The sequence below is a fragment of the Corynebacterium sp. HMSC070E08 genome, from assembly GCF_001808895.1.
Classification (GTDB): Bacteria; Actinomycetota; Actinomycetes; order Mycobacteriales; family Mycobacteriaceae; genus Corynebacterium; species Corynebacterium hiratae.
Window position 1 is genome coordinate 3,909 of the sequence record NZ_KV794797.1, and the last position, 55,417, is coordinate 59,325.

At 63.0% G+C, this 55,417-nt stretch carries 52 protein-coding genes and 1 riboswitch (1 of these 53 running past the window's edge); of the genes, 31 read left to right on the top strand and 21 right to left on the bottom strand.

Translation table 11 applies throughout. The annotated features are described in order from the left end of the window. On the bottom strand, positions 1-8,388 hold an 8,388-nt coding region (locus tag HMPREF2526_RS11075), incomplete at its 3' end, for a type I polyketide synthase (RefSeq protein WP_246819893.1). 373 nt (positions 8,389-8,761) lie between these two features. Between HMPREF2526_RS11075 and HMPREF2526_RS11080 the strand changes: the two genes are divergently transcribed. Then, entirely contained in the window at positions 8,762-9,688 is a 927-nt protein-coding gene (locus tag HMPREF2526_RS11080; RefSeq protein ID WP_070547294.1) for a hypothetical protein, read from the top strand. Here HMPREF2526_RS11080 and HMPREF2526_RS11085 read toward each other — a convergent pair. Next, positions 9,685-11,424, bottom strand: coding sequence for a long-chain-fatty-acid--CoA ligase (locus tag HMPREF2526_RS11085; RefSeq protein ID WP_070547295.1), 1,740 nt, complete (start codon positions 11,422-11,424; stop codon positions 9,685-9,687). The two genes, HMPREF2526_RS11080 and HMPREF2526_RS11085, sit on opposite strands and share 4 nt — an antisense overlap. 165 nt (positions 11,425-11,589) lie before the next feature. After that, positions 11,590-13,302, bottom strand: a complete 1,713-nt coding sequence (locus HMPREF2526_RS11090) for a long-chain-fatty-acid--CoA ligase (RefSeq protein ID WP_049154640.1) — start codon at positions 13,300-13,302, stop codon at positions 11,590-11,592. A 76-nt stretch (positions 13,303-13,378) separates the two neighbouring features. Here HMPREF2526_RS11090 and mshA point away from each other — a divergent pair, with 76 nt between their 5' ends. The 4 genes from mshA to HMPREF2526_RS11110 all read left to right on the top strand — a co-directional run bounded on the left by mshA (position 13,379) and on the right by HMPREF2526_RS11110 (position 17,519). Further along, positions 13,379-14,644, top strand: a complete 1,266-nt coding sequence (gene mshA / locus HMPREF2526_RS11095; protein WP_046647818.1) for a D-inositol-3-phosphate glycosyltransferase — start codon at positions 13,379-13,381, stop codon at positions 14,642-14,644. A gap of 89 nt (positions 14,645-14,733) precedes the next feature. Then, positions 14,734-15,483: a phosphoglyceromutase gene (locus HMPREF2526_RS11100; RefSeq protein ID WP_046647908.1), complete on the top strand. Its 750-nt coding sequence runs from the start codon at positions 14,734-14,736 to the stop codon at positions 15,481-15,483. A 75-nt stretch (positions 15,484-15,558) separates the two neighbouring features. Beyond that, a complete protein-coding gene (locus HMPREF2526_RS11105; protein WP_070547296.1) occupies positions 15,559-16,824 on the top strand; it encodes a sensor histidine kinase in 1,266 nt (421 codons plus the stop codon). Next, positions 16,821-17,519: a response regulator transcription factor gene (locus HMPREF2526_RS11110; RefSeq protein WP_070547297.1), complete on the top strand. Its 699-nt coding sequence runs from the start codon at positions 16,821-16,823 to the stop codon at positions 17,517-17,519. The genes HMPREF2526_RS11105 and HMPREF2526_RS11110 overlap by 4 nt, the downstream gene beginning before the upstream one ends. On the opposite strand, the gene HMPREF2526_RS11115 is transcribed toward HMPREF2526_RS11110, so the two are convergent. After that, positions 17,516-18,397, bottom strand: coding sequence for a DUF3109 family protein (locus HMPREF2526_RS11115; RefSeq protein WP_070547298.1), 882 nt, complete (start codon positions 18,395-18,397; stop codon positions 17,516-17,518). The genes HMPREF2526_RS11110 and HMPREF2526_RS11115 overlap by 4 nt on opposite strands. Before the next feature lie 33 nt (positions 18,398-18,430). Here HMPREF2526_RS11115 and HMPREF2526_RS11120 point away from each other — a divergent pair, with 33 nt between their 5' ends. The 5 genes from HMPREF2526_RS11120 (at position 18,431) to HMPREF2526_RS13070 (ending at position 21,927) form a co-directional block, all read left to right on the top strand. Continuing rightward, the gene (locus tag HMPREF2526_RS11120) at positions 18,431-19,360 is read left to right on the top strand and encodes a Ppx/GppA family phosphatase (protein WP_083295563.1); all 930 of its coding nucleotides are present in this window, start codon (positions 18,431-18,433) and stop codon (positions 19,358-19,360) included. A gap of 9 nt (positions 19,361-19,369) precedes the next feature. Continuing rightward, a complete protein-coding gene (locus HMPREF2526_RS11125; protein ID WP_070547300.1) occupies positions 19,370-20,239 on the top strand; it encodes a hypothetical protein in 870 nt (289 codons plus the stop codon). A gap of 162 nt (positions 20,240-20,401) precedes the next feature. Beyond that, positions 20,402-21,193, top strand: coding sequence for a pyrroline-5-carboxylate reductase (gene proC / locus HMPREF2526_RS11130; RefSeq protein WP_049154646.1), 792 nt, complete (start codon positions 20,402-20,404; stop codon positions 21,191-21,193). 200 nt (positions 21,194-21,393) lie between these two features. Next, entirely contained in the window at positions 21,394-21,582 is a 189-nt protein-coding gene (locus tag HMPREF2526_RS11135; protein ID WP_010189818.1) for a helix-turn-helix domain-containing protein, read from the top strand. Positions 21,583-21,825: 243 nt separating this feature from the next. Further along, entirely contained in the window at positions 21,826-21,927 is a 102-nt protein-coding gene (locus tag HMPREF2526_RS13070) for a 30S ribosomal protein bS22 (protein ID WP_003855542.1), read from the top strand. Positions 21,928-22,045: 118 nt separating this feature from the next. On the opposite strand, the gene HMPREF2526_RS11140 is transcribed toward HMPREF2526_RS13070, so the two are convergent. Then, on the bottom strand, positions 22,046-23,275 hold the full coding sequence (locus HMPREF2526_RS11140) for an HNH endonuclease signature motif containing protein (protein WP_070547301.1): 1,230 nt from the start codon (positions 23,273-23,275) through the stop codon (positions 22,046-22,048). Positions 23,276-23,472: 197 nt separating this feature from the next. Here HMPREF2526_RS11140 and HMPREF2526_RS11145 point away from each other — a divergent pair, with 197 nt between their 5' ends. Continuing rightward, complete coding sequence (locus HMPREF2526_RS11145) at positions 23,473-24,051, top strand: LURP-one-related/scramblase family protein (protein WP_049154870.1); 579 nt, start codon at positions 23,473-23,475, stop codon at positions 24,049-24,051. Here the strand turns inward: HMPREF2526_RS11145 and HMPREF2526_RS11150 are convergent. Beyond that, entirely contained in the window at positions 24,048-25,064 is a 1,017-nt protein-coding gene (locus HMPREF2526_RS11150; protein WP_046647811.1) for an HAD-IB family hydrolase, read from the bottom strand. The genes HMPREF2526_RS11145 and HMPREF2526_RS11150 overlap by 4 nt on opposite strands. A 106-nt stretch (positions 25,065-25,170) precedes the next feature. On the opposite strand from HMPREF2526_RS11150, the gene HMPREF2526_RS11155 reads away from it, so the two are divergent. From HMPREF2526_RS11155 to HMPREF2526_RS11195, 9 genes are all read left to right on the top strand, one after another. After that, positions 25,171-25,410: a glutaredoxin family protein gene (locus HMPREF2526_RS11155; protein WP_070547302.1), complete on the top strand. Its 240-nt coding sequence runs from the start codon at positions 25,171-25,173 to the stop codon at positions 25,408-25,410. A gap of 105 nt (positions 25,411-25,515) precedes the next feature. Continuing rightward, the gene (locus tag HMPREF2526_RS11160; RefSeq protein WP_070547303.1) at positions 25,516-26,892 is read left to right on the top strand and encodes a glutamyl-tRNA reductase; all 1,377 of its coding nucleotides are present in this window, start codon (positions 25,516-25,518) and stop codon (positions 26,890-26,892) included. Then, a complete protein-coding gene (hemC, locus tag HMPREF2526_RS11165) occupies positions 26,893-27,783 on the top strand; it encodes a hydroxymethylbilane synthase (RefSeq protein ID WP_070547304.1) in 891 nt (296 codons plus the stop codon). It abuts the gene before it with no gap. Between the two features lie 178 nt (positions 27,784-27,961). Beyond that, positions 27,962-29,644 (top strand): bifunctional uroporphyrinogen-III C-methyltransferase/uroporphyrinogen-III synthase, encoded by a 1,683-nt coding sequence (locus HMPREF2526_RS11170; RefSeq protein WP_049154863.1) that lies wholly within the window; start codon positions 27,962-27,964, stop codon positions 29,642-29,644. A gap of 85 nt (positions 29,645-29,729) precedes the next feature. After that, a complete protein-coding gene (hemB, locus tag HMPREF2526_RS11175; protein WP_049154862.1) occupies positions 29,730-30,707 on the top strand; it encodes a porphobilinogen synthase in 978 nt (325 codons plus the stop codon). A 10-nt stretch (positions 30,708-30,717) separates the two neighbouring features. Next, the gene (locus tag HMPREF2526_RS11180; RefSeq protein WP_046647805.1) at positions 30,718-31,431 is read left to right on the top strand and encodes a hypothetical protein; all 714 of its coding nucleotides are present in this window, start codon (positions 30,718-30,720) and stop codon (positions 31,429-31,431) included. Then, positions 31,428-31,925 (top strand): tellurium resistance protein TerC, encoded by a 498-nt coding sequence (locus HMPREF2526_RS11185; RefSeq protein ID WP_070547305.1) that lies wholly within the window; start codon positions 31,428-31,430, stop codon positions 31,923-31,925. Before HMPREF2526_RS11180 ends, HMPREF2526_RS11185 begins: the two co-directional genes overlap by 4 nt. A 38-nt stretch (positions 31,926-31,963) precedes the next feature. Then, positions 31,964-33,004, top strand: a complete 1,041-nt coding sequence (gene hemE, locus HMPREF2526_RS11190) for a uroporphyrinogen decarboxylase (protein ID WP_049154861.1) — start codon at positions 31,964-31,966, stop codon at positions 33,002-33,004. Next, on the top strand, positions 33,005-34,387 hold the full coding sequence (locus HMPREF2526_RS11195) for a protoporphyrinogen oxidase (protein ID WP_070547306.1): 1,383 nt from the start codon (positions 33,005-33,007) through the stop codon (positions 34,385-34,387). On the opposite strand, the gene HMPREF2526_RS11200 is transcribed toward HMPREF2526_RS11195, so the two are convergent. From HMPREF2526_RS11200 to HMPREF2526_RS11220, 5 genes are all read right to left on the bottom strand, one after another. Next, positions 34,388-34,642, bottom strand: coding sequence for a Txe/YoeB family addiction module toxin (locus HMPREF2526_RS11200; RefSeq protein WP_046647801.1), 255 nt, complete (start codon positions 34,640-34,642; stop codon positions 34,388-34,390). A 5-nt stretch (positions 34,643-34,647) separates the two neighbouring features. Next, a complete protein-coding gene (locus HMPREF2526_RS11205; RefSeq protein ID WP_046647800.1) occupies positions 34,648-34,905 on the bottom strand; it encodes a type II toxin-antitoxin system Phd/YefM family antitoxin in 258 nt (85 codons plus the stop codon). 68 nt (positions 34,906-34,973) lie between these two features. Further along, a complete protein-coding gene (locus HMPREF2526_RS11210; RefSeq protein ID WP_070547307.1) occupies positions 34,974-36,485 on the bottom strand; it encodes an ABC-F family ATP-binding cassette domain-containing protein in 1,512 nt (503 codons plus the stop codon). An 84-nt stretch (positions 36,486-36,569) separates the two neighbouring features. Continuing rightward, positions 36,570-37,586 carry an ABC transporter permease gene (locus HMPREF2526_RS11215; protein WP_070547308.1) on the bottom strand — a complete coding sequence of 339 codons (1,017 nt, stop codon included), beginning with the start codon at positions 37,584-37,586 and terminating at the stop codon, positions 36,570-36,572. Further along, positions 37,586-38,164, bottom strand: coding sequence for an ABC transporter ATP-binding protein (locus HMPREF2526_RS11220; protein ID WP_070516500.1), 579 nt, complete (start codon positions 38,162-38,164; stop codon positions 37,586-37,588). The genes HMPREF2526_RS11215 and HMPREF2526_RS11220 overlap by 1 nt, the downstream gene beginning before the upstream one ends. Positions 38,165-38,340: 176 nt before the next feature. Between HMPREF2526_RS11220 and HMPREF2526_RS11225 the strand changes: the two genes are divergently transcribed. Both HMPREF2526_RS11225 and HMPREF2526_RS11230 read left to right on the top strand, forming a co-directional pair. After that, on the top strand, positions 38,341-38,520 hold the full coding sequence (locus HMPREF2526_RS11225) for an antitoxin VbhA family protein (RefSeq protein WP_070513429.1): 180 nt from the start codon (positions 38,341-38,343) through the stop codon (positions 38,518-38,520). A gap of 20 nt (positions 38,521-38,540) precedes the next feature. Beyond that, on the top strand, positions 38,541-39,188 hold the full coding sequence (locus HMPREF2526_RS11230) for a Fic/DOC family protein (protein ID WP_070513427.1): 648 nt from the start codon (positions 38,541-38,543) through the stop codon (positions 39,186-39,188). Positions 39,189-39,198: 10 nt separating this feature from the next. Here HMPREF2526_RS11230 and HMPREF2526_RS11235 read toward each other — a convergent pair whose 3' ends face one another. After that, a complete protein-coding gene (locus HMPREF2526_RS11235) occupies positions 39,199-40,038 on the bottom strand; it encodes an NAD(P)-dependent oxidoreductase (protein ID WP_070547309.1) in 840 nt (279 codons plus the stop codon). Between the two features lie 25 nt (positions 40,039-40,063). After that, a riboswitch (guanidine-III (ykkC-III) riboswitch) is annotated at positions 40,064-40,134 on the top strand. An 11-nt stretch (positions 40,135-40,145) separates the two neighbouring features. Here HMPREF2526_RS11235 and HMPREF2526_RS11240 point away from each other — a divergent pair. Next, a complete protein-coding gene (locus HMPREF2526_RS11240) occupies positions 40,146-40,460 on the top strand; it encodes a DMT family transporter (RefSeq protein WP_046647795.1) in 315 nt (104 codons plus the stop codon). Between the two features lie 33 nt (positions 40,461-40,493). Here HMPREF2526_RS11240 and HMPREF2526_RS11245 read toward each other — a convergent pair whose 3' ends face one another. The 4 genes from HMPREF2526_RS11245 to HMPREF2526_RS11260 form a co-directional block, all read right to left on the bottom strand. Beyond that, on the bottom strand, positions 40,494-41,789 hold the full coding sequence (locus tag HMPREF2526_RS11245; protein ID WP_070547310.1) for an ABC transporter permease: 1,296 nt from the start codon (positions 41,787-41,789) through the stop codon (positions 40,494-40,496). Further along, positions 41,786-42,460, bottom strand: a complete 675-nt coding sequence (locus tag HMPREF2526_RS11250) for an ABC transporter ATP-binding protein (RefSeq protein ID WP_049154852.1) — start codon at positions 42,458-42,460, stop codon at positions 41,786-41,788. The genes HMPREF2526_RS11245 and HMPREF2526_RS11250 overlap by 4 nt, the downstream gene beginning before the upstream one ends. Continuing rightward, positions 42,457-44,067 carry a permuted SH3 domain-containing protein gene (locus HMPREF2526_RS11255; protein WP_049154851.1) on the bottom strand — a complete coding sequence of 537 codons (1,611 nt, stop codon included), beginning with the start codon at positions 44,065-44,067 and terminating at the stop codon, positions 42,457-42,459. The genes HMPREF2526_RS11250 and HMPREF2526_RS11255 overlap by 4 nt, the downstream gene beginning before the upstream one ends. Positions 44,068-44,290: 223 nt before the next feature. Further along, entirely contained in the window at positions 44,291-44,764 is a 474-nt protein-coding gene (locus tag HMPREF2526_RS11260) for a hypothetical protein (RefSeq protein ID WP_010189769.1), read from the bottom strand. Positions 44,765-44,966: 202 nt separating this feature from the next. Here HMPREF2526_RS11260 and hemL point away from each other — a divergent pair, with 202 nt between their 5' ends. From hemL to HMPREF2526_RS11295, 7 genes are all read left to right on the top strand, one after another. Further along, on the top strand, positions 44,967-46,301 hold the full coding sequence (gene hemL / locus HMPREF2526_RS11265) for a glutamate-1-semialdehyde 2,1-aminomutase (protein ID WP_046647792.1): 1,335 nt from the start codon (positions 44,967-44,969) through the stop codon (positions 46,299-46,301). 32 nt (positions 46,302-46,333) lie between these two features. After that, the gene (locus HMPREF2526_RS11270; RefSeq protein ID WP_070547311.1) at positions 46,334-46,942 is read left to right on the top strand and encodes a histidine phosphatase family protein; all 609 of its coding nucleotides are present in this window, start codon (positions 46,334-46,336) and stop codon (positions 46,940-46,942) included. Further along, positions 46,942-47,547 (top strand): TlpA disulfide reductase family protein, encoded by a 606-nt coding sequence (locus HMPREF2526_RS11275; protein ID WP_070547312.1) that lies wholly within the window; start codon positions 46,942-46,944, stop codon positions 47,545-47,547. Before HMPREF2526_RS11270 ends, HMPREF2526_RS11275 begins: the two co-directional genes overlap by 1 nt. 17 nt (positions 47,548-47,564) lie before the next feature. Continuing rightward, positions 47,565-48,350, top strand: coding sequence for a cytochrome c biogenesis CcdA family protein (locus HMPREF2526_RS11280; protein ID WP_070547329.1), 786 nt, complete (start codon positions 47,565-47,567; stop codon positions 48,348-48,350). A 12-nt stretch (positions 48,351-48,362) separates the two neighbouring features. After that, positions 48,363-49,994, top strand: coding sequence for a cytochrome c biogenesis protein ResB (locus tag HMPREF2526_RS11285; protein ID WP_046647788.1), 1,632 nt, complete (start codon positions 48,363-48,365; stop codon positions 49,992-49,994). Positions 49,995-50,135: 141 nt separating this feature from the next. After that, positions 50,136-51,167, top strand: coding sequence for a c-type cytochrome biogenesis protein CcsB (gene ccsB / locus HMPREF2526_RS11290; RefSeq protein ID WP_049154848.1), 1,032 nt, complete (start codon positions 50,136-50,138; stop codon positions 51,165-51,167). Continuing rightward, positions 51,168-51,425: a helix-turn-helix domain-containing protein gene (locus HMPREF2526_RS11295; protein WP_046647787.1), complete on the top strand. Its 258-nt coding sequence runs from the start codon at positions 51,168-51,170 to the stop codon at positions 51,423-51,425. Here HMPREF2526_RS11295 and HMPREF2526_RS11300 read toward each other — a convergent pair. Continuing rightward, positions 51,422-51,730 (bottom strand): hypothetical protein, encoded by a 309-nt coding sequence (locus HMPREF2526_RS11300; RefSeq protein ID WP_049154847.1) that lies wholly within the window; start codon positions 51,728-51,730, stop codon positions 51,422-51,424. The two genes, HMPREF2526_RS11295 and HMPREF2526_RS11300, sit on opposite strands and share 4 nt — an antisense overlap. A gap of 43 nt (positions 51,731-51,773) precedes the next feature. Here HMPREF2526_RS11300 and HMPREF2526_RS11305 point away from each other — a divergent pair, with 43 nt between their 5' ends. Then, positions 51,774-52,115: a DUF4229 domain-containing protein gene (locus HMPREF2526_RS11305; protein WP_046647785.1), complete on the top strand. Its 342-nt coding sequence runs from the start codon at positions 51,774-51,776 to the stop codon at positions 52,113-52,115. Between the two features lie 8 nt (positions 52,116-52,123). On the opposite strand, the gene HMPREF2526_RS11310 is transcribed toward HMPREF2526_RS11305, so the two are convergent. The 4 genes in view from HMPREF2526_RS11310 to HMPREF2526_RS11325 are tightly spaced (at most 5 nt apart) and all read right to left on the bottom strand, a layout consistent with a single transcriptional unit that may run on beyond the window. Next, positions 52,124-53,008, bottom strand: coding sequence for a 1,4-dihydroxy-2-naphthoate polyprenyltransferase (locus HMPREF2526_RS11310; protein WP_046647783.1), 885 nt, complete (start codon positions 53,006-53,008; stop codon positions 52,124-52,126). A gap of 5 nt (positions 53,009-53,013) precedes the next feature. Beyond that, positions 53,014-53,868, bottom strand: coding sequence for a metal ABC transporter permease (locus HMPREF2526_RS11315; RefSeq protein WP_010189755.1), 855 nt, complete (start codon positions 53,866-53,868; stop codon positions 53,014-53,016). Next, the gene (locus HMPREF2526_RS11320; protein WP_070526052.1) at positions 53,865-54,719 is read right to left on the bottom strand and encodes a metal ABC transporter permease; all 855 of its coding nucleotides are present in this window, start codon (positions 54,717-54,719) and stop codon (positions 53,865-53,867) included. Before HMPREF2526_RS11320 ends, HMPREF2526_RS11315 begins: the two co-directional genes overlap by 4 nt. Beyond that, positions 54,716-55,417, bottom strand: partial view of a metal ABC transporter ATP-binding protein gene (locus HMPREF2526_RS11325; protein ID WP_046647782.1) — the 3' portion only. Its footprint extends 9 nt past the window's final position; the window shows 702 of its 711 coding nt (coding positions 10-711); its start codon lies beyond the right edge, outside the window; its stop codon occupies positions 54,716-54,718. Before HMPREF2526_RS11325 ends, HMPREF2526_RS11320 begins: the two co-directional genes overlap by 4 nt.

Consider the following 55,417-nt stretch of genomic DNA (forward strand, 5'->3'; position numbering starts at 1 on the left):
GGAGTGCAGCTCGGACTCGTTCGGGTCGTTGGCGTTGGTGGAGGTGTCGTGCTTGGACAGGACCGAGACGTCGTTTGGCGTCAGGCCCAGTCCGCGCAGCGAGCGTGCGAGACGAGAGTTCTCGCGACCACGGCCAGCACCCAGCGCACCCAGGCCAGGAGCCGGGATGGAGGTGTGGGCGCCGTCGCCATAGGAGGCCGCGTGCGCGACCACTGCGAGGACCGGAAGACCCAGCTCTTGTGCAAGGGAACCGCGCACCAGCAGGACCGTGCCGCCGCCCTCGCCTTCGAGGAAGCCGCCGCGGCGGCGGTCGTTGGCGCGGGAGATGAAGCGATCATCAATGCCCTTGGCGGTCATCTTGGCGGTCTCCGCGGTGGCGTTCATATCGCCGAAGCCCTGGAGGGACTCCACCTGGACATCGTCGATACCGCCGGCCACGACCACATCGGCCTTGCCCAAGGCAATCTTGTCCACGGCCTCCTCAATCGACACCGCTGCGGTAGCGCAGGCGCCGATGGGGTGAATCATGGAACCGTAGCCGCCCACCAGGGACTGCATGGTGTGCGCCGCGATGACGTTCGGCAGGGCCTCCTGCAGGATGTCGGACGGGCGCTCCTCACCGAGGAAGCGGGTGACGAAGACCTTGTGCAGGGACTCCATGCCGCCGATACCGGTGCCTTGCGTGGTGGCCACCTGGCCCGGGTGGATGGAGCGCAGCAGCTCCGCCGGGGAGAAGCCGGCCTGGATGAAGGCATCCACCGCGCTGACCAGGTTCCACACCGCCATGCGGTCCAGGGAGTAGAGCATGTGCTCCGGGATGCCCCACTTAGCGGCGTCGAAGTCATCCGGCATCTGGGCGGCGACGGTGCGGGTCAGCGTGGCCTTGCGCGGGACCTTGACGGTGGCACCCTGGCGGCGGGTGACCTGCCATTCGCCGTCCACCTCGACGATGCTGACGAACTCCGGATCCGCTTCTTGGATATCGCGGGCGGTGGCCTCCGAATCCACGGTGAAGGTGACGTCGCGGTCCAGGAAGACGGTGGTGAGATCGATGGAGCCGCGGTCGGTCAGGTGGTACTTATCCGTCAGCGTGCGCACACCGGAGCGTGCGACTACCTCATCGCGGAAGCGCTCGAAGATGTCCTCTTCGGCGATCTCCTCATCGCTCTCCACCACGAACCAACCCGGGTGCGGGTCCTCGCGCCATTCCACTAGCCCGGTCATCCAGGCCAGCTCCAGTACGCCAGCGGCGGTCAGTTCCGCGGAACCATCACGCTGCAATCCATACTCGGCCTCGAAACGCGTGCGGCCGGAGCCCCACGAGGAGACCTCGCCGATGCCGGCGATGACCACCATGTCCTCCAGGTCCGTGGTGACCTGGCCAACTTCTTCCTCCAGGCCGGGCTGTACTGCTTGTACCTGGTTGGGCAGTGCGGTGATGGTGGCGGGGGCGTCCTTTTCCTCATGTGCAGCTGCGCCAGTGGTTCCTGCCGGCTCCACATCTGCGGCAAGCTCCTTGAGGGAGAAGCCCTCCAGCCCGCCGGTGAGGTCCTTCTCCACCGGGGCGTGAGCTGCCTGCTCGCGCGAGTCTGCGCTGGCCAAGTCCATGAGCTCGGCGGAAATCTCCTCCGGGCTCCACACCTTGATGCCGGCCTTCTCGGCGGCGGGCACCAGCCCATCGTTGCCGCCCATGAGGTGCGTGCCGGCGACCCAGCCGATCTTGGCCTGCGCCAGGGTGACACCCTGCGGCCAGCCGGCCTCGACCTTCCACTTGTTGAGGATGGCATCGAGTGCGGCCTTGACCTCGCCGTAGGCGCCGTCGCCGCCGAAGGTGCCGCGGTTGGGCGAGCCCGGCAGGACAACGTGGCAGCGCTTGTCGACGTCCTCCTGGCTCAGCCTTGCCAGCCCCGCGATGGTGCGCTCGACGGACCACAGCAGCAAGCGGGCCTGCGCCTCGGTGGTGCCGGAGGCATCCGCCAGCGAGCCGGATACGCTCGGCGCGGCGAAGGGGAAGGCCAGCGTCGGAGTGAGGGCCGGTTTGAGGATCTTGACCTCGTTGCCCACGGACTCGCGTTGCTCGGAGCCGATCCAGTCGATGAGCGCATCGATATCGCGGAAGCTCGACAGGTTTGCCGGGACCAGCCACAGGGCGGAACCGGCAGCGCCGTGCTCGGCGTAGAGCGTGCGCGCGAATTCCTTGCGGGCCTGGCTGACACGAGAGGCAGTCATGATGACGGTTGCGCCGCCCTCCAGCAGACGCTCCACCAGCGCGGTGGCGATGGAACCAGGGGCAGCACCCGTGACCAGGGCAACCTCACCGGCAAACGCGCCGGGGGTGGTGTCCACGGCGGCCTTGGCGATATCCTCGCGCTTCCACCAGCGCGCCTGACGCGCCAGATCCTCGCCGGCACCGCGGAAGCTGTCCACCGGGTACTCGGCCTGGCCCAGTGCCAGGCGGGCGAGGCGCTCGCGGGCGATGGCCCAGGAGTCGTCGAAAAGCACGGCCTTGTTCGCATCGAAGGAGGGCGTGACGGACTTGAGCCAGCCGGAGCCGAGCTCTGCCTCGACGGCATCGATGACGGTGGTATCCGGTGCCTCGATGAGCTCCGGTTCGGAGTCCAAGCCCAGCTGGGAAAGAACCTGGCGGGCAACAGTAGCCAGCACACCGTTGTCACCGGTGACGGTCTCGGCGAAAGCATCCAAAGCAGCAGAGTCAACCACGGCACCGCCACCGGCACCACTGGCGGCCGCGCCCTTGGACACGGAGGCACCGTGGGCAGCGGCGACGGCTTGGACGGCGGCGTCGATCAGCTCGTGTGCTGCGGACTTCGAGGTAGCGCTCGCCGGCACGGTGCTCAGCGAGCCGCCGCGCACGGAGTCCTCTTCACGGGAGCCGAGCAGGATCTCCGCCTCGACGTGGGCAACCCAGGATTCGGGCAGGCCCCAGGTTCCGGTGATGTAGTCCGCCACGGCGGTGGGCTTGAGGCCCGCAGCGCCGAAGAGCTGGCGTAGGCGCGCGCCGACGGCCTCACCCAGAACCGGGCCGAACGCGGAGTAGCCCGGGGCGGCGGTGGCGACCTTCTCTCGCAGCGTGGCCACGTCGGCATCGGCGGCGCCATCGATGGCCGGCACGCCGATTTCCGCGGACATGTCCATGAGCAGCTGGTTACGGCGCGAGGACACACCGTTGGTCAGCTCCTCCACGGTGTCGGAGTCCGCGATCTGGTCCACGCGGATCTTGTTCTGGAAGGCGAAGAGCACCATGATGGCCTCCGCTGCGCCGAAGCGCAGTTCGGGCGCGTCGCCAGACGCGACGCCCGGGGCTGCAGGTGCGTTGGTGGACGCAGGAGCAGGTGCAGCAGCCGACGCGGCCGCAGCCGGAGCCTCGGCAGCCTCGGCTGGTGCCTCGTTGGCTTGTGGTGCCTCTTCGGCGTCGGATTCCGGAGCCGGTGCGGCGGCGGGGGCCTCGGAGACGTCGGCAAGCATGACCTGCTCCTGGTCGCGCTCTACGTTGAGCACGCGGATGGTGCCCTCCGGGATGCCGGCGACGGCCAGCGAGCGGGTAGCCAGGTTGGTCAGCGTCGGGGAAGAAGCCAGGCCGACCTCGATGATCTGCTCGACCTTGCCAAAGAGGAGCTCCTGGGTCTCAATCCAGCGCACAGGCGAAGCGAACTGCCAGGACAGTAGCTCGATGAGCAGCAGGCGGGCGAGCTCGTGCTCGGAAAGATCCTCCACCTTCAGCCCGTCCAGCTTGCCGGAGGGAGCCAGCGGTGCCACGGCGTCGACGAGGTCTTGGGTGAGCTCGAAGGGGCGGGCCACCAGGTTCGGGATGTAGCGGCCTACCAGGGCATCCAGATCCAGCTCCTGCGGCAGCAGCTCATCGAGCTTCTCCGCGAAGGCCGGAACGCCCTCGCGCAGTACGCGGGAGTGGAAAGGAACATCGATACCCGGGACCATGACCGCCGCGCGCGGGGCGATGGCATTGGCCTTATCCACCAGGGCTTTGAGTCCCTTCTTGGTGCCGGCGACGGAGTACTGCTGGCCGCGGATGTTGTAGTTAACAATCTCCAGGAACTCGCCGGTGGCCTCGGAGACCTCAGCCACCCAGGCGTCGACGTTATCGGCAGCAATGCCGGCCATGTTCGGGCGCAGAGCCGCCATGGCGTACTCGGAGTTGCCCTCCGCATCGCGCGGCACCAAGCTGCCCATGGCGGAGCCGCGGGAGTAGACGATGTCGATGACCCCCTCAAGGTCAAAGATATTCGCTAGCGAAGCCAGCGCGGTGTACTCGCCCAGGGAGTGACCGGCGAAGTAAGAAGTCGGCGCCAGGGTGTCCTCGGCGCGCAGGCGTTCGGTTTGGGCATAGGCCACGACGGCCAGGGCTACCTGCGTGAATTGGGTCAGGTGCAGCACGCCCTGCGGGTGGCGGAAGGTGGTGCCGCGGACGGTGAGTTCCGTCGGGTTCTCATCGATGATCTTCTGGATGCTAAAGCCCAGGTTCGCGCGGGTATGCGCATCGGCGCGGCGCCAGGCCTCGCGTGCCGCCGGGGAAGCTTGGCGGTCATCCTGGCCCATGCCCTCTGCCTGGATGCCCTGGCCGGGGTAGACATACGCCGTGGTCGGCGCGGCAAGCAGGGCTTGGCCGCGGGAGACCACCTCGCCGTCGATGCGGCAGGTGACCTCGAGGGCTTGGTGGATGCCCTTGCGGCCGACGCGCTCGACGGTGACCTCGATGTCATCGCCCAGCTGCACCATGCCGTACATGGAGTAGGTCCAGCCCACCACGCGGCCGTGGCGCCCGGCCACCTGTTGTGCGGCGGCCGAGAGCCACATGCCGTGCACCAGCGGTGCCTGCAGGTTAACCAGCTGGGCCGCGTTATAGGACGTGTGAATCGGGTTATAGTCACCGGAGACCAGCGCGAAGGGCGTCATGTCCTGCGGGGCGGTGACGGTGGCGCGGTCGACGAAGGAGCGCGGTGTCGGCACCACCTTGGTGGCGGACTTGCCGCCGCCCCACTCCGGTGCTTGGCTCGGTGCGGCGGTGCCGGTGGCGCGGCCGCGGATGGCAAAGCGGTGCATCTGCGTGGCCACGATGTCACCGGAGGCGTGATCCTTGAGCTCGAGCTCGACCGTGACGATGCGCCCAGAGACGGATTCCTCGATGGCGGTGCAGGAGGAGGTGACGTCGATCTGGCGGCCGTCGGCAAGCTGCTCCAGCGGCACGCGCAGGTCGATGACGTGGTCCAAGTGCACCGCGTTGAGCAAGCCTTCGATGACCGGGTAGCCATCCTCCAGGCGCCCAGAGCCGAGCGCGGCATAGATGGCCGGCCAGCAGGGGCCTACCAGAACGTCGGGGGTGCCGGCCTTCTCGGCTGCAGCATCGCCGCAGGTCACCGCGCTGTGTGCGGAGAGCAGCGAGGCCGGGAAGTGGAAGGAGTAGCCCGACTCGACGGTGGGCATCTCCGTAATCTCATCGCCCTGCTCCGCCGTGGAGCCGACACCAGCCAAGCCTTCCAGGAGGGTGAAGACGGAGTTAGGCAGGCGCTCCTCGGAGACCACCGGGGAGCCACCCGTGGCCACATCCTCCGGCAGGTCCACAGGGACGGTGACCTCGCGGACGTAGAAGGGGCGCTGCTCCTCCGGCAGGTCATCCCAATAGGAGTCCGCCGTGATAACAATCTCCCAGTTGCCTTCAGCATCCTGGCGCAGGTCGAAGGCGTTCTCATCCATCTCATAAGCCGGGTTGGCCATGAGGTGGCCGTGCCACAGAAGGGTAGGAGAAGTGCGCAGGAATGCGGCCTCATCGGCAGCGGAGTTCAGGCGGGAGAAAGCCTTCTGCGGGGTCGAGCCCTGCTCCAGCAGCGCATCCGTGGTGGCCTGTTCGAAGCGGGCAAGCAGGTCTGCAACCGGCTCGTTCTTCTTGGTAATGCCCGCCACGGCCACGGGGCCGGGGATGATGCGCACCTGGTCAGCGGTATAGCGCTCATCCTGAGCCTGCCACAAGGTGTCCTTGCCAAACCAGGACTTCAGGTCACCATCGATGGCGGGAACCCACGGCATGGGCTTGACGTGCTTGTAGTGCAGGGAAATCCACCAGGCGGCATCGCGCGCCGAGACCTCGGTGGTGCGTGCGGCGGGGTAAGCATCCAGCAGCTTGGCCACGGCCTGCGGCGCATCGTGAACGTCCTCAACACAGGTGAAGAGGGTTTCAATCTGGCCGTGATCCGCCGGGTTCAGGCGGGCTTCGACGCGGTGCAGGAGATCGAGAAAACGGTCATCCCAGCTCGGATCGACAAACGGGTGGGCCAGCTTCACAAAGCGCTCGATCCACTCGGCGTAGGTCATGGACTCGACATCGCCGAAGTAGGGCTTGCAGGTCTTGGCCAGGGCGTCGATGATTTCCTGGCGGTGTGCCGGATACTCCTCGATGCTCAAGGAAGTAATCAGGCGAGAAGCCGCGGCGAAGGAGTTATCGAGGTCGTGGATGTCCGCCAAAAGGTGGGACTGCGAGGATGCCACGCCGTTCGCACCGGTGCCGCGGCCTACCCAACCGTCGTTCTTGGAAGGCGAAATGCCTTCCGTGTTGACCAGAAGGTCCTTCACCGAATCAGTGGCCTTGGCCTCCTTGGTGGCCATGGCGACGGTGCCGAGGAAGACGGCGTCGACAGGCATCGCCGGCATAGCGTGCTTCTTCGCCCACTCACCGGTGAGATAGGAGGTGGCGCGATCCGGGGAGGCGATGCCGCCGCCGACTGCCAAGTAGACGTTGGGGTGCTGGCGGATTTCGGCGTAAGTATCCAGCAGCATGTCATCCAGGTTGACCCAGGAGTGGTGACCGCCGGCGTGGCCGTCCTCGACCTGCATGATGATGCGATCCTCCGGGTAGGCCGTGGCGATGGCCAGGACATCGCGGATTTGCTTCGCGGTACCGGGCTTGAAGGAGATGAAGGGGAAACCATCGGCGTGGAGGCGGTCCAGCAGCTCGCCAGCTTCCTCTACTTCCGGGATACCGGCGGAGATGCACACGCCGTTGAAAGCCGCACCGGCCGCGCGCGCCTTGGGCACGATGCGCGCCTGGCCGAAGTGCAGGTTCCACAGGAAGCGGTCAAAGAACATGGTGTTGAACTGCGCCGTGCGGCCAGGGCGCAGGTGCTGCTCCATTGTGGCCAGGTGGGCGCGGAAGACCTCATCGGAGTACATGCCGCCGCCGGCCATCTCCGTCCAGTGGCCAGCGTTGGCTGCCGCGGCCACGATCTCGCCATCAGCGGAGGTCGGCGTCATGCCGCCCAGCATGATCGGGGACAGGCCCGTGAGATCGGAGAAGCGGGTCTGGGTGTAGGTGCGGCCATTCGGAAGCTCGATGGTGCGCGGGGCGAAGTCAGCGTAGTTCAGGGCCTTGGGCAGTCCAGCGCCAGGCGTTGCCAGCGCATCGAGCTCCTGCGAGGTGGCGGCGGAGACCACGGTCACCCCGGTTCCCTGCACCACGCGGCGGGTGATGTTCGCCAAGGCGCGGTCGAGAACGATGAGGTGCTCGGAGTTGAGCGCGGCCAGAGTGGCCGGCCAGTCGTGTTCGGTGACCAGGATGGCCTCGGCCTGGGTGCGGGCCTCATCCACGTCGAGGCCGCACTTCTGAGCCAGGCCTACGGTGCGCTCAGCTGCCGGTGCGAGAACCGCGTTGTGGAAGGGAAGCGCTACGGGCAGCTCATCAAAGTGCGGGCTGAGCTCATCGCCGCCGACGGTGCGCTTCTCCAGCTCGGCGTTGAAGCTCTTCACGGCCTCGTCGATGGCGGCGCGGGTGGCAGCCAGGTCCTCCGGGCTGCCGGACAGCGCAAAGTGGCGGCGGCCGTTGACCACGGCGATGGCGGCGGTGCCGTGCAGGTGCTCAGTGACGAAGCTGCGCTCCAGGCCCCGGATGGACAGCATCTGAGGGCGCGGATCGGAGCCGTTGACCGCGCTGGCTGCGGTGCCCATCAGGATGGCTAGGGCTAGGGCTTTTACTGGCTTGTCGACGGCCATCTCGCCCAAGCTTCCCTGGGAATGCCCAGCGCGCTCGTCGATGTCGACGCCGAGATCACGCAGCTGCTCGATGGCAGCAATCTGGCCAAGGACGATGCCGGGGATGGAGACCGCCGGCAGGGCATCGAGGGCGTTGGGCTCGGTGGAACCAGCAATGAGCTGCTCGAGGCGCTCAAGTGCGCCAGGGCACGTGGAGGCGATGGTGCGTGCGGCGGGGCCGGTGAGGCTGCGGGCCTGGGCGAGGGTCTCGCGCAGGGAGTCAGCGGTGGCGGCAGTCTGCGCGGCGGTGGTGATGAAACCCTGCCAATCGGAGCCTTGTCCGGCGAAAAGCACGGCCGGGCGGGGCATGGAATGCAGCATAGTAACAGGCATCTTTCCTCTTTTGAGCTGATGGGGAACGGTTTTATGAAGAGCTGTGGGCAAGATTAGTTAGCCCTACAGAACAATCATGATGTGCCACCGTAGTCGAAGCCTTCGCGCAAAGCGGCCTCCCGCGCGGAAAATGTGAGGTTTTTCTCACGTTTGGTGATGGGGGCACTCTTTCTCAGCGCTTGCCGCGCGAAGTTGCCCAACCTTTTGTATCCTCGGGCTCACTGCAGCGGCTCGGGGAGGAGCAGGGGTGGCTCAGCATCGGCTCGCGCAGCGTGAAAGAAAAGAAAAACTAGGGGGGACTATGCCTCAATCAACACCAGAGAAAACGACTAAGACACCAGCTCGGCTCAGCAAAAGCCGAGTTATCAAAACTATGACCAAGCTGGCCGGAAAGCTGGAGGAAGATTCCTCCACCGGCTTGCCCACCATCAAAATTGCGGGCGGATTCTTAAGTATCGACGTCAACGAAGAGATGGGCGGCCTCTGCGTCCTTGGGTATTGGGGTGGCACGGTGTGCTTCGACCCGGACCGCCAGCCTTTGCGTATGGAGGTCAATGATCTCAACGGAGGTGGCATCTCCGGCAACCTTGTGGCCGAGCCGTGTGGAAGCTCCGACATGCATACTCACCTGCGGGTCTTCGCGCCGCCCTATCTGCCGTCGGCAGCCACGAACGCTCAGCTCAAGAGCATTGTTGCGGGCTATGCTGCCGAGATGTCAGCGGTCTTCGCACGCTTAGATGAGCAGTTTCCGGAACACCGGTCAAAGCCGCGGAAAGGGTCGGGGCTCAAGCCGGTTTCTCCCCACTATTTCAGCGAAGCCTATGGGGTTTCGGTCGTGGGGATGTGGCGGGTGTATGAGCGCGCCACGCGCTTGGCGATGATCGGCACGCCTATCCACGTCGTGGATAACAAGAATGGGGCCGTGAGCATCCTCATCAATGAACACACGATCACCATTGAATCTGCCCGCGATGGCTCCGGGGATATTGAGCTCAGCCTTGTCACCCCCTCCGGCCGCTGCGCGTGCGACCTAGATGCGCTCGTGCGCTGGGCTGAGTTTATGAACGATGATCAGTATGTCTACTCCGCGCGCATCGAGGCGGTAAACCTCGATGGCGGCCAAGAGCAGGACCTCGTCTTAGTGACCACGGCCCGCATTCCCACGAAGTGGGGCTACACCGACGAACAGCTGGATTGGCAGCTTAGTACGTTGGTGAGCCAGCTTGTTCGGGCTGGCGAAGCGTTCTACCGAACCTTCAACCCCACGCGCGTGATGCGCTATATTGACCGCGCGGCCTAGGCGGGGGCCTCTTCGCCAAGTAGCTCCAAGAGATCCTTCTGCACTTCGCGGCGGCGAACCTTGCCCAGCTGGTCGGAGGCGAGCTGCTCGAAGTGGTAGAAGGTGCGTGGAACTTTGTAGCGGGTGAGGCGCTCGCGGCAGTAGTCCTTGAGCCCCTCGGGATCAAGCACCGCGCCATCCTCCAGCACGATGCAGGCCACGACATCCTCGGAACCGTCCGCGCGCGGGCGGCCGACGATGGCCACGTTGGTGACGTCCGGGTGCTGGCGGATAACGTCTTCCACCTCGGCCGGGTACACATTGAAGCCGCCGGTAATGATCATCTCCTTGATGCGGGAGACGATCTTGATGAAGCCATCGGGCTCCATAATTGCCATGTCGCCCGTGCGGTACCAACCATCGTGGAAGGACTGCTCGGTGGCCTCTGGCATGTTGAAGTAACCCTTGAATACCTGCGGCCCGCGCACGAGGAGCTCGCCCGCGGTGCCATCCGGCTGGGTCTCGCTGAGGTTGTCTGGGTTGCCGATGCGCACCTCGGTATCCGGGAAGGGGATGCCGATATAGCCGGGGCGGCGGTTCTTATTGAGCGGGTTTGCGGCCACGATCGGCGAGGTTTCCGTGAGCCCGTAGCCTTCCACGAGTAGGCCACCGGTGAGTGTTTCCCATTCCTCAACGATGTCCGCTGGCAACGCCGCTGCACCCGATAGACTGTTTTCGATGCCGTGGAGATCGATGTTCTGTTCCTTGGCTGCCTCCATGACCTTGGAGTAGATCGTGGGCACACCCGGCATCCAAGTGGGGCGGCGCTTTTTCATAATGTCTAAGAGCAGCGGAATCTTTGGTGCCGGGGTGAGGACCAGCTCGCCGCCAATGTGTACGCCGAGGGCTGCGATGAGGGTGAGGCCATAGACGTGGAAGAGGGGGAGGGCAGCGAGCATGCGCTCGGGCTTCTTGCCTATTTCGGGCACCCACGCTTCTGCCATCTTCATGTTGCAGTACAGGTTGGAGTGGGTTAGCTCCGCGCCCTTGGGTCTGCCGGTGGTTCCGGAGGTGTAAAGGATCAGCGCGGTATCGTCGCGGTTGACCTTGGCATCCTGTAGCTTCTGGCCTTGTCCGCCGATGGCGCGCCCAGTGAGCGTGCTCCACGGAACGGTGTTAGGGGCGGGAACTGAAAGTTCGGCGCGCTTGTCCTTAATGATGGGAAGTGGCAAGCGCAGTAGCAGCTGCTTGGGGCGCGGCATGGCCTCGATCATGTTGACTGTAACGATCGTTTCTAGCGGCGTGGTATCACGCAGCTCCTCAAAGACCGGGCTCGCCTTATCCCAGACCACGGCCACGCGGGCAGCGTGATCTTGGAAGAGGGGCTCGAGCTCAGCCGCGGTGTAGAGCGGGTTATGCTCCACGACGGTCGCCCCGAGTTTCAAGATGGCGTAGAAGACCGCCACGTGCTGGGGGCAGTTGGGGAGCGCTACGGCGACGCGATCGCCGGGGCGAATACCGAAGGCTTTGAGGCCCGCCGCGGCGGCGCGCACGTGGGTATCGAGTTCGCGGTAGGTCATTTGGTGGCCAAAGAACCACGTGGCGGGCCTTTCGCCGAACTCTTCCACGGTTTCTCGGTAGGAGTCCAAGAGCGTTTCGGTACCGTAATCCAGATTGGGCTTAGTCCACTCAGGGTAATACTGGAGCCAGGCTTTCGACTCAAAAGCGGAGGAGGCCTGGGCAGGGGATTCGGTCATGTTCACGAACTCCTTAGGTGGTCAAACTTGTTATGTTTGGAACAGTATAACCAATCTGTGACAGAAGTCTCGCAAAACTTAGCAAAGTTGCTTAAAGCAGTGAACATGCAATAACCCCGGTGATGTGCGTCTATCACGCAGGGATCCTCCGGGGGCTATGGAGTGCTACTTCTCCGCCTTGAGGCGCTCGAGCAGATCCTGCTGAACCTCGCGGCGGCGAATCTTGCCCAGCTGGTCCGTGGCCAGCTTCTCAAAGTGGTAGAAGGTGCGCGGCACCTTGTAGCGAGTCAGGCGCTCGCGGCAGTAGTCCTTGAGGCCTTCGGGGTCGAGCGCGGCGCCGTCGTTCAGCACGATGCAGGCCACGACGTCCTCCGAGCCGTCCGAACGCGGGCGGCCCACGACGGCGGCCTCCGCGACGTCCGGGTGGTCCAGCAGCGTTTCCTCAACCTCGCCCGGGTAGACGTTGAAACCACCGGTGATGATGATTTCCTTGATGCGGCTGACTAGGCGGATGAAGCCGTCTTCTTCCATCACGCCCATATCACCCGTGCGGAACCAGCCATTGTGGAATGCCTTCTTAGTGGCTTCCTCATCGCCGAAGTAACCCTTGAAAACCTGTGGGCCGCGGGCGAGAACTTCGCCCTCCTGGCCATCGGGCATGGTTTCATCCAGGTTGTCCGGGTTAGCGATGCGAATCTCCGTGTCCGGGAAGGGGATGCCCACGTAGCCGGGGCGGCGATCATCGCTCATGGGGTTACCCACGATGATCGGCGAACACTCCGTGAGGCCATAGCCTTCCACGAGCATGCCGCCGGTGTACTTTTCCCACTTCTCCACGGTATTGACCGGCAGGGTCGAAGCGCCGGAGAAGGCCGCGCGCACGCCGTCGAGGGAGACGTCGTTTTCTTCCGCCTTCGCCACGATGCGCTCGTACAAGGTCGGCACACCCGGCACCCACGTCGGGGTGTGCTTCTTCATCAGATCCATGATGAGCGGCATCTGCGGGCTCGGAAGCAGAACCAGCTCGCTGGCGATGAGCGGCGCCAAGGTGGCGTTCATGGTCAGGCCATAGGCATGGAAGAAGGGGAGCGCTGCGAGCATGCGCTCGGGGGAATCACCCAGGCCCGGTACCCAGTGCTTGCCCATCAAGAGGTTGGAGAAGAGGTTACCGTGGGTCAGCTCCGCGCCCTTGGGGCTGCCGGTGGTGCCGGAGGTGTAGAGGATGAGCGCGGTGGTGTCCTTGGTGACTTCCTCTGGGGTGATGACGTCAGAACCATCGCCGCCAATCGCGTTGCCCACGAGGGATTCCCACGGCACCGTATTCGGGGCCGGGGCGGTGAGCTGATCGCGCTTGGACTTCAACGGCGGAATAGGCAGGCGCAGGGCCAGGCGCTGCGGAGTCGGCATCGCGTTGATCATGTTGATGGAGACGACGGTCTCCAGGGAGGTCGTCGGGCGCAGCTTCTCCAACGTGGAGGCCGTCTTATCCCACGCGATGGCGATTCGCGCGCCGTGGTTCTTAAATAGACCCTCCAGCTCGTGGGCGGTGTAGAGCGGGTTGTGCAGCACCGCGATGGCGCCCAGCTTAAGCACGGCCCAGAAAGCAGAGATGAACTGTGGACAGTTGGGGGCGACGATGGCAACGCGGTCTCCCGGGCGCACGCCGAAGGCGCGCAGACCGGCGGCTGCGCGGCGGACCTGCTTGTCCAGCTCGGCGTAGGTTTGCGTGCGACCGAAAAAGTAGGTTGCCGGCTTATCGGGATGAAGCGCGAGGTTGTTGTCGTAGACGTCGAGAAGCGTGGTGTCTCCGTACTCCAGGGTGTGCGGGGTCCATTCTGGGTAGTACTTCAGCCACGCCTTGGACTCGTATGCCGACATCGATTCACCTTTCGGTCGCGTAGGTTAAGGTACGGGCCAGTATAACGCGGGTTGTTTCGGGATACACTGGAAAACTATGCGCATCGCGATGATTTCCATGCACACCTCGCCCCTCGAGCAGCCCGGAGCCGGGGACGCGGGCGGCATGAACGTCTACGTCCTCAACACTGCCCGTCAGCTCGCGCGCCTCGGCGTGGAGGTCGATATTTTCACTCGCGCCACGCGCCCCAGTCAGGGGGAAGTGGTGGACGTCGAGGAGCGCCTGCGCGTCATCAACATTGTGGCGGGGCCCTATGAAGGTCTCAGTAAAGAGGAGCTGCCCACCCAGCTGGCCGCGTTCACGGGCGGCATTTTCAACTTCGCGCGCTGTTTTGATGTGGAGTATGACGTCATCCACTCCCACTACTGGCTCTCCGGCCAGGTGGGATGGTTGTTGCGCGATCTGTGGGATATCCCTCTCGTCCATACCGCGCACACCTTGGCTGCCGTGAAGAACGTGCACCGCACGCTCGATGACACCCCGGAAACCGAGGCACGTCGCATTTGCGAGCAGCAACTGGTGGATAACGCCGACATCCTGGTGGTCAACACCGCCCAGGAAACCCGCGATCTGATCGAGCACTACGACGCCTCGCCGGAGAATATCGTCGTGGTCTCCCCGGGGGCGGACACCGAGCTGTATACCCCGGGAACGGACCGCATGACGGAACGCGCGCGCCGCCAGCTGGGCATCCCGCTGCACACCAAGGTGGTGGCGTTCGTGGGCCGCCTGCAAAAGTTCAAGGGCCCCGACGTGCTCATCCGCGCCGCCGCGGAGCTGATGGAGCGCGATCCGGATCGCCGCCTGCGCGTGGTCATCTGTGGCGGTGCCTCCGGGGCGAATTCCTCGCCGGATGCCTACCACAACCTTGCCCGCGAGCTGGGGGTGGAGCGCGTCGTGCGTTTCCTGAGCCCGCGCCCACCCCAAGAGCTCGTGGCCATCTACCAGGCTGCGGACATTGTTGCGGTGCCCAGCTATAACGAGTCCTTCGGGCTGGTGGCCATGGAAGCGCAGGCCTCCGGAACTCCCGTGGTGGCGGCGGCCGTCGGTGGGCTGCCCATCGCCGTCGCGGACGGTGACACGGGCTTGCTCGTCCACTCACACTCAGCGCAGGACTGGGCGGACGCATTGGAACAGCTGCTTGACGACGACCCCCGCCGCATCGCCATGGGAGAAGCCGCCGTCGATCACGCCCAGCAGTTCAGTTGGGCAGCGGCCGCCACCCAGTTGGAGAATATTTACGCCGATGCGATGAGTATCGAGATTCCGGATTGCCACGCGCGCCGGGCAATCGGATATTAATCCCACACAAGTGGGCATAAACCCACACTTAGGGGTGATGTGCTCGGGTTCACAGGCGGGCTGTCGAAAAACGTGGCATGCTGGTGTTTATGAGTAACGGAAAGCTGATTCTACTTCGACACGGACAGTCCGAATGGAACGAGTCCAACCAGTTCACCGGTTGGGTTGACGTCAACCTCACCGCCAAGGGCGAGGGCGAGGCCAAGCGTGGCGGCGAGCTGCTCAAGGAACAGGGCATCTTGCCGAATATCGTCTACACCTCCCTGCTGCGCCGTGCCATCCGCACCGCCAATATTGCACTCAACGCGGCTGACCGCCACTGGATCCCGGTTGTGCGCGACTGGCGCCTCAACGAGCGCCACTACGGCGCCCTGCAGGGCCTTAACAAGGCAGAGACCAAGGATAAGTACGGCGAGGAGCAGTTCATGGCATGGCGCCGTTCTTACGGCACCCCGCCGCCGGAGCTGGAGGACTCTTCCGAGTACTCCCAGGCCAACGACGTCCGCTACGCCAACCTGGAGACCGTCCCGCGCACCGAGTGCCTGAAGGACGTCGTCGAGCGCTTCGTCCCGTACTTCGAGGAGGAGATCCTTCCGCGCGCCAAGAAGGGCGAGACCGTTCTCATCGCCGCGCACGGTAATTCCCTGCGCGCGCTGGTCAAGCACCTGGATCAGATCTCCGATGAGGAGATTGCCGGCCTCAATATTCCGACCGGTATTCCGCTGGTTTACGAGATCACCGAGGACGGTTCGGTTGTGAACCCGGGCGGCACGTACCTGGATCCGGAAGCTGCTGCTGCCGGCGCCGCTGCCGTGGCTGCCCAGGGCGGAAAGAAGTAACCGCCCAGGAAGCTGCGTGCTGCGCACGATCCCCAGGGAGCTTATACTCCTTGGGGATTCTTTGTAGGGGTGTGAATGATTGTGGAACTGGTACTCGCTTTCCTCGCCGGTGTGGTGGCCTGCGGCCTGGCCATACCGGTGATCACCCGGATCCGTGAACGGATGGAGCGCCGCCGCGTCCGCGATGCAGACGCTAACCAGGTCACCAGTGTTAGCCAGGTTCTGCATCTCGCCGTGGGTGGTTCCCCATCTGGAATGACTGTGCTTTCGCGCACGAAAGAGGTCATCTTCTCTAACCCCGCTTCCCATGAAATGTCGATGGTGCACGACCGCGCGGTAAACCCCGACATTTGGAAGGTCGCGGAAGAGGTTTTTGAAGACAAAGAGACCCGCACGCTGGACCTCGCCATCCCCAAACGGCGCACCGGCAACCGCGTGATTCAGGTGCGCGCAGTGGTCCAGCCGCTGACGCTCAACGATGATCGCTTCGTCATCGTCTACGGCACCGACGAATCCGAATCGGTGCGCATGGAATCCGCTCGCCGTGACTTTGTGGCCAACGTGTCGCACGAGCTGAAGACCCCGGTGGGCGGCATCGCCTTGCTGGCCGAGGCACTCCTCCAGGACACCGGGGACCCCGAGCACGTCGAGTACTTCGGTAGCAAGGTGCAGAAGGAAGCGGCGCGCATGGCGGACATGGTCAGCGAGCTCATCTCCCTGTCCAAGCTGCAGGGTGCGGAGGCCCTCCCGGAGATGGAGCCGCTCGACCTCGATGAGGTCATTGATGAGGCCATCACCCGCAATCAACTCGCTGCCGATTCCCACCACAACCAGCTCACCCGCGGCGATTCCGCAGGCGTCAAGGTAATGGGAGATAAATCCCTCTTGGTCACGGCGATTTCCAACCTGATCTCGAACGCCATCCACTATTCGCCGGATGATCTACCGGTGTCGGTAACGCAAAAGGTGGTCGGCGAGAAGGTCGTTCACATTCGCGTCACGGATCGCGGCATTGGCATCGCCCCAGAGGATCAAAAGCGCGTGTTTGAACGCTTCTTCCGCGTGGACAAGGCGCGCTCCCGGCAGACCGGCGGAACGGGTCTGGGCCTGGCCATTGTGAAGCACGTCGTGGCTAATCACGGCGGCAATATCAAGCTGTGGTCGCGCCCCGGAACTGGCTCGACCTTCACTATTGAGCTCCCTATATATGCGGATGAAAAGCCAGCAGATAATCTTATTCATCGGGATAATATAGAAGACGGAGCCGTCAGTTCCGCCGCCCCTGGTTTGCAGCGCGCCGTGGCGCGTGTAGCAGCTCGTCGAAAGGATAAAGCGCAATGACCACCATCCTCATCGTTGAAGATGAAGAGTCGCTGGCCGATCCCCTCGCCTTCCTCCTCCGAAAGGAGGGATTCGACGTTCTCCTCGCCCCGGACGGGCCCAGCGCCCTCGAACAGTTCGCGGCAAACCACGTGGACATCGTCCTGCTGGACCTCATGCTGCCGGGAATGTCCGGAACGGACGTGTGCAAGCAGCTGCGTACGACGTCCTCCGTGCCGGTGATCATGGTGACCGCGCGTGATTCCGAAATCGACAAGGTCGTGGGCCTGGAGCTGGGCGCGGATGATTATGTGACCAAGCCTTATTCCTCCCGTGAGCTCATCGCCCGCATCCGCGCGGTGCTGCGCCGTGGCCACGACGTTTCCTCAGACAACGCCGAGGAGGAGCCGGACGATCAGATTCTGGAAGGCGGCCGCGTGCGCATGGACGTCGAACGTCACACCGTGCTTGTCGCCGGCGAACCGGTCTCCATGCCGCTCAAGGAGTTTGACCTTCTCGAGTACTTGCTGCGTAACGCCGGGCGCGTGTTGACCCGTGGTCAGCTCATCGACCGCATCTGGGGCGCCGACTACGTGGGTGACACCAAGACTCTCGACGTCCATGTCAAGCGCCTGCGTTCCAAGATCGAAGCCGAGCCTTCCCGCCCGCAGCAGCTCGTGACGGTGCGCGGCCTCGGCTACAAGTTCGAGGCTTAAGCGCGAGGATCCGCCGGGTGCCGTGGGAAGTCGACCCCGGAGCGCGCCCGGGCCTCGCAGTGCTTGGCCAGAATCTCGTAGCTCTCCTCGCCAAGTAGCGCGATGAGCTCGGTTTTCTGTGACTTCCACAGCGGCTCATCCGCTATGTGGCAGGAGGGATCCGCCGAGCAATACCAATCGAAGTCCTCGCCGCCGTTGCCCCACCCGCGGCGATCGTATTCGCCGATAGTGGTCCGCAGGATTTCCTCCCCGTCGGGGCGCTCCTCATAGTCTTCGTGTCGGCGAATGGGCAGCTGCCAGCACACCTCGGGCTTGACCACGGTAAGCTCCTCGCCCGCCTCGAGCGCCCACTGGTGGATAGCGCAGCCCGCGCCTGTGGGCCAGCCGGCGCGGTTGGCGAAGATGCAGGCGCCGTCGACAAGCGGCGTCTTGAGCGCCGGTTCCGGCTCGCCATCGTCGCCGTCGAGTTCATCCCACTCCAGCCAGGGTTCCAGCTCCTCAGGTTCTCCGTGTTGGAGGAACTCATCTACCCCCTCTGGGCGGTGCTGCCAGAAGCGGGCGGGCATGCGGGAGACGGCGTCGTGAAGCTGCTCCCGATCCGTCTCATCAGCCATGTAGGCGCCGTGCACGCAACAGCCGACGTCGGGCTGTTGCTTATCGATGCCGTGGCACCTCTCCGTTCCAAACTGGCAGGCATAGTGCGATTCGAGCCAGGTCAGGTCGATAGAGAAGACATGGAGTGGATCGTTCGGATCCGTAAATTCAAACCACTCTCTGGGGAAGTTGGGGGCCTTTTCGCGGCCGGCCAAGATGGATGCTGCCGCGGGGGAGGAGGCAGGAAAACCCAGGTAAACTTCATTCGATTTCGGGCGATTCACACCTACCCACGGTAGACCTACTACTCTGGAGGCGTGCGATTAGGTGTATTAGACGTCGGAAGTAATACCGTCCATCTTGTTGCGGTCGACGCCGCAACCGGTGGGCGGCCTTCGCCGATGAGCGATTGGAAGACCCCGCTGCGTCTGGTGGAACAGCTAGACAAGGACGGCAACATCCACGAGAAGGGCATGAAGAAGCTCATTTCCGCCGTGGGTGAGGCCGCTGAGCTGGGCCAGAAGCTGGGCTGTGATGAGTTCATCGCCTTTGCTACCTCCGCCGTGCGCTCAGCCACGAACTCGGCTGAGGTCCTTGACGAAGTGGAAAAGCAAACCGGCGTGCGCCTAGAGATCTTGTCGGGCGAGGAGGAAGCGCGCTTGACCTTCCTGGCAGCGCGTCGCTGGTACGGCTGGTCCGCTGGCCGCATTACCAACCTCGATATTGGTGGTGGCTCGCTGGAGCTATCCACGGGTACCGACGAGCATCCGGAGATGGCCTTCTCCCTCGACCTGGGAGCTGGCCGCCTGACCCACAACTGGTTTGATACTGACCCGCCGGAGAAATCCAAGGTGAACTTGCTGCGGGATTACATTGACGCGGAACTGGTCGGCGTGGCCGATAAAATGCGCGCGCTGGGCCCCGCTGGTTTGGCCGTGGGAACCTCGAAAACCTTCCGCACGCTGGCTCGTTTGACCGGTGCCGCACCGTCATCGGCGGGTCCCTACGTCAAGCGCACCCTCACTGCACCGGGTCTGCGCCAGCTGATTTCCTTCATCTCTCGTATGACTGCAGCTGACAGGGCAGACCTTGAGGGTGTAAGTTCTACCCGATCGCATCAGATCGTCGCCGGCGCGCTTGTTGCCGAGGCGAGCATGCGTGCCCTGGGAATCGAAAAGTTGGAGATCTGCCCCTGGGCTCTCCGAGAAGGTGTCATTTTGCGCCGTACCGATAAGGGACTGGAATAGGAAAGAAACGTGGCTGACAAGAAACAGTTGACAGTTGCGGAGCTGCTGGCCCGTAACGCGAAGAACCGACCCGGCGAGGAGAAGACCCCGCGCCGCCGTCGTCGCAGCCTTGATGAAGGCGGCATCTCGGTTGCGGAGCTGACCGGCAATCTTGAGAAAGTCAAGGCAACTCCGGCCGAGGCAAAACACTCCAGCGTCTCCATCGATGAAACGGCCCCGGTCATTCCCGCGCCGAAAAAGGAGCAGAAGGAACAGCCTAAGCAGGAGACTCCTCAGCAGGAGGAATCCAAGAAGAAGGTTGACAAGCCTCAGGCCGCCGCTGTCCCCGTAGAGAAGCCAGCTGAGTCGGAGACCAAGCGCTCCCAGCCCTCTGACGAGGACACGCGCGTTATCCAAAAGGTCAAGGACGAGCCTAAGAAGAAGGCTGAGGCAAAGAAGACTGAGGCTAAGGCCGAGCCGAAGGTCGAAGAAAAGACCGACGATAAGGCCGAAACAAAGGTCGCAGACAAGCCCGCACCACAGGCTCTGGTAGCAACCGAGGATGACACCGTCACCACCGGTGAGCTCGAGGCAGTGGATCAGGACCTTGAAGAATACGACGAGGACTACCACGACGAAGAGGAGGGCAAGCTCAACCCCTTTGCCGTCGTCCTGCTCGCCCTCGTGGGTATCGTGCTCGGTGCCATCGTGTTCAAGGGCTTTGAAATTCTCTGGGACCGCTTCGACCGCCTCGTCGTCGTTGTGCTCGGCGTCGTTGTCACCGGCGTCATCGTCGGAATCGTCCACGCACTGCGCACCAGCCGCGATGGTTTGTCGATGTTCCTCGCAGCCGTCGCTGGCCTCGTGCTTACCTTCGGCCCGCTGCTCGTTGTGATGTAAGCACCTGTTCCACAAGACACTTTCTATAAGGCATCTGTCAGAAGGCATCTGTACCCCTGGAAAACGCCTTCTGACAGATGCCTTTTGTATGCGCGGGGTCAACCTGCGGGCAAAGCCTTGACCTGGTGGCCGCGTTCCAGCCTTTCTGGCACCCTGGGAAGCATGACAAAAATTGCAGTACTTGGTGGAGGACAAATCGGCGAGGCCCTAGTTTCCGGGCTCGTGAATGCAGGCTACGAGGCCGCAGACATTGTGGTGACCAACCGCCGCTCCGAGCGCGGTGAGGAGCTGAAGAACACTTACGGTGTGAGTGTTACCAGCGATAACGCCGCGGCGATCGACGGCGCCGACTACATCTTTGCGTGTGTGAAGCCCTATGCCATCGTCGAGCTTCTCGAGGGCCTCGACATCCCCAAGACAGCTGTGGTCGCCTCCATGGCGGCTGGTCTGACCCTCGACACCCTGGAGAAGGCCTCCGGCGAGGGCGTTCCCGTCGTCCGCGTCATGCCGAACACCCCCATGCTGGTGGGCAAGGGCATGTGCACCTGCGCGGGTGGTTCCCACGTCACGAAGGAGCAGCTCGACGGCGTGGTCAAACTGCTGGAGGCCGTCGGTGAGGTCGCCGTCATCGAAGAAAAACACATCGATGCCGCTACCGCCCTGGCCGGCTCTGCACCTGCCTACTACTTCCTAGTCACCGAAGCGCTCATTGATGCCGGCGTACAACTCGGCCTCACCCGCGACGTTGCCGAGAAGCTGGCCACCCGCACTGCACAGGGCGCGGGTGAAATGTTGGCTGAATCCGGTAAGGATCCGGTCGCTTTGCGCGCAGGGGTAACCTCCCCGGGGGGAACCACTGCCGCTGCCCTTCGCGAGCTCGAGGAGTCCGGACTTCGAGGCGCCTTTTTCCGCGCCGCTGAGGCATGTTCCCAGCGTGCGCAGGAACTTGCCTAGAGTTCTCCACCGCCCTGGGAGCGATGTGACACCTGTTGTCATTCGGGCTTGATGGGGAACAACGGTGTGAAAGAGGAAAGAATTAGCACTTGGGTCGCATTAGTCACAGGTTTCACGCTAAGCTGGCAGGAGCGCGTGCGTGATAGTCCTGTGGGAGGGGAAGCCTACAGCGCGTCACGTGCTGAAGGGTTAAATAAACTATGACGAATGAAGATAAGGGAACTTTCCTGACCATCGCCGAAGTTGCGGAGATCATGCGTGTCTCCAAGATGACGGTGTACAGGTTGGTTCATGCAGGTGACATGCCGGCAGTGCGCGTGGGACGCTCGTTCCGCGTTCACGAATCCGCCGTCAAGGAATACCTTGAGGCTTCCGTGTACGGAGCCTAGCGCACACCTCTCTCTGACAGCGCCCACCACTGCGGACCCTCGCGGTCCGCGGCGGTGGGCGCTGCCCTTAGTTTTGGTGCTGGGCAGGCCGCTAGGTAAGATAGTGAGCATTCGTTTCGGCACTGGTATGCCTGTGTCTCCCTGTTTCGCAGGGGCCGCCACGAGTGCACCGTGTGTGGTTTCATTCCAGGCGTTGCCGGCCGGTTTACGTACGTACTGATACCGAAAGTGAGGAAACCTACTATGGGTTCTGTCATCAAGAAGCGCCGCAAGCGCATGTCCAAGAAGAAGCACCGCAAGATGCTGCGTCGCACCCGCGTTCAGCGTCGCAAGCTGGGCAAGTAAAGCTTCGCCTGCAACTCCCCGCATGGTCCTTTCAGGATCGTGGCGGGGAGTTTCTGGTATCTTTTCTCCTTCCCGTCATTTCAGATGACCGCGCCGTCGTTTCAAACGACGACACCGCTTAGAACGGAATATCTTCCTGCGGGGTGCTGGGGGTGCGGGGTTCCTCGGCAGCGTCGTGCGCGTTGTGAGCCTCTTGTGCTTCCTCGTAGGCGCGCTCGCGGGTGGCCGTGATCTTTTGGGCTACCGTCTGGGCCCAACGCTTCGTCTTCTTTGCCAGCGGGCCAGTCGGCTCCGTCATGGCCCACGTTCCGTCCTCGTAGAGCCACACGATGTCCCCAGTATGCGGATCCATGATGTAGTGCGCGCGCCCATCAGTCTTCATGTTGTGGTGGTGCTGGCACAGGCTGGCCAAGTTGCGCGGGTGCGTGGCGCCACCATCGGCGTAGTTAATGCGGTGGTCCATTTGGCACAGGTAGGCCGGCCGGTTGCATCCCGGAGCGCGGCAGGTGCCGTCCCGGCCCTCCACGTATTTGCGGATGAGCTCTGAACAAACGTAGCTGGCTGACTCCGGCGGCTGCGAGGAAAGGTCGCGCGTGCGTGTTGCGGGAATGTCCTGTGACGTCCAACCATGCCCTTGGACGAAGGTGGGAGCGTTGTCGATATCGCTGGCTTGATAGGTGTGCAGAATGACGGTCGCGGGCGGAGAGATACTGCCGGCGATGAGCTTCTTCAGGGCATCGGCCTGTGAAAGGCCGTTTTCCTTTGCTGCCTGCTTGATGTAGCCATCCAAAATCATGCCCGTGGCGCTATCGGTATTGAGCTCGAGGATGCCGCGCTCGCCAGTATCGGTAAAAGTATATGAGTCCTTCTTCGGGGAATCGCGGAAGGAAAAAGACTTGTTGATGCTCTTGCAGATATCGCGCACCTTTCGCCCAATCTGCGCTGGGGTGGGAAAGACCTGGTTCGGGGAGGTAGGGGTGAAGAAGGTGACAAGGGCGTCGTCGATAAGCGCGAGTGTTTCCGCAGGCAGCGCGCCCAGCTTGGTCAAGGTGCGGTCGATGGTGATGAGCGCTTTCATATCGAGCAAGAACTGGCTGTCTTGTAGGGCCTTGACCTGCGGTAGCTCCGTGAGGCGGTGCACGGCTAGACAGCATTCACTAACGGTGTAGTCCCCGACGCCAAGCTTGGTGACGAACCTCTGGCACGCGACACCGAAATCCTCATCGAGGTCTGGCATGGCAGCTACCCACGAGCGGTAGTCTGCACGGCGAGCGGCGCTGCGCTCCACGGCGAGGGCGCAGTCAGGGTTCATATGGGAAAAGTAGGCGGTTTGGGTGGCGGTATTCACGGTATCCCCCGGGTTTGAAGTGTCGATGATATGTTCTAAACGAACTATAAAACATGTCCCGGACATCTATCTCTACCAGGCATTATTGGGATATCTGGGTGAGAGTTATGGATCGTGTATTTGTCACTATAAACCGAGTGGGGAGTGTCATCCTTCTCACCCCACAGGAGCTCATCGCGTACGTAAAATGGCGAACTATGTTGCCTCGACTCCTCACTCTTGACAGCCTGGTTATTTCGCAGACCAAGTCCTTCATGCAGGATGAATTCCTGATCGCCGATGACGAGGGCGTGCCCGTCGGGACGATTCTGCAGTCGACGAGCCTGAAGGACATGTTCTTCAACGCCTCCCGCAGCCTTCAAGTTGCCTTCACGGATGAGCAGGGAAACCCGCAACAGCCGCTCATGGTGATCAAGGATCCGCCCAACTTCGTGCAGGATACCTATGAGGTGTATCTGCCGGGCGTCGAGAAGCCCATGGCGATCGTGACCAAGCGGTTTGCCATGTTCAAGACGCGCCTGAGCCTAGAAATGGAGGGCTTCCCGGAGATCGAGATTGAAGGCGATGTCTGGGATTGGAATATCACGATTACCAGCCAGGGGCAGCCGCTGGCAGAGGTGCGCAACGAGTGGGGAGGCGTGGGCAGGTTCCTAGCCGGTAAGAATACCTACCGCCTCAGCATCGCGCCGGGGCTGGACCCGCAGCAGCATGCAGGGTTGATTGGTGCGGTCATGTGCATGGACATGCTGCGCACTAAGGCTCAAAACAGCAGTTAGCGGCGCACGAAGCGCCAGCTGCCATAGGAGAAGAGCGCGGTGGCGAGTGCCGGGAGGCCGTAGGTGCGCACGGCCTTGCGTACCGAGCGGTAGTCGCGGATGAGCCAACCTTTTTCCTCGGCGATATCGCGCAACTTGGAGTCGGGATTAATGGCCACGGGGGTCCCCACCATGGAGAGCATCGGGACATCGTTGGCGCTGTCGGAGTAGGCAGTGCAACGCTCAAGGTCGAGGTTCTCCAAGGTGGCCAGCGCCGCCACGGCGTGCTTTTTACCTGGGCCGTGGAGGATATCGCCGACGAGGCGGCCGGTGAAGCGACCATCTTTAACCTCCGCCACGGTGCCGAGCGCGCCCGTGAAACCGAAGCGCTGCGCCAGAATCTGCGCCAGCTGCACGGGGGTGGCGGTGACCAGCCACACCTGCTGGCCGGCGTCGAGGTGCATCTGCGCCAGCTGCTTCGTGCCCGGGTAGGCCTTCCGGGCCATCGATTGGTCCACGATGCTCTCGCACAAGGCCACCATCTCATCTACCGAGCGACCCTTGACGAACTCGAGCGCCTGCACGCGCCCAGCGGCCACGTCGGCGGCATTCTCCGATCCGGAAATGCGGAACTTGAGCTGCTTCCAGGCAATGGGAAGGATCTCTGAGAGCTTGAAGTAGCGACGCCGCGCGAGGCCCAAGGCAAAGGACACGAGCGAGGACCCTTGGACCAAGGTGTTATCCACGTCGAAGAAGGCAGCAGCGCCGGCGTCTTGGGGGATGTCTGGGTCGGGCTCGGTTATGGAGCGCGACCCCGCCGATTCGAAGGAACCCTGGACGGAATCGATGCCGGAGGAGAAGGCGTCCAGGTCGATACCGAAGAGGTGCTCCACGGCGGCGGCTGCCGACGCCTCACCGGCTGCGCGCTGGTGCTCTTCGCCGAGCGGGGCGAAAGCCTGTTGCTCCAGGAAATTGCGCAAGTTTCCCCTGCTTGCGGTCCAATTGGCAAGGAACTCGCGGGGAGAATCGGGCATACCAGGAGGGAGCGGGAGGGGCACGCGTTCAGCTTTCATAGGGTGGGCGGACTAACGTGTCCATAGTAAACCGCGAAACGTTCTACGTCCTACCGAGGAGAGCTTTATGTCCCACGTCGTCGAACTGATGGTGCGTACCACGTGCGGCTCCTGCGCGCGCGTGCTGGAGCAGATTACCCCGGTGGTCCGTCACGCTGGGGCAGAGCTTAAGGTGCGCAACGTCGATGAGGATGCAGAGCTGGCCATGGAATACGGCGATCGCGTTCCTGTTGTGGTTATTGATGGAGAGGAATTCTCCTGCTGGGAAGTGGACAATGAGGAGTTAGCTCAGGCGCTGGCGGACTAGCTTTCTGTGGGCACTTCCGTGAGTTTCGGAAACGAGATGACAACTAGTAGTCTTTTGGATGATCTATGTCATCCAAAGGGATGATGCAAAACTGGAGGGTTGTGCATGAGTGTGCTCGTCGTGGGCATGTCGCATCAGTCGGCGCCGGTGGCGCTGCTGGAAAAGCTGAGCATGGACGAGACCGTGCAGAATGACACTTGCCGGGCCATGGTGTCGGCAGGCTCGTTGAGCGAGGCGATGATTATCTCCACCTGCAACCGCCTCGAGGTCTACACCGTCACCAACTCTTTCCACACCGGGGTCCAGGATGTCGTGCGCAACCTCGCTGAAGTTTCCGGGGTGGAGGAGGAGAAGCTGCGCTCCTATCTCTATGTGCGCTATGCCGACGCCGCCGCTGAGCACCTCATGATGGTGGCCTCAGGCTTGGACTCGATGGTGGTAGGTGAGCAGCAGATCATCGGTCAGGTGCGAGCCGCCTACCAGTTTGCTTCGGAGCAAGGAACCGTCGGCCCGTGCATCCATGCGCTGGCGCAGTCCGCTCTGCGTACCGGCAAGCGGGTGCATTCGGAAACCGAGATCGATGAGGCGGGCTCCTCCATGGTCTCCTTTGCTTTTGATCAGGCGCTGAGCCGCATGGGCAGGGAAGATCTCGCGGGCAAGCGCGTGCTCATCTTGGGCGCAGGCGCGATGGCCTCGCTCGCGGCAACGCACGCGGGGCGCCTGGGTGCGCAGCTAATTATCGCGAACCGCACCATTGCCCGTGCGGAGCGCGTGGCACAGCATGCCCATGAGGCGGGCGTGTACGCGGACGTTATCGACTTCTCGGAGCGCGCCCAGGCCTTGCGGGATGTGGATGTGGCAATTTCCGCCACGGGAGCCCAGGGTTTCACTATTACGGCGGCCGACGTCGAGCGCTATCACGTAGCCGACCGCGAGCTGATGCTCGTGGATCTCTCTCTGCCGCGCGATATTGATGACGCTGTGGCAGAGGTCGAGGGAGTCGATTTGGTCAACATCGAGAGGCTCAGCAACTCCCTGCAGGCAGCCGACACCGACCTGGCAGCCGGCACCAGCCCGCACACGCAGGCGCGGCGCATCGTTAGCGAAGAGCTGGAAGCCTATGCCTCCGAGCAGCGCGTCCGCGACGTCGTCCCGGCGGTATCAGCACTACGCAAGCGGGCGGCAAACCTGGTCCAGTGCGAGGTGGCGCGAATGGAGCAGAAGCACCCGGAGCTGGACGAGCGCCAGATGGGAGATATCAATCGCGCGCTCAAGCGTGTTGCGGATAAGCTGCTGCACGAGCCCACGGTTCGCGCGAAGCAGCTCGCGGCTAACTCTGGAACCGTGAGTCATGAGACCGCGCTGCAGGAACTCTTTGGACTCCAGCTGGAGGGCAGCGGCGTCGCCGTGGACGTGGCGGAGCTGCCGGACGCCGCGCAGATGGAAGCCGCGGAAAGCACTAAGGAAGAAAAGGACGCATAGATGTTGAAGATCGGTACCCGAGGATCCCTCCTGGCCACGACTCAGTCTGGCCACGTGCAAGAGTGGCTGCAGCAGGAAGGCTATGAAGCCGAGTTGCACATCGTCACCACGCAGGGGGATGTCAACATGGCTCCCGTGGAGCGCATCGGCGTGGGCGTGTTTACCCAGGCCCTGCGTGAGGCCGTCGACCGCGGCGAGTGCGAGATCGCAGTGCACTCTTTTAAGGACCTGCCCACGGCTGCCGACGAGCGCTTCGACCTCGTGGTTCCGCAGCGCCAGGACGTGCGCGAAGCACTTATTGCCCGCGATGGCCTGACCCTCAAGGAGCTGCCGGAGGGTGCGCGCGTGGGCACGTCTGCGCCGCGCCGCATCAGCCAGCTGCGCGCGATGCGCCCGGATCTAGACATCCGTCCGCTGCGTGGCAATATCGATACCCGCATGGGCAAGGTCACCAGCGGAGAGCTCGACGCTGTCCTCCTGGCCTACGCCGGCCTCGTGCGCGCGGGTTACGCGGATCGCGCCACCGAGGTCTTCGATCCGGAGTTCTTCATGCCCGCGCCCGCGCAGGGCGCGCTGGCCATCGAGGCAGTGAAGGGAACCGAGGCGGCGAAGGCCATCGCCCTGCTTGCCGACGCCCCCGCTACCGCCGCCACCCGCGCCGAGCGCACCGTGCTCTCCCAACTGGAGGCTGGGTGCACCGCGCCGGTGGCCGCTACCTCCCACTGGGAGGGCGATCAGCTTGTCGTGCGCGGTGGGGTCTTCGCTCTCGACGGCTCCCGCCAGCTGATCGCTCAGGCTCAGGGAACAGCGGACGAGGCTGAAGAATTGGGGCGCGCGGTCTCCAAGGAGCTCTTCGCGCAGGGAGCTGCAGACCTACTGGCAGCGGAGTAATCGCACGTAGATTTTTGGTTTCGGGCCTTTTCCTTTAGTGTGTATCTAGCACACGATCATTGAGAGCAATGATTAAGGGCCCCTTAACTCGCGAGTGAGGGGCTTTCTTATCTCCATCCCGCGCCTGCCACGCTTCGGCGCTGGGGCACTCGGAACCCACAAACTAGAAAAGAACCTTATGAGCAATGCCGTGCCGGATACCCAGCCTGAGCTGGGTAAGTCTGATCTGGGCAAAGTCGTCTTCGTCGGTGCCGGCCCAGGTAATCCTGATCTGCTGACCGTCCGCGCCCGCGAGGTTCTGGAGACCACCGCTAACGTTGTCACCGACGCGGGGGTTTCGCAGGGCGTGCGCGACATGGTGGCGCAGCAGGTGCCGGTTCCGCAGGAGCTTCTCGACGCCGCCGAGGAAGAGTACGAGCGCATCTGCGCCGCGGCCAAGGAAGCGGGCGCGCGCCGCAAGCCGCCGCGCCCAGCACCGCCGACGGCGGCGGTCTTTGAGGAGGTCGAGGGGGACGTCGTCAAGCAACTGCGTAACGCGCTCGAGCGCGCCGAGGGCCACGACGTGATCCGCCTGGTTACCGGTAACCCGCTCAACCGCGAATCCATCAAGGCGGAGATTACCGCCGTGGCCAACGCAGGCATGGAATTCCAGGTGGTTCCGGGCATGTCTCTGCCTTCGACGGTTCCCTCCTTTGCGGGCATTGCTCTCGGTGCCACGTACACCGAGGCTGATATCACGCAAGGGGCGGACTGGGACGCGCTGGCCACCGCGACGCAGCCGCTGGTTTTGCAGGCCACGGCGGATGACCTGCCGGTCATTTCCGCCGAGTTGGTGGAGCGCGGAATGCCCGCGGAGACGGAAGCATATGTCACCGTTCACGGCACCACGCGCCTGCAGCGCACCCACGAGACCACGCTGGGCACGCTGGGCAAACTTGATGCTGAGCTGCCGGGCGAGCTCGTGGTCACGCTGGGTCGCAGCTTTGATGATCGCTCGAAGTACTCCTGGTGGGAGAACCGTTCGCTCTATGGCTGGCGCGTGCTGGTGCCGCGCACGAAGGAGCAGGCCGCGGCGATGAGCGCCCGTCTGGCTGGTCACGGCGCTATCCCGCAGTCGGTGCCCACCATCTCCGTGGAACCGCCACGCAATCCGGCGCAGATGGATCGCGCCATCAAGGGTATCGTCGAAGGCCGCTACAAGTGGGTCGTGTTCACCTCCGTCAATGCGGTGAGCGCGGTGTGGAAGAAGATTGCGGAACTCGGCCTCGATGCCCGCGATTTCGCCGGCGTGCACCTCGCCGCGGTGGGGCAGAAGACCGCCGATGCGATTCGCTCTAAGGGCATGGTCCCGGAGCTGCTGCCGCCGGCAACGAAGCAGAACGCCGAGGGTCTCGTCGAGGTTTTCCCAAACTATGTTGAAGACATCGACGCTGTGGGGCGTGTGCTGCTGCCGCGCGCCGATATTGCAGGCGAGGCGCTGGTGACTGGCCTGCTGGACTTGGGCTGGGAAGTCGATGATGTCGTGGCCTACCGTACCGTTCGTGCGGCCCCGCCGGCCGCGGAGATCCGCGACATGATCAAGACTGGCGGTTTCGACGCCGTGGCCTTTACCTCGCCGTCGACGGTACGCAACCTCGTCGGCATTGCCGGCAAGCCGCATGCCCGCACCATCATCGCCTGCATCGGCCCCTCCACCAAGGCGGCGGCCGAGGAAGTGGGCCTGCGCGTGGACGTGGTCCCGGAGGTCGCGGACGTGCCGATGCTTGTCGACGCCCTCGCTGACCACGTCGCGGCCCTGCGCGCTGCCGGCAACCTTCCTGCTCCGCGCAAGAAGCGCCGCTCGCGCAAGAAGACGGCGTAGACCGCTTCTGGGCGGGCAGGAGAGGGGCGACTAGAGTCGAGAAGGTAGTTCAATTTTCTCGTAGCTCAAAGGAGAGTTTTTACTCATGAGCATTGCTCGCCGCCCCCGCCGCCTACGTCAGAACCCGGCTTTTAGGGATTTGGTTGCGGAAACCTCGCTGCGCCCCTCCGACCTCATCCTCCCGATGTTCGTGGTCGACGGTCTGAACGAACCCCGTGATATCCCCTCCATGCCGGGCGTGCAGCAGCACAGCCTGGATTCCCTCAAGCGTGCCGCGCACGAGGCCCTCGATGCGGGCGTGACCTGCGTTGACCTCTTCGGCGTGCCGCGCGAAGAGGATAAGGACGCGACCGGCTCCGTGGCCTGGGACCCGCAGGGCATCCTCAACGTGGCGATTGCGGAGCTGCGTCAGGAATTCGGCGATGACCTCATCGTCATGGCGGATACCTGCCTCGACGAGTTCACCTCCCACGGCCACTGCGGCGTGGTCGATGACCAGGGCCGCGTGCTCAACGATGAAACCGTGGAGCTCTACCAGGATATGGCCCGCTCCCAGGCCCGTGCTGGCGCGCACATGGTCAGCCCTTCCGGCATGATGGATGGTCAGATTGCCGCGATCCGCGAGGCCCTCGATGAGGCCGGCCACGAGGATGTTGCCATCATGGCCTACTCGGCCAAGTACGCTTCGGCCTTCTTCGGCCCCTTCCGCGATGCCGTGGGCTCCTCCCTGGAGGGCGACCGCCGCACCTACCAGCAGGACCCGCGTAATTTCCGCGAGTCCATGCTGGAAGTGGACCTGGACATCGAGGAAGGCGCGGACATCGTCATGGTTAAGCCTGGCCTGCCGTACCTCGATGTGCTGGCCGGTGCTGTCGAGCGCTCCTCCGTGCCGGTAGCTGTATACCAGGTCTCCGGCGAGTACGCGATGATTCAGGCCGCTTCCCAGAACGGGTGGATCGATGGCGAGGCCGTTATGCTGGAGTCCTTGACCGCGTTCAAGCGCGCGGGCGCGGATCAGATCCTGACCTACTTCGCCACGGACGCCGCCCGCTTGCTCAAGTAAAAGGAGAATCGTGACGTTCAGCCCGAACACTACGCCGTCGGCACACAAGCCGGCGAAGCAGGATACGGAGCCGGATAAGGAGCAGGCCAAGCGCACCGAAGCCGTCTCCCTCATGCTCAAGGTGTGGACCGTTGCCTTGGTGCTCGAGGTGGTGCACCTGGTCTTGAGCATCGTGCTGACCCTGCTGAATAGGGAGGAGCTCTTTGCCCAGGCCCGCACTACGGCGGAGTCCGCAGCGGAGAAGTCCGGGCAGGACGTCAGCGATGCCCTCGTACAGCTCGTGGGCTATGGCTCGGTGGCGTTTAGCTCGCTGATTTCACTCGCCATCGTGGTGCTGTTGGGCATCATGCTGGGCTTTATCCACAAGAACTCCAAGGCAGCCGGTACTGGCCGGCGCCTGTGGTTCGCCTTCTCCCTCTACTTTGGCCTCCGCGTGCTCATCGTCTTCATCAGCAGCCCCGCCGGGGCGAGCGCGCCGGATTGGCTCTTCTTACTCGATGGTGCCGTGCAGATCCTCGTCGGCGTGGCGGCCGTGATGGGCTTGATGTTCTCCACCAAGGAAGAGGTGCTCGAGTACACCGGCGAGATGGAGCAGCTGCGCCAGATGCGCAAGGAGATGGAGGAGCAGCGCCGCCAGGAAAACCTGGAGGAGCGCGAGAAGAAGAACAAGGACAATAAAGAAAAGGACAGGGAGAAAGAAGACAACAAGGACGGCAAGCGATGAGCGAGCGCCCCGGTCCCGCGGACTATAACCGCCGCCCACGCCGCCCTAAGAAGCAGGGTGAGCAAGACTTTTCCACCTGGCCTTCGCAGCTGCACATTGCCTACTGGGTCTGCGTGATTGCCGCAATTGTCATGCTCACCGCCGGAATGGTGGGGATCTTTGGTTCCTATACATCGGTGACGAACACCCAGCTCAGCCCGGAGCAGGTGGACTATATCCGCTTCAACACGCGTTTTGCGGCCATCTCCAACGTGGTGGGTGCCGTCATCATCGCGGCCTGCTCCGCGCAGCTGGCAAGCGGCTCAGTATGGGCGCGCCGCATCATCACCGCGGTGTCTGCCTACACCATGTTCGTCAGCATTGCGGCGCTGATCGCGGGCGTGGGCGGGCTGCTCTTGCTGCTTATCCCGATGGCGCTCATGGTGGCCATCTACTTCCTCTTTCACCCGGATTCAACGGCTTTCATCAAGGCCCGTCGCGCCCAAAACTCCTGATTGGCGCCTACTCCAACTTTTGATTCATAATGGACGGTATGTCTCGACTGTCTGATGCGCCGCTAATTGCTGCCGCTACTGGCCACACGCCCTCCCGCCCGCCCGTCTGGTTCATGCGCCAGGCGGGGCGCTCTTTGCCGGAGTACCGCAAGGTGCGCGAGGGAATCAGCATGCTGGATTCCTGTTTCATGCCGGAGCTCCTCGCGGAGATCACCCTGCAGCCGGTGCGCCGCCACGATGTCGACGGCGCCATCTTGTTCAGCGATATCGTCGTCCCGCTCAAAGCCGCGGGCGTTGGCGTGGAGATCGTCCCCGGCCGCGGCCCCGTCATGGATGCACCCGTGCGCACCACGGAGGACGTGGACAACCTGCCTATCCTCGACGTGGATGTGCCCGAGGTCCGCCAAGGCATTGAGATCATTCTGAGCGAGCTCACCGACAAGCAGGCCCTCATCGGCTTCGTCGGCGCACCCTTCACCTTGGCCAGCTACCTCATTGAGGGCGGCCCCTCGAAGAACCACGAGCGTACCAAGGCGCTCATGCATTCCGATCCGGAGACCTGGCACCAGCTCATGGAGCGCCTGACCCCGACGATCATTTCTTTCTTGGAGCTCCAGCTGGATGCCGGCATCGACGCCATGCAGCTCTTCGATTCCTGGGCGGGTTACCTCAATGAGCGCGATTACCGCGAGTTCGTGCTGCCTTATTCGGAGCAGATCCTTAAGGTCGCAGAAGGCCGCGTGCCGCGCATTCACTTCGGCGTGGGGACTGGCGAGCTGCTCGGCGCGATGTCGGAGGCCGGTTCTGAGGTCATGGGCGTGGACTACCGCGTGAGCATGGATGCCGCCGCGGCCCGCGTCAACGCGGACATTCTCCAGGGCAACCTCGACCCAGCCCTGCTGTTCGCCGGCGAGGATGCGGTGCGCAAGGAAGTACGCGCCATCAAGGCAGAAATAGATGCCGCCCGCGCGGCAGGCAACCTGCGTGGACACATCTGGAACCTTGGCCACGGCGTGCTGCCGACCACGGAGGCGGAGGCCATTACCCGTGCCGTCGCCATCATCCACGAGGAGGGCTAAATGAAGATCGCGATCATCGGTGCGGGCCTCGCGGGCCTCACCGCGGCATGGGAAATCAAGCAGAACACTGAGGGCTCCCACGACATCTTCGTCTTTGAAGCAGCGGATCGCATCGGCGGCAAGCTGCACACCGTGGCCTTCAACGGCGGTCCGACGGACATGGGCGCGGAGGCCTTCATCCGCCGCCGCCAGGACGCCGTGGACTTCTTCACGGAGCTCGGCCTGCAGGATTCCTTTGTGGAGCCCAATCCGGAGTTGCGCCCGCGCGTGTACACCGGCGGCGAGCTGCACTTCCTGCCGCAGGGCGGGGTCATGGGTATTCCTTCCGAGCCGCAGGACTTCTTCTCCGAGGCGACCAACGAGCGCATCACCAACGAGCAGCCCTTCGAGTGGGAGATCGGCGGGGATGTCTCTGTGGGTCAGCTCGTTCGCCAGCAGTACGGCGATGACGTGGTGGACCACGTGGTCTCCGCGCTGCTCGGCGGTGTGTACTCCTGTACGGCCGACGACCTAGGCCTGCGCGCCACGGTTCCGCACCTGGCGGCCACGCTGGACACACTGGCGAAGGACGGCCCCGTCACGCTGTCGGCCGCAATCAAGCAGATCGAGTCCGGCCGCAGCCCGGCCGAAGGCTCCGTCTTTGGAACCTTCAAGGGCGGCTACGCCGAGCTTTACGAGGCCCTGGCTGACAAGTCCGGTGCGCAGATCCACCTGGACACCTTCGTCTCCGGCGTGACGCGCAAGGGCGATGCCTTCGAGGTCAAGGGCGCGCCGGGGGCTATCGGCCCCTTCGACCGCGTGCTCTTTGCCACCCCGGCACCGACCACCGCGCGCCTGCTCAAGGCCGTAGCCCCCGAGGCCGCCCAGGAGCTGTCCACCGTCCAGCTGGCTTCCTCTGTGGTTGTCGGCTTCAATTTCGCCTCCGCCACGGATCCGGAGGGCAACTCCCTTCCGGAGGCCACCGGCATCCTCGTCGCCTCCGATGAGCCTGACCTGCGCGCCAAGGCCTTCACTCTCTCCTCTAATAAGTGGCCGCACCTGAACGAGCGCGAGGGCTTCCTCGTGCGCGCCTCCTTCGGCCGCTTCGGCGATGACGCCCTCGTGCGCGCGGAGGAGGATGACCTGGTGGACTACGCCCTCGATGACCTGCAGAAGATCACAGGCTTCGACGGCCGCGCCGCCGGCGTGGAGGAGATCTACACGCAGCGCTGGTTCGGCGGCATCCCCCGCTATGACGAAAAGCATCTGGCCACCGTTGCCGCGGTCCGCGCCAAGCTTGCCGACGTCCCCGGTATCGCCACCGCCGGCGCCTGGGCTGATGGAGTCGGCGTGCCCGCCGTTATTGCCGGCGCCCGCGCTGCCGCGCAGGCGCTCGTCAACTAGCTAGTAGTGGTATCTGCACCCAGCAATCTCGATGGTCGCGCCCTTAATGCGATAGATCAGTCGGTGCTCTTCGGTAATTCGCCGAGACCAGAACCCGGCCAACTCGAACTTGAGTGGTTCGGGCTTTCCTATCCCTTCATTGCCGTTTCGTGCAATGTCTTTAATGAGGCTATTGATTCTCTTGAGGATCTTCTTGTTGTGAGCTTGCCACCAGAGGTAGTCCTCCCATGCTTCCTCTGTCCACGAAAGAATCATGAAGCTTAATCTTCCTCAACGAGCTCGTGCTCCGTTGCTTCCCCGGCGTTGAGACTCTCGATGGAGTCAAGCAGGCGCTGGGCATTGCGAGGGGAACGCAGAAGGTATGCGGTTTCGCGAAGAGAGTTGTAGTCATCTAAGGAAACGATGACTGCAGACTCATGACCATTGCGAGTGATGATGACTTCCTCACGGTCATCAACGACCGACTGTAGGACCTCGGCGTATCTTGCTCGCGATTCCGAGTAAGACATGGTTTTCATAAGCTATCTCCCTTCTTGTACAAGAAACTGTACAACGAAAAGGGGATGAGCGCTAGAGAGGTTTCAGTTTATGAGGCCACGTGAACAGTGCGCGTTAGGTTTAGCCGCTCGCATACGTGCTCGTCGTGGCTGACCAGGATGAATGCCCCGCGGTAGCTCGTGAGCACCTCAATCAGCCAGTCGGTGGTGGGGATATCGAGGTTGTTTGTCGGTTCGTCGAGAAGCAGGAAGCGCGGTGCCGGATCGCTGAGCAAGACGCGAGCGATTTCGACGCGGAAGCGCTCGCCACCAGAAAGCTGGCCCACGGGCTGGTGGATCTTGTCGTTGATAAAGAGCATCTGGGCCAGCTGGTCGCGCAGGAACTGCGGGTCCGCGCCGGGGTTGGCCTCCCGCACGATGTCGAACACCGATTTCTCCGCGGGCAAGACGATGCGTTGGCGGATGTACCCGCAGGGCAGCGCGTACTCGACGTCTCCGCGGGCGATGCGGTTGAGGAAGGTGGTCTTGCCGCTGCCGTTTGGCCCGGCGAGGCGAACACGCTCGGGGCCAGTAATACTCAGCAGATCGCTGACCAGCACGCGGGTGCCCGCGGGCAGCTCAGTGCCGGGGAGATCGATGTGGACCTGGGTGTCGTCGCGAAGCGCGCGCTGCGCCTTGTCGTGCGCCGACTGGGCGGCAGCCACTGCATCGTTGGCCTGTTGGGAGCGCCCAGCGGCCGAGCGCTCGGAACGGTTCTTGTCTAAGCCCATGGCCATGCCGGGTTTGCGCTTCGAGGCGGCGAAGTTCTTGCCGCGGCGGGCATCGCGGGCGATGCGGGTCTGCATAGCGGCGCGCTCGCGGATTTGTTTGCGGTGTTCGGCCTTAGTTTCCCGGACCTTGGCCTGCGCGGAATCCTGCTCGGCATCAATCGTTGCGCGGTAGGAGGAGTAGTTTCCCTCGAACTCGCGGAGTGTGCCGTGGTAGAGCTCCGCGATGCAATCCGCGCGCTCGAGGAGTTCGCGGTCGTGTGAGACGACGAGAACCGGCATCGCCGCGGTGCGAATGAGCTCGAGTAAGCGTTGGCGCGATGCAGAATCTAGGTTGTTGGTGGGCTCGTCGAGGAACAGGAAATCCGGCTTGCGAAAGAAAGCAGCTGTCAGTGCTACGGTCACGGCTTCACCACCCGACAATGTGCCGATAGTGCGATCCAGCGGGAAGGGGATACCCGCAGCGTCGAGAGCCGCCTCGATGCGTTCTGCTAGATCCCACTGCTCACCAACAGCGGCAGCGAGCTCTTCCGAGTATTCGCCAGCCTCAATGCGGGCAATGGCACTGAGGATCTCTGTTGCGCCAAAGACTTCGGCGATGGTGTCAGACGTATGGAGACCTAAATCCTGGTCGACATAGAGGACTGAGCCCGCGGATACCGTTCCCGAAGTCGGGGCAATGAGACCAGCAAGTACCTTGGCTAGCGTTGATTTTCCGGAACCATTCGCCCCAACTAAGCCCGTGAAGTGGGAGGAAAACGTGCCGCTGAGGTCCGTGAAACAAGGGGTGCCGTCGGGCCAGGTGACGGTGAGATGAGAAAAAGAAATAGGCATGAAGAAATCCACCTTCGAGTAAGTCGCGTAAAAGTGTGACGTCGAATTAGGAAAAAATCTTCATGCCCGAAAGACTAGCCCCGACTAATACCCCAGCGCAAGGGCCGCCACGCCAAGGCCGAGGGCGCCGCGGGTGATGTAGTGCAGCACCTCGGGGGAGAAGGAAACACCGAAGCCGCCGCTATCCAGCATGGACATGCTGTCTACCTGTGCCGGGCGGGAACGCTTAAACGACGCCCAGCTAAGACCGGCGATGATGAGCACCACTGCGATGGCGGAGAGCTTCCACACCAAGAGGAGGACACCGGCACCAAGAAGCGCCGTGCCCACAGAAGCGATAAGGGGAAGGCCCCAGTCGGGCCATGCATCGTCGCTGACGCGGCCGAAGGAGGCGGCGCGCCCAACCGCCGCGCCGACGATGCTCCACGCGGACATGAATCCAACGATAGCCAGCGCCCCGAGCTGTGGGGCGAACCCCAACGTCAAGCCGAGGGCCGCGAGCGCACCGACGCCGATGTACCATCGTCGTCCCAGACGACGGAAGAAGAGGCCCGTCAACGTGGAGGGCGCATGGGCGCGACGAGGAATCCACGCGGACTGGCTCGCAATGGCATCAGAGGTGACCTCCGAATCAAGCAGGCCAAGGCCAGATCCACCGACCAGGCGCGTGCGCCCAGCGCTGAGAAGCGAAGCCAGCGTGAACGAGCGCCACCCCACGACGAAACGCAGGGCTGGCACCACAAGCGCGAACCACGGGGATAGCCCGGTGGACACGCAGATGCCGAACCCCAACACCCCGAAGCCGACCAGCTGCGCCCACGTGATCCAGTCTGTACCCCGGAGCCTGCCGCGCGGGCGATCGACGTAGACCCAACGCTCCCGCGATAATGCGCGCAGGGGATAGAGAACCTCGGTGAGCACCATGAGCGCGAGCAGTCCCACGACGGCGGCAATCGGGGCGACGCTAGTTAGCGCGATGCGGGCCGGGATGATAGGCAGGACTGCGCCGACTTCTTGCCAGACTGTATAACCGAAGCCGAAGACGATGCCGGCGAGGATGAGGTACCAAATGCCATCACCTAGCCGCGATAGCACGCGCATCACAGCTGCACCACCTCGTCGCAGGCCTGGGTGATGGTGTCGGAATGCGAGGCCACGACGATGCAGCGATTCTCCTCGTCGGCTAGGTAGCGCAATTCGCTTGCGAGGAACTCGGTCCAGGTGGCGTCGAGGTGGCGCTCGGGCTCGTCGATAAGCAAAGCACGCGCCGGCTGGTACAGCTGGGCAGCCAGAAACACGCGCTGGCGCTGGCCCGAGGACAGGCGCGAGGCAGGGTGTGGAAGGAGAGGCTCAAGCGCCCAGAGCTCGCAGAGCTTGGCGACGTCCACCCCTGCCGCCTTTCCTATCAAGTCCAGGTGCTCGCCCACGGTGAGGTCGGGGAGAAAAACCGGCTCGGCTACCGTAATCACAGCACCCGGCTGCTCCTTCGTGCCGACGGGACGGCCGTCGCACTCCACTGAGCCTTCGAGAGGCGCAAGCTCACCGCCGAGCGTGGCAAGTAACGTGGATTTACCTGAACCGTTGGGCCCAGCGAGGCCATAGATGCGGCCTGGGGCGAAGTCCTTCTCAAGATGTCCAAGGGGCGTGGAATGCCCATAATCGGCGTCGATGGAAAGCATTGGTGGGCGGCGAACTCCTTGCATTGGGCGGCTGACAATAGTCAAAACTTATTGATGAAGTTTAGCAAAATGCACGCCCTGAACGTTGTTCTCGAGATGGGAAGCGCCCTTGGGATTGGTGTTGTGAGCTGCTAAAATGAGAGAAAATGTAGTTGAAAACTCGGGAGGATACCCACATGACAAGCACAGTAGGAACAGGGAAGAGCGTTGAAGATAGCGTGACGTTTGCCAAGGGGGTATCGCTGTTGGCTGGGCACGATATGGATGCGGAGCAGGAAGCGCTTGTCCGTGCCGTCGCTTCAGGAGAGATGACGGTCGATGAAGCTATCACGAAGGCTAAGTCCCAGCTCAATTAAGTTATGGGAGGAATCGGGGGATGAGACAAAAGAATTGGGATGACTACTACATTCCAGGTACGAGGACTCTGCGCAATCTCTTCTTAAGTGAGGAACATCCCTTTGGGGAGCCAGACTTAGAACGACTGAATCATCTTGAAACCGTTGCCGTCAACGCTCGAATTGCTCAGCTTTACATAGTTCCTCTGGAAGGTGCTTTTGACTACGCGCACTTCAAGGACATACATCGACATCTTTTTCAGGATGTGTATGAATGGGCGGGTGAAGAGCGGACTGCCCCTACAGACCAGTTCATGATTAAGGCTGGGCATGCCTACTATCCGGCGGGGCCGGAAATGACGAAGGCAGCAGAGAAGTTGTTTGCGGGGCTGGCGAAGGATGATTTTCTGCGCGGCCTAGAGATTGATGAGTTTGTGGCCAAGCTGGCGGAGCTGTGGGGCGAGCTCAATGTGGTGCACAGCTTTAGAGAAGGCAACACCCGCACACAGACGGTGTTCTTTGACGCGCTGGTTACGGCGGCAGGATACCAACTTAATGTGGAGCGGCTAGCGAGTGATAGCCGCGTACGCGCGGAGTTTATTGCCGCGCGCTTTCACAGCCAGGACACGGGGGATAACACGCAGCTGGAGGAGGTGCTGCGCGGGCTCGTCGGAAAGCGGGCCGTCTAAACGCTCGGGCCTAGCCCTTGTTGCGGAAGACGAAGATGGAGGAGAAGTCCTGGTCGCCGTGGCCCATGGCCTGCTGCTCCTCAAAGCGCTCGATGGCGGCGGCCACTGCAGGCAGCGGCTTGTTGGCGGTCATCTCCATGAGCTTGGCGTCCTTGCACAGGGCATCCACGGTGAAGTCACCCGGAGTGGTGTTGCGCTCGCCGGTGATGAACGGCCCCTTCATATTCTTCATAAAGGCCAGGCCAGTGATGTCGAGCATCTCGAGGATGACCTCGGAATCGAGGCCCTCAGACTCGCCGAGGTGCAGTGCTTCCAGTACGCCCTCGGCGGTAACGGCGAGGGCTAGGTTGGCCAGGAGCTTTCCAATCGCCGCGGTGGCGGCGGATTCCACGCCGATGAGCTTGTTCTCATCGGCCCAGGACTCGGCGATGGTCATGGCGAGTTCGCGGCGGTCGTCGTCAGGCGTGCCCACATAGACGCCGAGCTTGCCCTCGCGCGCCGGGCCCAGAGAGCCAACGACGGGCGCGTGGACATAAGAGTCGACCGCGGCGGCGAATTCGCGAGCGGCGTCAGGGGAGACGGTGGTGGTATCGATCCAGGTCACGCCGTCCGGGATGAGATTGGTCTCGATGACTCGCTCACGGATGTCATCGGGGCCAAAGAGCGAGGTAATGATGACCTCTGCGCCTTCTACGGCGGCGGTGGGGGAATCGGCGAGGGTAGCGCCGGCATCGACCAGCGGCTGCGCGCGCTCGGCGGTGCGGTTCCAAACGGTGAGCTCATGGTTCTTGAGGAGGTGTCGGGCGAGTTCAGTGCCCATGCGGCCAGTACCTAGAAATGCAATCTTCATGCCGCCCAGTGTGCCATTATTGTGGGCAGGCTCGCCGCGATTTATGCGAGCCCCGGACGAGGGAGCCGTACCCGGTGACGCGACAAGACGGCCAGAAAGGGCTGGCCATGTCGTGGTTCGTGTTGATTTTCTCTGGTGCTTTCGAGGCCGTGTGGGCGGCGGCGCTGGATAAGTCGGAGGGCTTCAGCCGGCTGTGGCCCTCGGTGGTCTTTTTCGTTGCCTGCGCCATTTCGATGGGCGGGTTGGGCTGGGCCATGAAGTCTATCCCCGTGGGCACGGCCTACGCGGTGTGGGCCGGCGTGGGCGCGGTGGTCACCGTCATCTATTCCTTCGCCGCCGGGCACGAGGCGGCCACGGTATGGAAGGTGCTATTCCTCGCCATGATTATTGGTGGGATCGTGGGGCTGAAGGTGGTGCATTAGGGGGCGCCGTCGTTTGAAACGACGACGCGACACTTATTCGTAGCGCAGTGCCTCAATCGGGTCCAGCTTCGCGGCCTTGCCCGCGGGGTAGTAGCCAAAGAAAAGGCCAATAGCCAGTGAGAAGAGCAGCGAGAGAATAACCGCCCACAGCGGCGGTGCCACGAGTGAGCCAATGGCGGCCGCACCCGCCATGCCGGCGGCGGTGCCGATGGCGATGCCGATGAGTCCACCGATGAGGCAGACCACGATGGCCTCCGTGATGAACTGGATGCGGATATCACGGCGGCGTGCGCCAAGCGCCTTGCGGATGCCAATCTCGCGGGTGCGCTCGGTGACGGTGATGAGCATAATGTTCATCACGCCGATGCCGCCGACGAGCAGCGAGATACCGCCGATGGCCGCGAGCACCAGGCTCATCGTGGTGAAGATCTGGTTCAAGGACGCGAGGTCATCGCTGAAGTCGGTCACTTTGACCATGTAGTCCGGGTTGTCCTTGTAATAGCTATCGAAGACACGCTGCAGGTTGCTGGCCACCGCGGACTTATCCAAGTCTGGGTTGCCGCGAACGGTGACCTCGCTGAAGGCGGTGCCGGCACCGGGGGAATCGGAAAGTTCGGCTTCCAGCGGGTAAGGAACGAAGGCGGATTGGCTGGGACCACCGCCCACAAGAGGGCCGGTTTGCGGTTCTTCAAAGACGCCGACGACGGCGAGCTCAATCGGGGAGGCCTCTTGGGTTTCGAAGCTTACGTATTGGCCAATGGCGTCTTCAGGAGCACCGAAAAGTTTGGTGGCGGTCTCCTTATCCAGCATGGCTACTGCCCGGCTGGAGTCGATATCGTCTTCATTGAGGAAGCGCCCGGCCACGATGGAATAGGAGGAGCCTGAGACATAGTCCGGGTTGGTCGGGCGGATGAGGAGGTTGGCGGTCTCCTCCCCGGATTCGCCCTCGACCACGAGGGCGCCGGAATAGGAGTTGTACTCGCCGATATTGATGCCGGCGATCTGGTCCCCCATGACCTCCTTGGCGCGGTCCAGCATGTCCGGGGTGAGCATCGAGGACTCGTCCTCGACATAGCCGCCGCCCATGAAGGGATCGTCGGCTTCTTCCTCTTCGCCCTCCTCAGGGCGCTCCTTGACCTGAACGGTGAAGTTATTAGCGCCGACCTTGTCCAAGTCTTTTTGAACCGAGGCCTGCAAGGAGTGGCCGAGCGTGACGATGGCGATCACCGCGGCGATGCCGATGATGACGCCCAAGAGTGTGAGCGCCGAGCGCATCTTGTTGGTGCGCAGGCTCGTCAGCGCCATCTTGGTGGATTCAGCGAAATTCATGACAGCACACCGTCCTTCATCGTGACGGTGCGGCTGCATTCATCAGCCAATTCCGGGTTGTGGGTAATGAACAAAATGGTCTTTCCATGCGTGCGGTGCAGTTCGTGGAATAAGTCCATGACCATGCGGCCGGTCTGCGAATCCAGCGCACCGGTGGGCTCGTCCGCCAACAGAATCTCCGGCTGGTTGGCCAAGGCGCGGGCCACGGCTACGCGTTGCTTCTGACCACCGGATAGCTCATTGGGGAGGTGGTTCATGCGGTCGCTCATGCCAACCATCTCCAAAAGCTCTTCCGCGCGCTGGGTGCGCTCGTGGGTCGAAACGCCCGCATAGACCATGGGCATCTCCACGTTTTTCAGCGCGGACATGCGGCCGATCAGATTGAAATTCTGGAAGATGAAACCGATTTTTTGGCCGCGGAAGGAGGCTAGTTTGTCGTCGCCAAGCGCCAGCGCATCGACGCCAGCCAGCTGGTACTCGCCGGCGGTGGGGCGGTCGAGCAAGCCAATGATGTTCATGAGCGTGGACTTGCCGGAGCCGGACTGGCCCACGACTGCCACAAATTCGCCTTCGTCCACGCTGAAATCGAGGCCCGGGATGACGGTCAGCTCGCTGTCGAGGCCCTCGTTGAAGCGTTTGACGATTCCCCGCATCTCAATGAGGCGGCTCATGCGTTCTCTTCCGCAGCATCGGATCCATCGACGGAGGCGGACATGCCGACCATGTCCTTGTGGGTATCCGCCTGGCTGATGACGGTCTCGCCCTCCTTGAGGCCGGAGGAGATGGCGGCGGAGAAATCAGATTCGCTGGCCACCTTGACCTCGCGCGCCTGGATCGTGCCGTTGTCGATGACCAGGACGTTCTTCTTGCCACCTTCTTCAAAGATGGCGGAGAGCGGCACGGTGATGGCGTTCTTATCCTTCTTCGTAATGATCTTCACCTTCGTGGTGGAACCGAGGCGCAGGCCTTCGCGGTTGCCATCGACACGGATGTGCACTGGGAATTCGGGCTTGGAGGAGCCAGTTGGCTTGCCGGAGCCGCCGCCTGCGCCAGCCTCGACATCGGGCTGCTCAGCGGTGGGGGAGATGAACGTGACCTTGCCTTTGTATTCCTTGCCGGGGCTCGACGGCGAGGTGAACGTGACTTCATCGCCGACCTTGATGCGGGCGATATCGCCCTCCTTGACCGTGGACTTCACCAACAACGTGGAGTCATCCGCCACGGTGAGGATGGGGCCTTCGGCCGGGGCGCCGGCCTGGCCATTGACGGCGGTGACAACGCCCGCCAGCGGGGAGCGCAGGTCGGCCTGGGAGAGCCGGTACTCCAGTGGCCCATTTTCCTTGGCGTTGTTCGCGCTTGCCGACGCCGCCGATTCCACCGCGTGGTTCACCGCCTGGGACTGGGAGGAAATCTGCTGTTCGATGGCGAGGTTGCTGGCTTGCAGCGCGCGTTCGGCATCGGCAACCGCTTGGTAGGAGGCGGCGGTGGCGCGCTGTTGTTCGCCTAGTTCGCGGTCGATGCCGCGGAGGACGCGACCATAGGATTCCTCGGACTGCTTGAGCTGGCGCTCGGAGTCCTGCACGGCCTCATCGGAATCGAGGTAGCTCAAGAAAGCGCTGGCGGTGTTGATTCCGGAAGGATCCTCGGTGGCGGTGCCGAGGGAGGCCAGTGCGGACTGGAAAGACTTGGACTCGGCATCGCGCACCCCGGAGCGTGCTTGTTCGACGGCGGCGCGGGCCTCGGCAATTTCGGGGCGGTCGCCCTTGGCGGCGAGGGCATCGTCGAGCTTGCGCTGCGCCTCGGCGTACTCGGTCTGCGCCGAGTTCACGGCGGACTGGGCGCTGTTGACCTCGGGGTTGAGGCCTTGGTCGAGGGAATCCTGAAGCTGGCGCAGCTGGAGCTGGGCATCCTCGATTTGGTGGACGGCCTCGAGCTTGCTGGCCTCCTGGGAGGTGCGCTGGGCCTCGAGCTCGCGCTCGGTTTCGGTGGTGTCCATGCGGCCGAGCAGCTGCTGGGCCTCGACGCGGTCGCCCACCTTCGCGTCCAAGGACTGGATGGGGCCGGTCAGCGAGGTGGTCAGTGAGAGTTCGCGCTCGGCAGAAACCGTTCCGGAGGCGGAGACGGAACTGATCAGGTCTTCTTTGGTGGTTTTCGTGACATCGGTTGCGGTGAGCTGAATATCGGAAGACCCACTGGTTAGTGCGTACATTCCACCGCCGCCTGCGAGGAGAACCGCAGCGATAGCGCCAGCAGTGATGCCGAGAGCTTTCTTATTCATGAATCCCTTACTGTCAGGTTAACGCCGTCATTGAAATCGGGTTCAGATTAACTCTCGGGCATGTGTCTTGTCATGCGCAGTGGGGGGAATATAGGAGGTAGATCAGGGTCTACCCTTAGTTGGTATGAGGCTATGAGGTCTGGTGACGTTTCGATCAATTAAGGTCCCGAAAATGGGTGATTTTCTGCCACTATTTGATCGAAACGTATGTGGCATCTGACTTTTAGAAGGGCACATCGATGTAGATCTCCTCCGCCTTCGGCAAAGGCGGCAGTTTGGGTAGCTGATCGAGACCCTCCTGGACTTCCGGCGGGAGGGGAATCTGCGGAGGCTCGGGCAGTTCTAGCTTGGGTTTGGGCCGCTGCGGTGGGGCCGGGCGTGGCGCCGGTGCTGGTGCGGGCGCTGGCGCGCGGACGGTGACGGTTTCTACTTCGACGCGTGGCGTGGGTGTTTCGGCTACTACGGGTGCGGGAGCTGGTGCTTCGGCCGTAGGTTCCGGTTCAGCCGGAGCTGGCGCGATGGAGGTGGTGTCACCCAAGCGGTTGACCGGCTGGGGTACCGCATCAGGCTTCCAGGAAGGCAGCTGGGCCGAGGTGGTGGGGTTGGGCTCGGCTCGCGGAGCAGGTTCTGCCTGCGTGGCAGCGCAGGCAGAAAGCGGAAGGCAAGCAAAAATGACAAGAATACGGCGCGATGCCATGGGAATCCCCCTTAAGTAGTGCCTCCCACAGCGCACCCCAGCGCTTAATTAAAGAAAGGCAGAATCAACAGTGTGCTGCCAGCATAGCGTTCCCATGGCGGGTGCGCAGCGCGAGCGCGCTCAGGGTGCTCGCGAGGTGGTGGAGAGGAGGCTGCAAGACACGAGGGGACTCCAACTTTTGTATAGGGCTAAAACCGATACAATGTGGGCTATGCCTAACTCCAGCCAGCTAAACCAGCAGAATACGTCCCAGTCCGCCGAGTGGTTCGAGCGCGCCACCAAGGTCACCCCGGGCGGTGTGAATTCCCCGGTCCGCGCCTTCGGATCCGTGGGCGGCCAAGCCCGCGTTATCGCTCGCGGTGAGGGCTCCCGCCTTTGGGATATCGACGGCAACGAGTACGTCGACCTGGTCAGCTCCTATGGCCCGATGATCCACGGCAATGCCCACCCGGCCATCGTGGAGGCAGTGCAGAAGGCGGCTGCCGACGGCCTCTCCTTCGGTGCCCCGACCGAGGGCGAGACGCTGTTGGCGGAGCACATCGTCAAGCGCACCGCCGTGGAGCAGGTGCGCCTGGTCAACTCCGGTACCGAGGCCACCATGTCCGCCGTGCGCCTGGCCCGCGGTTTTACCGGCCGCGCCAAGGTCCTGAAGTTTGAAGGCTGCTACCACGGCCACGTGGATGCGCTGTTGGCGTCGGCTGGCTCCGGCGTGGCCACCTTCGCGCTCCCGGATTCCCCGGGCGTAACCGGCGCTTCGGCCGCAGATACCATCGTTGTCCCTTACAACGATCTCGACGCCGTCCGCGAGGCCTTTGCCGCGCACCCGGGAGAGATCGCCTGCATTATCGCGGAAGCAGCCGCCGGCAACATGGGCACCGTGGCCCCGGAGGAGGGCTTCAACGCCGCGCTCAAGGAGATCGCGCATGCCGACGGCGCCCTGCTGATCCTCGACGAAGTCATGACCGGCTTCCGTACCTCCTACAAGGGTTGGTTCGGCGTCGATGAGGTAGCGGGTGACCTGGTGACCTTCGGCAAGGTGGTCTCCGGTGGTCTGCCCGCAGCTGCCTTCGGCGGTCGCGCCGACGTCATGGCCTCGCTGGCACCGTCCGGTCCTGTCTACCAGGCGGGCACGCTGTCCGGTAACCCGGTGGCGATGGCCTCCGGTCTGGCTTCCCTGGAACTGGCCAACGAAGAGCTGTACCCGCGCCTGCAGGCCAACGCGGACCGCCTGACCGGCCTCATCACCGAGGCACTGAGCGCCGCCGGAGTGGCACACCACATCCAGCGCGCGGAGACGATGTTCTCCATCCGCTTCGCCGAGGGCCAGGGCCGTAACTTCGCCGATATGCAGGCAGCCGATACCTGGCGTTTCGCTCCCTTCTTCCACGCACTGCTGGAAGGCGGCGTGTACGTTCCGCCGTCAGCCTTCGAGACCTGGTTTGTCTCTGACGCGCTCACGGACAATGATTTTGAGGTAATCGAGGCAGCTCTCAAGCCTGCCGCCCAGGCCGCTGCCAGCGCGCAGCGCCCGCAATAAACCAACCATGTTGAGGGGATAGACACAGGCATATGTCCACCACCATCGTCCACTTCGTCCGCCACGGCGAGGTTTATAACCCGGATAAGATCCTCTACGGGCGCATCCCGGGCTATCACTTGTCCTCCCGTGGGCATTCCATGGCCGCACGCACGGCGAAAGCCTTCGAAGGCCATGACGTGACCTACCTGGCGGCCTCGCCGTTGCAGCGCGCGCAGGAAACCGCGATGCCGATTGCGAAGGTGACGGGCTTGGAGGTGGACGTCGACAAGGGCGTCATCGAGTCCGGTAACCGCTTCGAGGGCCTGCGCACCAAGGGCTGGAACTCGCAGCTGTGGAACCCGCAGCGCTGGCCGCTCATGGTCAACCCGCTTGAGCCCTCGTGGGGCGAGCCTTTCGAGGAGATCGCCGCGCGCATGATGGATGCCGCCGAGCGTGCCCGTTCCAAGGCTGAGGGACACGAGGCCATTGTGGTCTCCCACCAGCTGCCCATCGTCATGGTGCAGCGCACCGTGCTGGGCAAGCGCCTGGCCCACGCGCCGTGGGACCGCGAATGCGACCTGGCCTCGGTGACCTCGCTGGTCTACCGCGACCGCGAGATCATCGATATCTTCTACTCCGAACCGGCGCAGGACATCTAATGGGACGCAGAACTATCCGCGCCGCCGCGGCCGGTGTCCTTGCTGTGTTTGCCTTGGCAGGCTGTGCGCAAAGCGAGGAAAACGCGCAGAACGCCGTGGCTTCCGGCGGCACCTTCGAGTTCATCTCGCCCGGCGGGCAGACCACCATCCGCTATGCGGAGGAAGACCGCAAGCCGCTCAAGGATTTCTCCGGTGAGGACCTGCGGGATGAGTCCACGACGATCAAGCTTTCGGATTTCAAAGACCAGATCGTCGTCCTCAACTCCTGGGGCCAGTGGTGCGCGCCGTGCCGCTCCGAATCAGATGACCTTCAGGCCATCCACTCGGAGCTACAGAAGCGCAAGGTCGGCACCGTGTTGGGCATCAACGTCAAGGACTTCAACCCGGAGATCTCCCGGGACTTTATGGCCGATAACGGCCTGGAGTACCCCTCCATCTACGACCCGCCCTTCAAGACGGCTGCGGCCCTCGGTGGCGTGCCCACCTCCGTGGTACCGACCACCATCGTGCTGGATAAGCAGCACCGCCCTGCCGCGGTCTTCCTGACGGAGATCACGGAGAAGGATGTCCTCGAGGTCGTCGACGAGCTGGAGAAAGAACAGTGATCCTTGCCGCTGACGGTATGGGGCAAAGCTTTGCCGATGCCGCCGTGTCCGGCCCGCTCCTGATCGGAGTGCTCGCCGCGGCCGTGGCCGGTCTGGTTTCTTTCGCCTCACCCTGTGTGGTTCCATTGGTTCCTGGCTATATCTCTTACCTCGCCTCCGTGGTCGGCGGTGAGGTGAGCTATGACGAGGAGCTTGGGGTGGGCGTCGGCAAGCGCCGGCGTTGGGCCGTCGTCGGTGCCGCAGCACTATTCGTGCTGGGCTTTACCGTCGTTTTCGTCCTAGCCACCGTGTCAGTCTTCGGCGCCATTTCGGCGCTGACACTCAACGCGGATACCCTCATGCGCGCCGGTGGCATCATTACCATCCTCATGGGCATCGTGTTCATGGGCGTGGTGCCGGTGCTGCAGAAGGACACGCGCATGGCGCCGCGGCGCTGGACCACGTGGCTGGGCGCGCCCCTGCTCGGCGGGGTTTTCGCCCTGGGCTGGACCCCGTGCCTGGGACCCACGCTGGCCGCCATCCTGTCCGTCTCCGCCGGAACCGAAGGGACCACCGCGCTGCGCGGGACCGTCCTCATCATCGGCTACTGCCTGGGCCTGGGCCTGCCCTTCCTGCTCGTGGCACTGGGCTCGGCCAAGGCCATGCGCACCGTGACCTGGATGCGGGAGCACTCCCGGACCATCCAGATTCTCGGGGGCATCGCCATGATCTTCGTTGGCGTGGCCCTGCTGACCGGGCTCTGGGGAGATTTCATCAACGCCATCCGCCAGTGGACCGTGTCCTATGGCGCGACGCTGCTGTAAAGGAGAATTTTCGTGAGATACATCCGCAAGGCCTGGCACTGGCTGACCAGCATGCGCACCGCGCTGGCGCTGCTCTTCTTGCTGGCCATCGCCGCCATTCCCGGATCGCTCCTGCCGCAGCGCTCGCTCAATGAATCTAACGTCAACGACTTCATTGAGACCAACGGCAAGGTGGCGGAGATCTACGACAAGCTGCAGCTTTTCGACGTCTTCTCCTCCGTCTGGTTCCAGGCCATCTACGTCCTGCTCATGATTTCTCTGGTGGGCTGCATCATCCCGCGCTCCTGGGACCACTACAAGGCCTACCGCACGCCGCCGACGCGCGCGCCGAAATACCTGGAAAAGATGCCGCTGAACGCCACCGGGCACTCGGAGAAGTCCCCGGAGGAGATCGCAGCGGCCACCACAACCATGCTGAAGAAGTGGCGGGTCTCCGAGGTCTCGCCCGAGAAGGACCGCGCGGGTGCGCAATCCTTCTCCGCGGAGCGCGGCTATGCCCGCGAGCTGTGCAACCTCATCTTCCACATCGCGTTGGTGGCAATCTTGCTCACCATGGCAGCCGGGCGCCTGGTGCACTACGAGGGACAGGTCATCGTGGTCACGGAGAAGAACTCCCAGGGGCAGACCCAAGAGCAGGCGCAATCCACGGAGTTCTGCAACACCTCCACCTCCGTCTATGACTCCTTCCGCGCCGGCCCGCTATTCGACGGCACCGGCCTGCACCCCTTCTGCTTCTTGGCCCACGACTTCACCGCGGACTACCTGCCCAATGGCCAGGCGGAGATGTTCACCTCGAACGTGTCCTATGCCGCCGGCGACGACATCTTCACGGACCCGGAGACCTGGGAGGACTACCAGCTGCAGGTCAATCACCCGCTGCGCATTGACAAAAACCGCGTTTACCTGCAGGGCCACGGTTTTGCGCCGACCATGACGGTGGAGTGGCCTAACGGTGAGAAGCGCACGCAGACCATCCAATTTCAGCCCACTGACACCACGTTCTTCCTCTCGTCGGGAGTGATGCGCTTCGACCCGCCGGCGGGCATGTACCCGGACCTGTTTGAGCGCCGCCAGAACCAGATCGCCATCCAGGGCCTGTTTGCCCCGACCGCCGAGTGGTCCGGCGAGAGCGGCAAGCTGTTGCAGTCTTCCTACCCGGCGATGCTGGATCCGGCCGTGGCTATCGATATCTACCGCGGCGATGCCGGCCTGGACACGGGTACCCCGCAGTCCCTCTTCTCCCTCGATTCCAACCTGGTCCACACGGGCCAGCTGCAGAAGATCGACCGCGTCAACCTGAACCAGGGTGAATCGGTCACGCTGGACGACGGCACGAAGATCACCTTCGACGGTGCCTCCGAGTTTGCGAACTACCAGGTTTCCTATGACCCCTTCCAGAGCTGGGTTCTCGTGTCCGCGCTGGTCATGCTGGTATCCCTGGTTGGCTCGCTGGTGATCAAGCGCCGCCGCGTGTGGGTGCGCATCCGGCCGGGGGCCAATGGTGGCACCGATATTGAGATGGGCGGTCTTGCCCGCACCGACCGCGCGGGCTGGTCTGAGGAATTCCATGAGCTTCACCGCGAGCTCCTGGAACTGCCGGATCCCGATGAGGTGGAGGAGGACGAACTCTACTCCGCCGACTAAAGGTGAGAAAGCTATCCGTCAAAAGTTGGATACTCCCGCTGAAGGGGGGTACTCTGATGAGCACCATAAATCTCTCCGCTCATGCAGCCTCGTGCGTGAAGCACGGTGTAGGCACGATTGTGAAGGCAAGGTTTCCCACTCATGCAGGTTGATCAAAATCTGTCCAACTTTTCCGACATCGCGGTGCAAACCGCGTTCGTCGTTTATGCTCTCGCCTTGGTGTTGTCCCTGGTCTACTACGGCCGGATGCACAGCATCATCGAGGCGATGCGCTCCCGCACGACTGCTGTGGCGCAGCAACGCGAACTCGCTAGCGTGGGGGCCTCGGCAGACAGTGCCGCGCTTGGCGACGTCCCCCCGACAGCCAGCACTGGCCCCGATGCTGACCTAGACGCGGATCTGTCGAAGAAGCGGGAGAACGCCGACAAGCTCGGCGGCATGACGCAGATGCTCCTGTGGTTGGGTATCGCCTTACACTTGGCGGCCATTGTGCTGCGCGGCCTGGCCACGGGGCGTTTCCCGTTTGGCAACCTCTACGAGTACGTGCTCATGGTGACCGCCGGCGCCATGGTGGTGGCGACCATCGCCATGCAGCGCAAGGAATGGCGCACTCTGTGGCCGTGGCTGCTCACGCCGATTCTGGCGCTGATGTTCTACGGCTCCACCAAGCTCTATGCGGAATCCGCTCCGGTGGTTCCGGCACTCCAGTCTCACTGGCTGCCCATCCACGTCACTGTGGTCTCGTTGGGTGCGTCCATCGGCGTGGTCTCCGGTATCGCTTCTTTGCTCAGCGTGCTGCGTGAGTTCCAGCCGAAGGGCAGTGAGTCCGGTTTCTTTGGTGCGCTTGCCCGCCCGCTTCCTTCTGCTAAGAAGTTGGACCGCTTGGCCTACCGCTTGGGCGTGGTGACGCTGCCGACTCTGGGCCTGGGTATTGTACTGGGCGCTATTTGGGCCGAGTCCACATGGGGACGCTACTGGGGCTGGGACCCGAAGGAGACCGTATCCTTCGCCACCTGGATCCTCTACGCCGCCTACCTGCACGCCCGCGCGACGCCGGCCTTCCGCAAGGCCGCGCCGTATATCAACATCGCGGCGATGCTGCTCATGATCTTCAACCTGTTCTTCATCAACATGGTTGTCTCCGGCCTGCACTCCTATGCGGGGCTGAACTAAATGGCGGATACCCCTAAGCCGCGGCACAAACAGGGCAAGCCGGCGGGCGATAACCCGCAGCTCATCGCTCTCGGTGAGGGCTTTGCGCAGCGCCGCCGAGAACTCGGTATCTTGCAGCAGGAGCTGGCTGAGAAGGCCGGGATTTCGCGCTCCACGCTGCACACCATCGAGCACGGCGGCTCTGGCGTGCGCTGGGAAAAGGTGATTGCGGTGGCTGAGGCCCTCGGCCTTGAGATGACCTTCGAGCCGAAGGCTTAGGCTTCGTCGGCTTTATTGTCTTTGTCCTCGGGGGCCTTGGGTTTCTGGGAACCTTGTGAACCCTGTGAGCGACGGCGGCGCTCTTCTTCTTGGCGCTCTGCCTCCCGCTCCCTGGCGCGGCGCTCTTTGAAGCGCTGCTTCTCTAGGTTCCACAGGAACTCTTCGTCATCGTCTGGGCCCTTGATTGCGGGGCGCTGCGGCTGCTGTGTCTGCTGCACCTTCTTATTCCAACTCGACGGACCAAAGGCCTTCCATACGAGGACCGCCGCGAGGACAAACAAGAGTAGTAGTATCAATCGACCCATGCGTTGTATTCTACGGAATGCCCGCAAAGCAAAAGTGAGAATTATGAGTCAGACAGAAAACACCACCAACGCCTCCCAGAACTCCGAACCGCCCCAGCCGGACCCGGCGCTCAAGCGCCGCTCCCGCGTCGCTTTGTGGAAGTACGGGGCTGCCCGCGTGGTGCTGTTCATTGTGCTCACCGCGGTGATTCAGCTGCTGGCCATGGCGGTTCTCGGGACCTTTCCGCTGCTGGTCTCCGCCCTGTTGGCGTTGTTTGTGGCGCTGCCGCTGTCCATGCTGATCTTCTCCACGTGGCGCATGGAAGCCACTCAGACGCTGGCGGAGTACTCCGCGCAGCGCAAGGCCCACAAGAAGTGGGTCCAAGAGGAGCTGGCTGGCCGCTAAATCGGTGGTTAAACCAGAGCCAGCGCTACAGCGTTGATAACCGCCCACACCAGCATCGCGCGGCCGGCCATGCCAAGTACTGGGATGAGTTTCGGGCCGCGTGCGCCGCGGTTGACGGTGCGGATAGCACCCAGCGCGAGAGGGAAGTAGAGCAGCGAAGCGAGCGCGGCCCAGGAATCGAAGGCTAGGCCGATGGTGAGTAGTACCGGCAGCAGCAAGAGGGTCATGAATAGCGTGCGGGACTTTTTATCACCCAGGCGCACCGCCAAAGTGATCTTGCCGGTGGCCTTATCGGAGGGGATGTCCCGGATGTTATTGGCCAGGTTTACCGCCGCACTCATACCGCCGATACCCACGGCTAAGGCAAGGCCTGTCCACGTGATGCGGCCGGCCTGTGTGTACTCGGTACCTAGGACCGCGACGAGTCCGAAGAACACGAAAACGGCGATTTCCCCGAACCCGCGGTAGCCGTAGGGGTTCTTGCCACCGGTGTAGAACCAGGCACCGGCGATACACACGGCGCCGACGAGGATGAACGAGGCGGCGTTGGCAGCTAGGGAGAGTGAGATGCCCGCGATAGCCGCCACGCCGAAGGAGGCGAAGGCGGCGAACTTGACGTGTTGCGGTTTGGCCAGCCCGCCGCCGGTAAGCCGCTGGGGGCCGGTGCGGTCATCATCGGTGCCGCGGATGCCATCGGAGTAGTCGTTGGCGTAGTTCACGCCGATGATAAGAGCCCAGGCCACGATGAGTGCCAGCAATGCGCGTCCCCAGTGCAGACCGTGGGCCGCGGCGGCGGCACCGGTACCAGCGATAACAGGAGCAAAAGCATTGGCCCAGGTGTGCGGGCGAGCACCCTGGAGCCAATCGGCAGGAGTGGCGGAATAGGCAGACATGCTCACTATTGTGCCACTGGTGTGGTGTGCTGCGGCAATGAGCTGGTGCGTTGGCGAAAGCGGTAGATGATGAGCACTGCAACGAAAATAACGGCATTGGTGACTGTCATTGCGGCAGAGGTAGCCGCGTCAAGGACATAGGCAACCCAAAATCCCACGACCGCGCTGATAGCGGCAACGCCACAGGCGGTCAACACCAGCGTGGGCACGCGCTGAGTAAGCAGCCGCGCGGTCATCGTCGGGAATACCATGAGAGCGATGACCAGCATGGCACCGGCAGCGTGAAAGGCGGCGGTGGCGGTGCAGGCAACCACGGTCATAAATATGATGTGAAGAACGCGCGTGGGCACCCCGCGTGCGGCACAAAAATCGGCGTCAAAAGTCGTGGCGGATAAACGCGGCAGTGTAAGGGCGAGGAAGAGAGCATTGATACCCAGCACTGCGGCCATGATGTAGCAATAGTTGGGATTGGAGAAGGCCGCGAGGTTGAGATCACCGACGAGAACGGCGTGGACATCAAGGTGCACGTGGCTCATGTGCGTAGAAATCAGGATGACTCCGGCGGCAAACAGGGCGGGAAAGACCAATCCGAGGGCGGAATCAGCAGTCACCAGCGGGCTGCGCTGTAGTGCGTCAGTTCCCAACGCCACCACCAAGGCGCCAGCGGCCGCGGTAACGAGCAAGATGGGTGAATCTAGATCTGCGGTAAAGAGGTAGCCGACGGCAATTCCGGGAAGGACGGCATGGCCGATGCCGTCGATCAGCATGGCCTGGCCTTTGAGGACAACAAAGGTGCCGGGGATAGCACAGGCCAAGGCGGTCAGGACGGCAAGGAGACAAGCGGTGGCGGCGAGGGTCATGAGGCGAGCTTTCTGCTGAGGAGGCTGATGGTGACGAGCGCCGCCTGAACCAAGACGATGACCGGACCGGTGGGCAGCGGGCCGTGTGCAATGGAGACATAGCAGCCGAGAGCAGCGGTGGCCGCGCCGAAGAACCCGGAGAGCGCGATGAAAGGTAGCAAGCGCGTGGTCCAGGGGCGGGCAGCGGCGGCAGGGCTGATGACCACGGCGACCATGAGCACTACGCCGACGACTTTGACGCCGAGCACCGTGATGGCGGTGAGGGCGAAGAAACTAGCCGCGTTGAGGAACGAGGTGCGGATGCCGGCTACCTGGGCAAAACTTGAATCAAAAGTGACTGCGGCCTGCCGGGTGTGAATGAGGAAAAGAAAAAGCAGCACGCAGCCACCGATGATGAGTGTGGACCGTACATCCGCGCGAGTGAGCGTGGAGGCATTTCCCAGCAAATAATCCTGGATTCCGGCCTTGCCAGGCAATGGTCGGCGGGAAATATACTGCATGAGCAGCATGCCCACCGAGAAAAATGTGGTTAGCGTGGCCGCCATCGCAGTGGTTTGCCCCAGGGGAGTTAACCGCGGGATGAGGTGAATGCACCCCACCGCGAGGGTTCCGGTGAGCAGGGCGCCGCAAGAAAGAAGCCAGACATTTCGCCCGTCCCAGCCAATGGCGGTGGCCACGAGGAAGGCGGTGAGCAGTCCAGGCAGGGAAGAATGCGAGATGGCATCGGCCAGCAGGCTGGTGCGGCGAACATATACCAGTGGGCCTAGCGCGCCAGCGCAGCCACCGATGAGCACGGTGCCCAGGAGTGCCTGGGTATAGGTGTAGTTCTGAAGAAGCTCGAGTGGGTTCATGATGGCAGGGAAAACATGTCGGCAATGGCGGACTCGGTAAGTACCTGCTCGGTGGGGCCAGCAGCAATGAGCCGGCCGTGGCCGACCATGAGGACCTCATCGCAAAAGTCGGCGACCTCCGCCAGGTTGTGATGCACCAGCAGGATGGTCACGCCGTTCTCGCGCAGTTCCTTGAGTACATCCATGATGGCGCGCTGACTCGCGGCATCGACACCAGCGAAGGGCTCGTCGAGGATGATGAATTCCGGCTCGCTAACGAGCGTGCGCGCCAACAACACGCGCTGGCGCTGACCACCAGACAGGGCGGAAATCGGCAGCTGCGCGTGTGCCTGCATTCCGGTGCGCGCAAGTGCTGCGTGGGCGGCGTCTTTGTCAGCGCGGCTGGGCCACTGCCACCAGCGCAGCCCGGCGGTGCGGCCCATCAGGGCGATGTCGAAGGCGGTGGCAGGGTAATTCCAGTCGATATCCGCATGTTGTGGCATATATCCGAGCCGCTGCCGAAAATGTGCCAGATCGACGCCATCGAAGGTCATCGACCCGCAGGCTAGAGGCGGAAGGAGCCCTACCAGCGTGCGGACCAGAGTAGACTTTCCCGACCCGTTCGCACCCACCAGCCCGGTGATAGTCGCGGGGGTGAGGGTGAAGGAGGCGTCGTGAAGCACCGGCGTGCGGGGATAGCCGGCGGTGAGGTTTCCTAC

Excerpts from the sequence above, each read along its gene's own strand:
- HMPREF2526_RS11195 (WP_070547306.1), top strand. The coding sequence starts at position 33,005 with ATGAAGATCGCGATCATCGGTGCGGGCCTCGCGGGCCTCACCGCGGCA.
- HMPREF2526_RS11270 (WP_070547311.1), top strand. The coding sequence starts at position 46,334 with ATGTCCACCACCATCGTCCACTTCGTCCGCCACGGCGAGGTTTATAAC.
- HMPREF2526_RS11240 (WP_046647795.1), top strand. The coding sequence starts at position 40,146 with ATGTCGTGGTTCGTGTTGATTTTCTCTGGTGCTTTCGAGGCCGTGTGG.
- HMPREF2526_RS11110 (WP_070547297.1), top strand. The coding sequence starts at position 16,821 with ATGACCACCATCCTCATCGTTGAAGATGAAGAGTCGCTGGCCGATCCC.
- HMPREF2526_RS11215 (WP_070547308.1), bottom strand. The coding sequence starts at position 37,586 with ATGCGCGTGCTATCGCGGCTAGGTGATGGCATTTGGTACCTCATCCTC.
- HMPREF2526_RS11090 (WP_049154640.1), bottom strand. The coding sequence starts at position 13,302 with ATGTCGGCATACGAGTCCAAGGCGTGGCTGAAGTACTACCCAGAATGG.
- HMPREF2526_RS11185 (WP_070547305.1), top strand. The coding sequence starts at position 31,428 with ATGAGCGAGCGCCCCGGTCCCGCGGACTATAACCGCCGCCCACGCCGC.
- HMPREF2526_RS11230 (WP_070513427.1), top strand. The coding sequence starts at position 38,541 with ATGAGACAAAAGAATTGGGATGACTACTACATTCCAGGTACGAGGACT.
- HMPREF2526_RS11245 (WP_070547310.1), bottom strand. The coding sequence starts at position 41,789 with ATGAATTTCGCTGAATCCACCAAGATGGCGCTGACGAGCCTGCGCACC.
- HMPREF2526_RS11210 (WP_070547307.1), bottom strand. The coding sequence starts at position 36,485 with ATGCCTATTTCTTTTTCTCATCTCACCGTCACCTGGCCCGACGGCACC.
- HMPREF2526_RS11200 (WP_046647801.1), bottom strand. The coding sequence starts at position 34,642 with ATGATTCTTTCGTGGACAGAGGAAGCATGGGAGGACTACCTCTGGTGG.
- HMPREF2526_RS11160 (WP_070547303.1), top strand. The coding sequence starts at position 25,516 with ATGAGTGTGCTCGTCGTGGGCATGTCGCATCAGTCGGCGCCGGTGGCG.
- HMPREF2526_RS11135 (WP_010189818.1), top strand. The coding sequence starts at position 21,394 with ATGACGAATGAAGATAAGGGAACTTTCCTGACCATCGCCGAAGTTGCG.
- HMPREF2526_RS11085 (WP_070547295.1), bottom strand. The coding sequence starts at position 11,424 with ATGACCGAATCCCCTGCCCAGGCCTCCTCCGCTTTTGAGTCGAAAGCC.
- HMPREF2526_RS11150 (WP_046647811.1), bottom strand. The coding sequence starts at position 25,064 with ATGCCCGATTCTCCCCGCGAGTTCCTTGCCAATTGGACCGCAAGCAGG.
- HMPREF2526_RS11320 (WP_070526052.1), bottom strand. The coding sequence starts at position 54,719 with ATGAACCCACTCGAGCTTCTTCAGAACTACACCTATACCCAGGCACTC.
- HMPREF2526_RS11260 (WP_010189769.1), bottom strand. The coding sequence starts at position 44,764 with ATGGCATCGCGCCGTATTCTTGTCATTTTTGCTTGCCTTCCGCTTTCT.
- mshA (WP_046647818.1), top strand. The coding sequence starts at position 13,379 with ATGCGCATCGCGATGATTTCCATGCACACCTCGCCCCTCGAGCAGCCC.
- HMPREF2526_RS11315 (WP_010189755.1), bottom strand. The coding sequence starts at position 53,868 with ATGACCCTCGCCGCCACCGCTTGTCTCCTTGCCGTCCTGACCGCCTTG.
- hemB (WP_049154862.1), top strand. The coding sequence starts at position 29,730 with ATGAGCATTGCTCGCCGCCCCCGCCGCCTACGTCAGAACCCGGCTTTT.
- HMPREF2526_RS13070 (WP_003855542.1), top strand. The coding sequence starts at position 21,826 with ATGGGTTCTGTCATCAAGAAGCGCCGCAAGCGCATGTCCAAGAAGAAG.
- ccsB (WP_049154848.1), top strand. The coding sequence starts at position 50,136 with ATGCAGGTTGATCAAAATCTGTCCAACTTTTCCGACATCGCGGTGCAA.
- HMPREF2526_RS11235 (WP_070547309.1), bottom strand. The coding sequence starts at position 40,038 with ATGAAGATTGCATTTCTAGGTACTGGCCGCATGGGCACTGAACTCGCC.
- HMPREF2526_RS11205 (WP_046647800.1), bottom strand. The coding sequence starts at position 34,905 with ATGAAAACCATGTCTTACTCGGAATCGCGAGCAAGATACGCCGAGGTC.
- hemL (WP_046647792.1), top strand. The coding sequence starts at position 44,967 with ATGTGGGCTATGCCTAACTCCAGCCAGCTAAACCAGCAGAATACGTCC.
- HMPREF2526_RS11080 (WP_070547294.1), top strand. The coding sequence starts at position 8,762 with ATGACCAAGCTGGCCGGAAAGCTGGAGGAAGATTCCTCCACCGGCTTG.
- HMPREF2526_RS11275 (WP_070547312.1), top strand. The coding sequence starts at position 46,942 with ATGGGACGCAGAACTATCCGCGCCGCCGCGGCCGGTGTCCTTGCTGTG.
- HMPREF2526_RS11280 (WP_070547329.1), top strand. The coding sequence starts at position 47,565 with ATGGGGCAAAGCTTTGCCGATGCCGCCGTGTCCGGCCCGCTCCTGATC.
- HMPREF2526_RS11145 (WP_049154870.1), top strand. The coding sequence starts at position 23,473 with ATGTTGCCTCGACTCCTCACTCTTGACAGCCTGGTTATTTCGCAGACC.
- proC (WP_049154646.1), top strand. The coding sequence starts at position 20,402 with ATGACAAAAATTGCAGTACTTGGTGGAGGACAAATCGGCGAGGCCCTA.
- HMPREF2526_RS11220 (WP_070516500.1), bottom strand. The coding sequence starts at position 38,164 with ATGCTTTCCATCGACGCCGATTATGGGCATTCCACGCCCCTTGGACAT.
- HMPREF2526_RS11295 (WP_046647787.1), top strand. The coding sequence starts at position 51,168 with ATGGCGGATACCCCTAAGCCGCGGCACAAACAGGGCAAGCCGGCGGGC.
- HMPREF2526_RS11100 (WP_046647908.1), top strand. The coding sequence starts at position 14,734 with ATGAGTAACGGAAAGCTGATTCTACTTCGACACGGACAGTCCGAATGG.
- HMPREF2526_RS11255 (WP_049154851.1), bottom strand. The coding sequence starts at position 44,067 with ATGAATAAGAAAGCTCTCGGCATCACTGCTGGCGCTATCGCTGCGGTT.
- hemC (WP_070547304.1), top strand. The coding sequence starts at position 26,893 with ATGTTGAAGATCGGTACCCGAGGATCCCTCCTGGCCACGACTCAGTCT.
- HMPREF2526_RS11250 (WP_049154852.1), bottom strand. The coding sequence starts at position 42,460 with ATGAGCCGCCTCATTGAGATGCGGGGAATCGTCAAACGCTTCAACGAG.
- HMPREF2526_RS11170 (WP_049154863.1), top strand. The coding sequence starts at position 27,962 with ATGAGCAATGCCGTGCCGGATACCCAGCCTGAGCTGGGTAAGTCTGAT.
- hemE (WP_049154861.1), top strand. The coding sequence starts at position 31,964 with ATGTCTCGACTGTCTGATGCGCCGCTAATTGCTGCCGCTACTGGCCAC.
- HMPREF2526_RS11310 (WP_046647783.1), bottom strand. The coding sequence starts at position 53,008 with ATGTCTGCCTATTCCGCCACTCCTGCCGATTGGCTCCAGGGTGCTCGC.
- HMPREF2526_RS11305 (WP_046647785.1), top strand. The coding sequence starts at position 51,774 with ATGAGTCAGACAGAAAACACCACCAACGCCTCCCAGAACTCCGAACCG.
- HMPREF2526_RS11300 (WP_049154847.1), bottom strand. The coding sequence starts at position 51,730 with ATGGGTCGATTGATACTACTACTCTTGTTTGTCCTCGCGGCGGTCCTC.
- HMPREF2526_RS11225 (WP_070513429.1), top strand. The coding sequence starts at position 38,341 with ATGACAAGCACAGTAGGAACAGGGAAGAGCGTTGAAGATAGCGTGACG.
- HMPREF2526_RS11105 (WP_070547296.1), top strand. The coding sequence starts at position 15,559 with ATGATTGTGGAACTGGTACTCGCTTTCCTCGCCGGTGTGGTGGCCTGC.
- HMPREF2526_RS11155 (WP_070547302.1), top strand. The coding sequence starts at position 25,171 with ATGTCCCACGTCGTCGAACTGATGGTGCGTACCACGTGCGGCTCCTGC.